The sequence below is a fragment of the Antarcticimicrobium sediminis genome (assembly GCF_004348975.1).
Taxonomy (GTDB): domain Bacteria; phylum Pseudomonadota; class Alphaproteobacteria; order Rhodobacterales; family Rhodobacteraceae; genus Antarcticimicrobium; species Antarcticimicrobium sediminis.
Window position 1 is genome coordinate 1 of the sequence record NZ_SMFP01000008.1, and the last position, 56,495, is coordinate 56,495.

52 protein-coding genes and 1 tRNA gene (1 of these 53 running past the window's edge) are annotated in these 56,495 nt (G+C 62.9%); 35 read left to right on the plus strand and 18 right to left on the minus strand.

Translation table 11 applies throughout. The features are described 5' to 3' along the window. Positions 1-52: 52 nt before the first annotated feature. The 9 genes from E1B25_RS12695 to E1B25_RS12735 all read left to right on the plus strand — a co-directional run bounded on the left by E1B25_RS12695 (position 53) and on the right by E1B25_RS12735 (position 9,649). Positions 53-715, plus strand: coding sequence for an ABC transporter permease (locus tag E1B25_RS12695; protein ID WP_280960249.1), 663 nt, complete (start codon positions 53-55; stop codon positions 713-715). Continuing rightward, positions 715-1,614, plus strand: a complete 900-nt coding sequence (locus tag E1B25_RS12700) for an ABC transporter permease (RefSeq protein WP_206338546.1) — start codon at positions 715-717, stop codon at positions 1,612-1,614. The genes E1B25_RS12695 and E1B25_RS12700 overlap by 1 nt, the downstream gene beginning before the upstream one ends. A 13-nt stretch (positions 1,615-1,627) precedes the next feature. Then, positions 1,628-3,415: a gamma-glutamyltransferase family protein gene (locus E1B25_RS12705; protein WP_132829814.1), complete on the plus strand. Its 1,788-nt coding sequence runs from the start codon at positions 1,628-1,630 to the stop codon at positions 3,413-3,415. Between the two features lies 1 nt (position 3,416). Next, positions 3,417-4,271, plus strand: coding sequence for a DUF1028 domain-containing protein (locus E1B25_RS12710; protein ID WP_132829816.1), 855 nt, complete (start codon positions 3,417-3,419; stop codon positions 4,269-4,271). Then, a complete protein-coding gene (locus tag E1B25_RS12715) occupies positions 4,268-4,957 on the plus strand; it encodes a FadR/GntR family transcriptional regulator (protein ID WP_132829818.1) in 690 nt (229 codons plus the stop codon). The genes E1B25_RS12710 and E1B25_RS12715 overlap by 4 nt, the downstream gene beginning before the upstream one ends. A gap of 691 nt (positions 4,958-5,648) precedes the next feature. Further along, positions 5,649-6,620 (plus strand): TRAP transporter substrate-binding protein, encoded by a 972-nt coding sequence (locus E1B25_RS12720; protein WP_132830091.1) that lies wholly within the window; start codon positions 5,649-5,651, stop codon positions 6,618-6,620. Between the two features lie 85 nt (positions 6,621-6,705). After that, positions 6,706-7,221 (plus strand): TRAP transporter small permease, encoded by a 516-nt coding sequence (locus tag E1B25_RS12725; protein WP_132829820.1) that lies wholly within the window; start codon positions 6,706-6,708, stop codon positions 7,219-7,221. After that, on the plus strand, positions 7,214-8,497 hold the full coding sequence (locus E1B25_RS12730) for a TRAP transporter large permease (RefSeq protein ID WP_132829822.1): 1,284 nt from the start codon (positions 7,214-7,216) through the stop codon (positions 8,495-8,497). The genes E1B25_RS12725 and E1B25_RS12730 overlap by 8 nt, the downstream gene beginning before the upstream one ends. A 168-nt stretch (positions 8,498-8,665) precedes the next feature. Further along, on the plus strand, positions 8,666-9,649 hold the full coding sequence (locus E1B25_RS12735; RefSeq protein ID WP_206338549.1) for an NAD(P)H-dependent flavin oxidoreductase: 984 nt from the start codon (positions 8,666-8,668) through the stop codon (positions 9,647-9,649). A 69-nt stretch (positions 9,650-9,718) separates the two neighbouring features. On the opposite strand, the gene E1B25_RS12740 is transcribed toward E1B25_RS12735, so the two are convergent. Next, entirely contained in the window at positions 9,719-10,978 is a 1,260-nt protein-coding gene (locus tag E1B25_RS12740) for a urate hydroxylase PuuD (protein ID WP_132829825.1), read from the minus strand. A gap of 127 nt (positions 10,979-11,105) precedes the next feature. Here E1B25_RS12740 and E1B25_RS12745 point away from each other — a divergent pair, with 127 nt between their 5' ends. Next, complete coding sequence (locus E1B25_RS12745) at positions 11,106-12,008, plus strand: LysR family transcriptional regulator (protein WP_132829827.1); 903 nt, start codon at positions 11,106-11,108, stop codon at positions 12,006-12,008. Positions 12,009-12,126: 118 nt separating this feature from the next. Here E1B25_RS12745 and uraH read toward each other — a convergent pair whose 3' ends face one another. Then, positions 12,127-12,480 carry a hydroxyisourate hydrolase gene (uraH, locus tag E1B25_RS12750; RefSeq protein WP_132829829.1) on the minus strand — a complete coding sequence of 118 codons (354 nt, stop codon included), beginning with the start codon at positions 12,478-12,480 and terminating at the stop codon, positions 12,127-12,129. Between the two features lie 148 nt (positions 12,481-12,628). Here uraH and puuE point away from each other — a divergent pair, with 148 nt between their 5' ends. The 3 genes from puuE (at position 12,629) to E1B25_RS12765 (ending at position 16,060) form a co-directional block, all read left to right on the plus strand. Continuing rightward, positions 12,629-14,044: an allantoinase PuuE gene (gene puuE / locus E1B25_RS12755; protein WP_132829831.1), complete on the plus strand. Its 1,416-nt coding sequence runs from the start codon at positions 12,629-12,631 to the stop codon at positions 14,042-14,044. Beyond that, a complete protein-coding gene (locus E1B25_RS12760; RefSeq protein WP_132829833.1) occupies positions 14,041-14,538 on the plus strand; it encodes an ureidoglycolate lyase in 498 nt (165 codons plus the stop codon). Before puuE ends, E1B25_RS12760 begins: the two co-directional genes overlap by 4 nt. A 64-nt stretch (positions 14,539-14,602) precedes the next feature. Next, on the plus strand, positions 14,603-16,060 hold the full coding sequence (locus E1B25_RS12765; protein ID WP_132829835.1) for a uracil-xanthine permease family protein: 1,458 nt from the start codon (positions 14,603-14,605) through the stop codon (positions 16,058-16,060). A gap of 83 nt (positions 16,061-16,143) precedes the next feature. Here the strand turns inward: E1B25_RS12765 and E1B25_RS12770 are convergent, their stop codons facing one another. From E1B25_RS12770 to E1B25_RS12795, 4 genes are all read right to left on the minus strand, one after another. Then, the gene (locus tag E1B25_RS12770; protein WP_132829837.1) at positions 16,144-16,962 is read right to left on the minus strand and encodes a bifunctional allantoicase/(S)-ureidoglycine aminohydrolase; all 819 of its coding nucleotides are present in this window, start codon (positions 16,960-16,962) and stop codon (positions 16,144-16,146) included. 281 nt (positions 16,963-17,243) lie between these two features. After that, positions 17,244-17,319, minus strand: a tRNA-Thr gene (locus E1B25_RS12775). 47 nt (positions 17,320-17,366) lie between these two features. After that, positions 17,367-18,917 carry a heme biosynthesis protein HemY gene (locus E1B25_RS12780; protein WP_132829839.1) on the minus strand — a complete coding sequence of 517 codons (1,551 nt, stop codon included), beginning with the start codon at positions 18,915-18,917 and terminating at the stop codon, positions 17,367-17,369. 1,407 nt (positions 18,918-20,324) lie between these two features. Continuing rightward, on the minus strand, positions 20,325-21,092 hold the full coding sequence (locus tag E1B25_RS12795) for a uroporphyrinogen-III synthase (RefSeq protein ID WP_245510712.1): 768 nt from the start codon (positions 21,090-21,092) through the stop codon (positions 20,325-20,327). A 49-nt stretch (positions 21,093-21,141) separates the two neighbouring features. Between E1B25_RS12795 and tsaD the strand changes: the two genes are divergently transcribed. Genes tsaD through E1B25_RS12815 form a run of 4 tightly spaced genes read left to right on the plus strand, consistent with a single transcriptional unit; the run spans position 21,142 to position 23,888 of the window. Beyond that, complete coding sequence (gene tsaD, locus E1B25_RS12800) at positions 21,142-22,236, plus strand: tRNA (adenosine(37)-N6)-threonylcarbamoyltransferase complex transferase subunit TsaD (protein WP_132829855.1); 1,095 nt, start codon at positions 21,142-21,144, stop codon at positions 22,234-22,236. Then, positions 22,233-23,195 (plus strand): NAD(P)H-dependent glycerol-3-phosphate dehydrogenase, encoded by a 963-nt coding sequence (locus tag E1B25_RS12805; RefSeq protein ID WP_132829857.1) that lies wholly within the window; start codon positions 22,233-22,235, stop codon positions 23,193-23,195. The genes tsaD and E1B25_RS12805 overlap by 4 nt, the downstream gene beginning before the upstream one ends. 1 nt (position 23,196) lies before the next feature. Then, positions 23,197-23,466, plus strand: a complete 270-nt coding sequence (locus E1B25_RS12810; RefSeq protein WP_132829859.1) for a YciI family protein — start codon at positions 23,197-23,199, stop codon at positions 23,464-23,466. Continuing rightward, positions 23,466-23,888 carry an EVE domain-containing protein gene (locus E1B25_RS12815; RefSeq protein ID WP_132829861.1) on the plus strand — a complete coding sequence of 141 codons (423 nt, stop codon included), beginning with the start codon at positions 23,466-23,468 and terminating at the stop codon, positions 23,886-23,888. Before E1B25_RS12810 ends, E1B25_RS12815 begins: the two co-directional genes overlap by 1 nt. Before the next feature lie 76 nt (positions 23,889-23,964). Here the strand turns inward: E1B25_RS12815 and ahcY are convergent, their stop codons facing one another. Further along, positions 23,965-25,359 carry an adenosylhomocysteinase gene (gene ahcY / locus E1B25_RS12820; protein ID WP_132829862.1) on the minus strand — a complete coding sequence of 465 codons (1,395 nt, stop codon included), beginning with the start codon at positions 25,357-25,359 and terminating at the stop codon, positions 23,965-23,967. 167 nt (positions 25,360-25,526) lie between these two features. Here ahcY and E1B25_RS12825 point away from each other — a divergent pair, with 167 nt between their 5' ends. Then, positions 25,527-26,120, plus strand: coding sequence for an HD domain-containing protein (locus E1B25_RS12825; RefSeq protein ID WP_132829864.1), 594 nt, complete (start codon positions 25,527-25,529; stop codon positions 26,118-26,120). On the opposite strand, the gene E1B25_RS12830 is transcribed toward E1B25_RS12825, so the two are convergent. The 3 genes from E1B25_RS12830 to E1B25_RS12840 form a co-directional block, all read right to left on the minus strand. Further along, on the minus strand, positions 26,117-27,316 hold the full coding sequence (locus tag E1B25_RS12830) for a glycosyltransferase 61 family protein (protein ID WP_132829866.1): 1,200 nt from the start codon (positions 27,314-27,316) through the stop codon (positions 26,117-26,119). The two genes, E1B25_RS12825 and E1B25_RS12830, sit on opposite strands and share 4 nt — an antisense overlap. A 10-nt stretch (positions 27,317-27,326) precedes the next feature. Continuing rightward, on the minus strand, positions 27,327-27,881 hold the full coding sequence (locus tag E1B25_RS12835; protein ID WP_132829868.1) for an ActR/PrrA/RegA family redox response regulator transcription factor: 555 nt from the start codon (positions 27,879-27,881) through the stop codon (positions 27,327-27,329). 98 nt (positions 27,882-27,979) lie between these two features. Further along, complete coding sequence (locus E1B25_RS12840; RefSeq protein WP_132829869.1) at positions 27,980-28,600, minus strand: SCO family protein; 621 nt, start codon at positions 28,598-28,600, stop codon at positions 27,980-27,982. Positions 28,601-28,688: 88 nt separating this feature from the next. On the opposite strand from E1B25_RS12840, the gene regB reads away from it, so the two are divergent. The 8 genes from regB (at position 28,689) to trxA (ending at position 40,664) form a co-directional block, all read left to right on the plus strand. Further along, positions 28,689-30,089: a sensor histidine kinase RegB gene (gene regB / locus E1B25_RS12845; protein ID WP_132829871.1), complete on the plus strand. Its 1,401-nt coding sequence runs from the start codon at positions 28,689-28,691 to the stop codon at positions 30,087-30,089. Positions 30,090-30,190: 101 nt separating this feature from the next. After that, positions 30,191-31,765, plus strand: a complete 1,575-nt coding sequence (locus E1B25_RS12850) for a PAS-domain containing protein (protein ID WP_132829873.1) — start codon at positions 30,191-30,193, stop codon at positions 31,763-31,765. Positions 31,766-31,806: 41 nt separating this feature from the next. Continuing rightward, complete coding sequence (tsaE, locus tag E1B25_RS12855) at positions 31,807-32,295, plus strand: tRNA (adenosine(37)-N6)-threonylcarbamoyltransferase complex ATPase subunit type 1 TsaE (RefSeq protein ID WP_132829874.1); 489 nt, start codon at positions 31,807-31,809, stop codon at positions 32,293-32,295. Beyond that, the gene (locus tag E1B25_RS12860; protein WP_132829876.1) at positions 32,288-33,292 is read left to right on the plus strand and encodes an aminoglycoside phosphotransferase family protein; all 1,005 of its coding nucleotides are present in this window, start codon (positions 32,288-32,290) and stop codon (positions 33,290-33,292) included. The genes tsaE and E1B25_RS12860 overlap by 8 nt, the downstream gene beginning before the upstream one ends. Further along, positions 33,289-33,984 (plus strand): nucleotidyltransferase family protein, encoded by a 696-nt coding sequence (locus E1B25_RS12865; protein WP_132829878.1) that lies wholly within the window; start codon positions 33,289-33,291, stop codon positions 33,982-33,984. The genes E1B25_RS12860 and E1B25_RS12865 overlap by 4 nt, the downstream gene beginning before the upstream one ends. Then, a complete protein-coding gene (addB, locus tag E1B25_RS12870) occupies positions 33,977-36,928 on the plus strand; it encodes a double-strand break repair protein AddB (RefSeq protein ID WP_132829880.1) in 2,952 nt (983 codons plus the stop codon). Before E1B25_RS12865 ends, addB begins: the two co-directional genes overlap by 8 nt. Next, complete coding sequence (gene addA / locus E1B25_RS12875) at positions 36,925-40,308, plus strand: double-strand break repair helicase AddA (RefSeq protein WP_132829881.1); 3,384 nt, start codon at positions 36,925-36,927, stop codon at positions 40,306-40,308. Before addB ends, addA begins: the two co-directional genes overlap by 4 nt. A gap of 35 nt (positions 40,309-40,343) precedes the next feature. Continuing rightward, positions 40,344-40,664, plus strand: coding sequence for a thioredoxin (trxA, locus tag E1B25_RS12880; protein ID WP_132829883.1), 321 nt, complete (start codon positions 40,344-40,346; stop codon positions 40,662-40,664). Positions 40,665-40,723: 59 nt separating this feature from the next. Here trxA and E1B25_RS12885 read toward each other — a convergent pair whose 3' ends face one another. Further along, positions 40,724-41,638, minus strand: a complete 915-nt coding sequence (locus E1B25_RS12885) for a hypothetical protein (protein WP_132829885.1) — start codon at positions 41,636-41,638, stop codon at positions 40,724-40,726. 105 nt (positions 41,639-41,743) lie between these two features. On the opposite strand from E1B25_RS12885, the gene hslV reads away from it, so the two are divergent. From hslV to E1B25_RS12900, 3 genes are all read left to right on the plus strand, one after another. Continuing rightward, positions 41,744-42,301, plus strand: coding sequence for an ATP-dependent protease subunit HslV (gene hslV, locus E1B25_RS12890; RefSeq protein ID WP_132829887.1), 558 nt, complete (start codon positions 41,744-41,746; stop codon positions 42,299-42,301). A gap of 61 nt (positions 42,302-42,362) precedes the next feature. Then, complete coding sequence (hslU, locus tag E1B25_RS12895; RefSeq protein WP_132829888.1) at positions 42,363-43,670, plus strand: ATP-dependent protease ATPase subunit HslU; 1,308 nt, start codon at positions 42,363-42,365, stop codon at positions 43,668-43,670. Between the two features lie 70 nt (positions 43,671-43,740). Beyond that, a complete protein-coding gene (locus E1B25_RS12900; protein WP_132829890.1) occupies positions 43,741-44,847 on the plus strand; it encodes an alpha/beta hydrolase in 1,107 nt (368 codons plus the stop codon). A gap of 4 nt (positions 44,848-44,851) precedes the next feature. Here E1B25_RS12900 and E1B25_RS12905 read toward each other — a convergent pair whose 3' ends face one another. Genes E1B25_RS12905 through E1B25_RS12915 form a run of 3 tightly spaced genes read right to left on the minus strand, consistent with a single transcriptional unit; the run spans position 44,852 to position 47,141 of the window. Continuing rightward, positions 44,852-45,442, minus strand: coding sequence for a Smr/MutS family protein (locus E1B25_RS12905; RefSeq protein ID WP_132829892.1), 591 nt, complete (start codon positions 45,440-45,442; stop codon positions 44,852-44,854). Beyond that, positions 45,442-46,488, minus strand: a complete 1,047-nt coding sequence (gene mltA, locus E1B25_RS12910) for a murein transglycosylase A (protein ID WP_132829894.1) — start codon at positions 46,486-46,488, stop codon at positions 45,442-45,444. The genes E1B25_RS12905 and mltA overlap by 1 nt, the downstream gene beginning before the upstream one ends. Then, positions 46,485-47,141 (minus strand): Tim44/TimA family putative adaptor protein, encoded by a 657-nt coding sequence (locus E1B25_RS12915; RefSeq protein WP_132829895.1) that lies wholly within the window; start codon positions 47,139-47,141, stop codon positions 46,485-46,487. The genes mltA and E1B25_RS12915 overlap by 4 nt, the downstream gene beginning before the upstream one ends. Before the next feature lie 108 nt (positions 47,142-47,249). Between E1B25_RS12915 and E1B25_RS12920 the strand changes: the two genes are divergently transcribed. Both E1B25_RS12920 and secB read left to right on the plus strand, forming a co-directional pair. Beyond that, positions 47,250-47,756, plus strand: coding sequence for an FxsA family protein (locus tag E1B25_RS12920; RefSeq protein WP_132829897.1), 507 nt, complete (start codon positions 47,250-47,252; stop codon positions 47,754-47,756). 54 nt (positions 47,757-47,810) lie between these two features. Further along, complete coding sequence (gene secB, locus E1B25_RS12925) at positions 47,811-48,323, plus strand: protein-export chaperone SecB (RefSeq protein WP_132829899.1); 513 nt, start codon at positions 47,811-47,813, stop codon at positions 48,321-48,323. 138 nt (positions 48,324-48,461) lie between these two features. Here the strand turns inward: secB and dnaQ are convergent, their stop codons facing one another. The 4 genes from dnaQ to E1B25_RS12945 are packed head-to-tail and all read right to left on the minus strand — an operon-like array spanning position 48,462 to position 51,175. Further along, a complete protein-coding gene (gene dnaQ / locus E1B25_RS12930; protein ID WP_132829900.1) occupies positions 48,462-49,151 on the minus strand; it encodes a DNA polymerase III subunit epsilon in 690 nt (229 codons plus the stop codon). Beyond that, positions 49,144-49,749, minus strand: a complete 606-nt coding sequence (coaE, locus tag E1B25_RS12935) for a dephospho-CoA kinase (RefSeq protein ID WP_132829902.1) — start codon at positions 49,747-49,749, stop codon at positions 49,144-49,146. The genes dnaQ and coaE overlap by 8 nt, the downstream gene beginning before the upstream one ends. Beyond that, positions 49,746-50,579, minus strand: coding sequence for a shikimate dehydrogenase (locus tag E1B25_RS12940; protein ID WP_132829904.1), 834 nt, complete (start codon positions 50,577-50,579; stop codon positions 49,746-49,748). Before E1B25_RS12940 ends, coaE begins: the two co-directional genes overlap by 4 nt. Continuing rightward, on the minus strand, positions 50,576-51,175 hold the full coding sequence (locus tag E1B25_RS12945; protein ID WP_132829906.1) for a Maf family protein: 600 nt from the start codon (positions 51,173-51,175) through the stop codon (positions 50,576-50,578). Before E1B25_RS12945 ends, E1B25_RS12940 begins: the two co-directional genes overlap by 4 nt. 406 nt (positions 51,176-51,581) lie before the next feature. Here E1B25_RS12945 and E1B25_RS12950 point away from each other — a divergent pair, with 406 nt between their 5' ends. The 4 genes from E1B25_RS12950 to mnmG all read left to right on the plus strand — a co-directional run. Then, the gene (locus E1B25_RS12950) at positions 51,582-52,031 is read left to right on the plus strand and encodes a CopD family protein (RefSeq protein ID WP_132829908.1); all 450 of its coding nucleotides are present in this window, start codon (positions 51,582-51,584) and stop codon (positions 52,029-52,031) included. A gap of 126 nt (positions 52,032-52,157) precedes the next feature. Then, entirely contained in the window at positions 52,158-53,429 is a 1,272-nt protein-coding gene (gene rho / locus E1B25_RS12955; protein ID WP_132829910.1) for a transcription termination factor Rho, read from the plus strand. Positions 53,430-53,457: 28 nt separating this feature from the next. After that, entirely contained in the window at positions 53,458-54,744 is a 1,287-nt protein-coding gene (mnmE, locus tag E1B25_RS12960) for a tRNA uridine-5-carboxymethylaminomethyl(34) synthesis GTPase MnmE (RefSeq protein ID WP_132829911.1), read from the plus strand. 12 nt (positions 54,745-54,756) lie between these two features. Next, a protein-coding gene (mnmG, locus tag E1B25_RS12965; protein WP_132829913.1) for a tRNA uridine-5-carboxymethylaminomethyl(34) synthesis enzyme MnmG crosses the window boundary here: on the plus strand, positions 54,757-56,495 show its 5' portion. Its footprint extends 130 nt past the window's final position; only the first 1,739 of its 1,869 coding nucleotides appear in the window; the start codon lies at positions 54,757-54,759; the stop codon falls past the right edge of the window.

The following is a 56,495-nucleotide window of genomic DNA, read 5'->3' on the forward strand; positions in this document are numbered from 1 at the left end:
TCCATCAATATCACCTGCTCATTCCTCCGCGCTATCCAGCGCGGATTCTAACGTGGCAGGTGGGTCAATTTTACTCGCTCATAACCCACCCAAGTGGGTCAATTTCGCATGCCGATTCACAATCCTGTCCGCCATCAAGAAGGGCTCGATCACCGATTATATTGCCAACATCGTGGCGCTGTCCGGCCTTTCGATTCCGAATTTCTGGCTGGGGATCATGCTGATCCTGCTTGTGTCGGTGAAATGGCAGCTTCTGCCGGCCTCGGGCTATGTGCCGTTCGATGAGGATCCAGTGCGGTCTATTCAAGTGATGATCATGCCCGCCTTCGTGCTTGGCACCGCGCTTGCCGCGACCCTGATGCGTCACACACGCTCGGCGATGCTGACCGTGTTGACGTCAGACTATGTGCGCACCGCCCGCGCCAAGGGTCTGTCAGAACGCAAGGTCATCCTGAAACATGCTTTCCGCAACGCCCTGACACCCATCGTCACCCTGTCGGCCCTGTTGTTTGGTGAATTGATCGCTGGCGCGGTTCTGACCGAGCAGATCTTCACCGTGCCGGGCTTTGGCAAGCTGATCGTCGATGCCGTGTTCAACCGGGACTATGCCGTGGTGCAGGGCGTCGTTCTGGTAACGGCGGTCGGCTTCATCATGATGAACCTCGCGGCCGACGTTGCCTATGTTCTTCTAAACCCACGCCTGAGGAAGCAATAATGGCCCATGCCACAGAGCCCATGACCGTGGACGCCGGGACAGCCGCCGATCCGGTGCTGGAGCGCAAACCGCAAAGCCGCGTCTGGAAAAAGTTCCGCTCCCATAAATCCGCCGTTCTGGGGGGCATTCTGGTGGCTTTCTTCGTTGCCATCGCGGTGCTGGCACCGGTTCTGCCTGTGCCCGACCCGACCGCGACGGACTGGGCGAGCGTCCGCAAAGCCCCCAGTGCGGCACATCTGTTCGGAACCGATGAAATCGGCCGAGATGTTCTGTCGCGGATGATCTGGGGGGCCCGCGCGTCCTTGCTGGCCGGTGTCGTGTCTGTGCTGATCGCCGTATCTCTCGGCGTGCCACTGGGCATCGTTGCAGGCTATTTTGGCGGGTGGATCGATGCCGTTATCTCACGCTGCACCGAGGCGCTTCTGGCGGCCCCCTTTTTGATCCTCGCGATCGCGCTGGCCGCTTTTCTAGGGCCATCCCTGACCAATGCGATGATCGCCATCGGCATTTCCGCGACGCCGCTTTTCGTGCGCTTGGCTCGGGGTCAGGTTCTGTCGGTCGCGGCCGAGGATTACGTCGACAGCGCCCGCGCGATCGGCTTGCCGACGCGCAAGATCCTCTCACGCTACATCCTGCCCAATATTCTGCCCCCGATTTTGGTGCAAGCGACCCTGACCATCGCGACAGCGATCATTGCAGAGGCCTCGCTCAGCTTTCTCGGTCTTGGCCAACAGCCCCCCTCGCCCTCTTGGGGATCCATGCTGAATACCGCCAAGAACTTTCTCAATCAGGCGCCCTGGATGGCGCTTTGGCCGGGCATTTCGATCTTTCTCGTGGTGCTGGGCTTCAACCTTTTGGGCGACGGGCTGCGCGACGCGCTCGACCCTCACGAACGCTAGAACTGGAGTGTCCATGTCTGACTTTACAACCCGCCCCGTGATCCGTGGCACATTCGGTGTCGTCACCTCGACCCATTGGATCGCATCCGCGGTTGGGATGTCGATCCTTGAAAAGGGCGGCAACGCCTTTGATGCCGCCGTCGCGACGGGGCTGACCCTGCAAGTGGTTGAACCCAACCTGAACGGTCCGGCAGGCGATCTTCCGGCGATCTTTCATTCGGTCACGTCCGGTACCGGCGTGATTGCCGCCCAGGGCCCCGTTCCGGCGGCGGCCACGATTGCGCATTACCGCGCGCAGGGTCTTCAGCTGATTCCGGGTTCGGGTCTGCTGTCCACGGTCGTGCCGGGGGCTTTTGATGGCTGGATGCTGATGCTGCTGGGGCATGGCACCATGACGGTGCGTCAGGTCATGACGCCCGCTATCGACTATGCCCGCGACGGTCACCCGATGCTCCCGCGTGTGGCGGGCACCATCGCCGATCTGGCGGACTACTTTGCCGCAGAATGGCCCACGTCTGCCGCGGTCTGGACGCCCGGAGGGGAAGTGCCCGCTCCGCATGCCCTGTTCCGCAATCCTGATCTTGCGCAGACCTACGACCGCCTCGTCGACATCGCAGAGGCCGCGGGCGATGACCGCGCGGCCCAGATCGACGCCGCCCGCACCGCATGGGCAGAAGGGTTCGTCGCCGACGCGATCTTTGACTACCTCAAGGATGCCGAGGTGCACGACGTGTCGGAACGCAAGAACCGCGCCGTTCTGGCCCCCGCCGACATGGCCGGCTGGCGGGCAGAGATCGAGACTCCCCTGTCTTACACTTACCACGGCTGGACCCTTCACAAGACCGGCCCCTGGGGTCAGGGCCCTGTGTTGCTGCAATCGCTGGCAATTCTGAAACACTTCGATCTGGCCGCCATGGACCCGTTGGGGGACACATTTGTCCACACGGTCATCGAGGCGATGAAGCTGTCCTACGCCGATAGAGAGGCCTATTACGGCGACCCGAAGACCAGCGAGATCCCGATGGATGTGCTGCTGTCTGACGACTACAATCGCGAGCGCGCCAAGCTTATCAGCGATACGGCATCGATGGATCAGCGTCCGGGGCGGGTGCCCGGGTTCGAACATCTGGCCGACGCCTATGTCGTGCGCGCCGAACAGGATTTCGGTGTCGGCGCCATCGTGGCGCAGGAACCCACGATGGCCCACCTGACCGACAAGAAGGGCGACACCGTCCATCTCGACGTGATCGACAAATGGGGCAACTGTGTCTCGGCCACCCCCTCCGGCGGCTGGTTGCAATCGAATCCGGTGATCCCCGGGCTCGGATTCCCACTCAATTCGCGCGCACAGATGTTCTGGCTGGAAGAGGGCTTGCCGACCTCCCTTGCACCGGGTCGCCGACCGCGCACGACACTGACACCAACCCTGGCCGAAAAAGACGGCGCATTCCTGGCATTCGGCACGCCCGGTGGCGATCAGCAAGACCAGTGGCAACTGATCTGGTTCCTTCACTTCGTCCATCACGGCATGGACCTGCAACAGGCCATCGATGCGCCGCTGTTTCACTCCATGCACTTTCAAAGCTCGTTCTTCCCCCGCGCCGTCAAATCCGGTGAAATGATGATCGAACCCAACGTGGGTGCCGCCTGCATCGAGGCATTGCGCGCGCGTGGCCATATCGTCACCGTGGCGGATCCCTGGACCGTGGGTCGTCTGACTGCGGCGCATCGGTGCGCCAACGGGACGTTGTCCGCCGCCGCCACGCCGCGCCTGATGCAGGCCTATGCGGTTGGCCGCTGACATGACCTATTCGCTGATTGCCCGCATCCCGGAAACCGGCGAAATCGGCGTCGCCGTGGCGTCACGCTTCTTCGCTTGCGGCGCGATCGTGCCGCATATCGGTCCCCGCAGCGCCGTCGCAACGCAGGCATTTGTGAATCCCTTGTGGGGAACCGAAGGGATCACCCGGATGGAGGCGGGAGAGGCCGCCGAAGACGTGCTTGCGGATTGCATCCGGCGGGATGCGGGCCAGCATATCCGCCAATGTCATATGATGGATGCGGCGGGGCGCTTTGCCGCGCATACGGGCGCCGACTGCGTCGACTGGTGCGGGCATATTCAGGGGGATACCCATTCTGTCGCTGGAAATATGCTGAAGAACGAGGCCGTCCTGCGCGCCACTTTTGATGCCTTTGACGCCTCTGGTGACCTGCCCTTGGCAGACCGGCTGCTCTTCGCGATGCGCGCAGGAGAGGCCATGGGCGGCGACAAGCGGGGCCGTCAGGCTGCGGGTCTGCGAATTCACCAAGGCGAACATTACGCGCACCTTGATCTGCGGGCAGACGATCACGGCGATCCCCTGTCGGAGCTGGAACGCTTGCTCGACGTATCGCGCGAACGCTATGCCCATGTCGCCCGAAGCTTTGCCACCAGCGGAAACTTCTGCGGCGCGACGGATCGCACCCCGATCGACGCGGGCATTCAGGCCGAACAGGACAGACGCCGTGCCGCAGGGCTTTTGACGCGGTCTTTGGCAACAGAGGCCGTGGCCTGCGCGCAGCCGCACCCCGGATCAGAGGCGGGAGGACTTGACTCCCGTCGTGAGGACCCTACTGGCTGTCCGTCACTTTCAAAACCGACGGTATCGGAACCATGACACCCCCTGCGACATCACCAGCCCCGTCAGACATCGTCGAACGCCTTGCGACGTTGATCGCGCTCGGTGAGCTGGAACCAGACGGCCGATTGCCGCCGGAACGCATTTTGGCGACCCGGTTCGGTATCAGCCGCTCCCGGCTGCGACAGGCGCTGGACCAGCTGGAATCCGAAGGCGCCGTCTATCGCCGTCAGGGTCGCGGGACCTTTGCTGCACCTCCGGTCCACAACGGCTACAACGGCCTGAACCGGTTGGCGCGCCATGCGAGCCCGCAAGAGATCATGGAAGTCCGGTTACATATCGAACCGACGCTTGCCGCCCTTGCCACCGTACGGGCCAGCCCCGGCGACATCGCCCGTCTGGAACAACTGATGTTGGCCACGCTGGATCAAAGCGATCAAGCAGCGTACGAGGTCGCCGACGACATCTTTCACTATCACGTTGCCAAGGCGGCCGGGAATATCCTGTTCCTTGAGGTTTATGAATCCATTCGCACCGTGCGAAAGCTTGCGGCCTGGGGAAACCTGCGCCGCGAAAGCCATACGGCAGAGGCAATGACCCGCTTTGGTGAACAGCACCAGTCCCTGTTCCGCTGTATCTCCTCTGGTCAAAGCAGCGAAGCCGCCCAAGCGATGGAGCTGCACATCCAGGACGTGAACCGCATGATCCTGGCAGGCGATCCTTAGGAAACGCCTTGGTATTTCCGAGCCGGTATAAGCCCCGAACCCACAGACTTCGACGCGGCTAGGGTGCGCGACAGGGCCGTTCTGGCGGGTGAAATTTTACCCGCACCCATGGCGCTGACCTTGGCCAAACGCCGATCCTGCGCGACGACAGCCACTGCTCTCCCTCGATCGGCAAACTTTCATGCGCCTCGCCCCGCGCAGCCCCTGCTCCCGGCATCGGAGAGCTGCGAAATCCCCCCGCAACCCCTTGGTGTGGAGCGCGCGCCCGCCCCGCCTGATGTCGTCCGCACAGGTATTCTCTTCGACTATCATTTCTGCCACACATCTGGTCTGGGCCCCCGAACCGACCTCCACGGGAGGAAATAGTAAATTTTGCGTTAAATCAAATAGTTAAAACCTGTATCTGGAAAGATTTCTCACCGTCCTCATGGATTTTTCCGGGCGCCAAGGCCTCGCACAAAACCCCTTGGACACCCGATTTCTTAGGGTTTTGCTTTTTCTGCCCCGAGAAACGGCGCACAAACGCGCGTGGTGGCGGCATCCATTGATCGAAAGTCGGCTTGGCTTTCGATCATAGCGGCCGCCGAAGGGGGGAGCGCCTTGTCTTGCCAGTTTGAACCAAGCGGTTTAGCAAGGCGCCTCGTTATTGTTCAAAAGGAGGGGTCACATGTCTAAATCAATTCGTTTTCCCATGCTCGGCGGCGCAGCAGCTCTGCTCAGCTTGGCCTGCATCGCGGGTACCGCTGTCGCACAGACCGAGGTCAAGATCGGCTATGCGCTCGCGCCCAATTCGCATTACGGCGTTGCCGCCGAGAAATTCGATGAGGTCGTCTCGGCCGAGACCGATGGAAAATTCGAATTCAAGCATTTTCCCTCCTCTGGCCTTGGTGGCGAGCGTGAAGTGATCGAAGGGCTGCAAATCGGCACCATCGAGGCGACCATCGTTTCCTCGGGGACGCTGGCCAACTTCGTGCCCGAAACCGGCGTGTTCGACATCCCGTTCCTGTTCCGTGATCTTGGCCATGCGCGCCGCGTTCTGGACGGCCCCGTCGGGCAGGAGATCCTGGCCAAGTTCGACGCTGTTGGCCTGCATGCCTTGGCTTGGGGCGAGCAGGGCTTTCGTCACATCACCAACAACCGCAACCCGATCACCACGCCGGCAGATGTCGCCGGCCTGAAGATCCGCACCATGGAAAACCCGGTGCACCTGGAAGCCTTCAACACGCTGGGCGCCGCGCCCACCCCGATGGCCTGGCCCGAGGTGATTTCGTCGCTGCAACAGGGTGTGATCGACGGTCAGGAAAACCCGCTGTCAGTGATCGTCTCGGTCAAGCTGAACGAAGTGCAGAAATACCTGACCCTGTCAGGCCATGTCTATTCGCCCGCAATGCTTTTGGTGTCCAAACCGTTTTGGGACGGGCTGAGCGACGAGGACAAGGCCGCCTTTGAAAAGGGCGCAACCGAAGCTGCCACCGCGATGCGTGGCTTTGTGGACGATGTGGAAACCAGCGGTGTCGCAACCTTGAAAGAACGTGGCATGATCGTGGGCGAGTTGAGCACCGAGCAGAAAGCCGCGTTCCAGCAGGCCGTGCAAGGTGCCTATGAGACCTACTATAAAACCTACGACAAAGCGCTGATCGACCGCATCATCGCAACCAAGTAATCGCAGCATTGCGTTCAAGCTCCCGGGGCCGGTTCAAACACACCACCGGCCCCGGGACACGCGCTGCGCAGACAGGATACACCCCATGAGCAGGTTGGAGCGGGGCTTTGTCGCCCTCAACAAATGGGCGGTGATCGCTATGATCGCCGGCATGGCGCTGGTCGTCGGGGCCAATGTCGCGCTGCGCTACACCACCAATAATTCACTACCCTGGGCCGACGAGGTCGCGCGGTATCTGATGATCTGGATGACATTCATCGGTGCGGGCCTCGCGCTGCGCACCGGCGGCCATGTCGCGATAACAAATTTGCAGGATGCGCTGCCCCGCCGGGCACAGATCGTTCTGCGCGCCGGGATCGTTCTGATCCTGCTGGCGTTCTTCGTGTTCATGATCGTAACAGGACAAGAGTATCTGACCCGGATGCAATATCAGAAAAGCCCCGCTTTGCGGCTGTCTTTCAAATATGTCTATGCGGCCATGCCGGTCGGATTTGCGCTGATGAGCGTGCATCTGCTGCTGATCGCGCGCCAGTTCATCATGGCTGGCACTTATCGGGATGCGCCGACCGGCGATGCCCTGCCCGGTGCCGCCAATGGCTGAGATCCTTTTTCCCGCCCTGTTCCTGCTGATGGCGCTGGGCTTGCCGGTCGCCTTCTCCATGGCGATCGCGGTGTTCTGTGCCCTGACGATGGCCAGCACCTATCCCGAGATCGTCGTGGTCAAGGAGATGTTTGCCGGTCTCGATTCCTTTCCGCTGCTGGCGGTGCCCTTCTTTGTGCTGGCCGCCGAACTGATGACCGGCGGCGCGATCACCCATCACCTGTTGCGCTTCGCGGCACAGTTCGTCGGCCATCTGCGCGGCGGTCTGGGCCATGCCAACGTGATTTCCTCGTCGCTGTTCGCGGGGATTTCCGGCTCGGCACTGGCCGATGCGGCCGGTCCCGGCGCGATGATGATCCGGATGATGGAAAAGGGCGGATATGACCGCGCCTATGCCGGGGCGCTGACAATCTCCAGCGCCGTAGTCGGGCCGATCATTCCCCCCTCGATCACGATGATCATTTACGCCATGCAGGACGAAGAGGTCTCGGTCGGATCGCTGTTCATGGCCGGGATCGTTCCGGGCTTGCTGATTACCGCGGCGATGCTGGCCACCAACGCGATCATGGCACGCAAGCGCGGTTATCACGGAGTCGGAAGCCGCCCCGGCGTGACCGAAATGATCCGCACCACGGCGGTGGCGCTGCCGGCTCTGATGCTGATCGTGCTGGTGGTTGGCGGTATCCGGTTCGGCATGTTCACCCCGACCGAGGCCTCGGTGATCGCTGTCTTCTATGCGCTGATCTGCGGCATGTTCGTGTACCGCACGCTGCATTTGCGCGATCTGCCGCAAATCCTGTTGCGCGCCGCCCTGATCAGTTCGGCGGTTCTGTTAATCCTCGGTGCGGCGCGGGCCTTTGCCTGGATTCTGATCATCGAGGGCATCCCGCAGGAACTGGCCGAGACCATCATTGGCTGGGATCTGAGCCCGGTGATGTTCTTGCTGGCGGTCAATGTGCTGCTGCTGGTGTTCGGTCTGTTCATGGATCCGCTGCCCGGTGTGATGATCTTGGTGCCAATTCTCGCACCGATCAGCCATGCGCTGGGGATCGCCCCGGAACATTTCGCCATCGTTGTGATCGTCAACCTGACCATGGGCCTTGCCACGCCCCCCGTGGGGGCCTTGATCTATGTGGTGTCCTCGGCGACCCAGATGCGCCCGGCGGCGCTGATCCGTGAACTGCCGCCGTTCTTTCTGGCGGGCATCATCGTCTTGTTGCTGCTGACCTTCGTGCCTTTCCTGTCAACCTGGCTACCGCAGGTCAGCGGCGTCTGACTGCGATTGATCTCTTCGCCGGGGGGCCCTGTCCCCCCCGGCGGTGCACCTCTCACGCCACGTCCGACTTGCGTGTGCCCGGCGCAATGGCCAAAACCGACGGCGGGACGCGTGGTCGGGGCTTGCCCCGCCGCGCGCCGTGAGGAACGAAAGGATGCCCCCGTGACCATGCCCCCGGCTTTTGAACATCTGCGCCTGCCCCTGATCGGCAGCCCGCTTTTCATCATCTCGAACCCCGATCTGGTGATCGCCCAGTGCAAGGCGGGGATCGTCGGCGCATTCCCGGCGCTGAACGCGCGGGAAAAGGAAGGCGAGCCGATCGAGCTGGAACGCTGGCTCACCCGCATCACCGAAGAACTCGACCGCCACAATCAGGCCAACCCCGATCACCCCGCCGCGCCCTTTGCCGTGAACCAGATCGTGCACAGATCAAACGCGCGGCTGGAACGGGATGTGGAGATTTGCACCAAATACAAGGTGCCGGTCTGGATCACCTCGCTCGGGGCCCAAACTTGGGTCAATGACGCGGCGCATTCGGCGGGTGGGATTACCCTGCACGACGTGATCAACAACCGCTTTGCCAAAAAGGCCGTGGAAAAAGGCGCGGACGGGCTGATCGCGGTGGCCGCCGGTGCCGGGGGCCATGCCGGCGCCATGTCGCCCTTTGCGCTGGTGCAGGAAATCCGCGACTGGTTCGACGGGCCGCTGTTCCTGTCCGGTGCCATCGCGCGCGGTGACAGCCTGTTGGCAGCCCAAGCCATGGGGGCCGACGGCGGCTATATGGGATCAGCCTTTATCGCCACGCAAGAGGCTAACGCCGAGGATCGCTACAAGCAGATGATCGTCGAGAGCGGCGCCGATGACATCGTCTATTCCGATCTGTTCACCGGGGTCTGGGGGAACTACCTGAAACCCTCGATCGCGGCGGCGGGCATGGACCCGGACAGACTCGAACGCTCCGACCCCTCAAAGATGAATTTTGGCCAAGACCGGGAAAAACCCAAAAGCTGGAAGGAAATCTGGGGCTCTGGCCAAGGCATCGGTGCGGTCGACAAGGTGGTTCCGGCGGCGGATCTGGTGGAGAGGATCGCGCGCGAATATCTCGCCGCGCAAGACCGGCTGGCAAAGACACTGGGCTGGACCCGGGGCTAACCTCCGTCACACCAACGGATCGCCCGGCGACAGCCCCGGGCGATTTCTCGGCTCAGACCGGACCCGGTCTCAGTTCTGCGCCAACCTGAACGGCAGGGCCTGCGCACCGGCACGATACCAGTCCGCGATCTGCGCCCGTTCTTCCGGTTCGATCCAGCTCACATTCGCGGGCGGCATCGCCGCGCTCACCCCGGCCTGCAGATAGATCTGGCGCGCCGCGGCGGCGATCTCGGGCCGGGTTTCCAGCAGAACGTTCTTGGGCGCACGGTGAACGCCGTCCCAGGCCGGCTCGCGCGTGTGGCACATGGAACAGCGGCCCATCACGATATCGGCGACCTCGTCAAACCCCTCGGCCTCGGCAAAGACGGTCTCGGTCGGGGTCAGCGCGCGCGCCTCGCTCTCCTCATAGCTCGACTGTTCCGGCGCCGCGGTCGACAGGACCATGATCGCGATGAACAGCGCCGCCGTCGCGACCCAGGTCCAGATCGGATTGCCCTTGCGGGCATGGCGGGTGTTGAAATAATGCCGGATCGTCACCCCCATCAAGAACACCAGCGCCGCGATCGCCCAGTTGTAGCGGGTCGCAAAGGCCAGCGGATAGTGGGTCGACAGCATCAAGAACACCACCGGCAAGGTCAGATAGTTGTTGTGGGTCGAGCGCAGCTTGGCGATCTTGCCGTATTTCGCATCCGGCACCCGCCCGGCCTTGAGATCGGCCACCACGATCTTCTGGTTCGGGATGATGATAAAGAACACATTGGCCGTCATGATCGTCGCGGTGAAGGCCCCCAGATGCAGCATCATCGCCCGGCCGGTAAAGATCTGGTTATAGCCCCAGCCCATCGCCACCAGCAGCACGAACAACAGCACCATCAGCAAGGTCGGGCGCTCTCCCAATCCTGACTTGCACAGGAAATCATAGATCACCCAGCCCACCGTCAGCGAGGCGGCGGAAATCGCGATCCCCTGCCACAGCGCAAGATCAGCCTTGCCCGCGTCGATCAGAAACAGCTCTCCACCGGCCCAATAGACGATCATCAACAGCGCCGCGCCGCTCAACCAGGTCGAATAGCTTTCCCATTTGAACCATGTCAGGTGCTCTGGCATATGCTCCGGCGCGACCAGATATTTCTGGATATGATAAAAACCACCGCCGTGAACCTGCCATTCCTCGCCATGGGCGCCCACGGGCAGATGCGGCGCCTTGCGCAACCCCAGATCCAGCGCGATGAAATAAAACGAGGATCCGATCCAGGCGATCGCGGTAATCACATGCAGCCACCGCACCGCAAAGGCCAACCAGTCCCAGATGATCGCCACGTCCTGCATCGGTTTCTCCTTTGGGCATTTCACCCCGCGCCAGCCTGTTCCAGTCCCGTGCTAGCCTATTCCAGTATTGTCATGTATCCGGGGAAAGCGCCAAGATGCTTCAAATAAAAACGAATAATGAGCCCCAATGGCCTATCTGGACAACATCCAAACCTTCGTTCGTGTCTATGAATTAGGCAATATGTCTGCGGCGGCGCGCGACCAAAGGATTTCCGCCGCCGTCGCCTCGGCGCGGATTTCCCAACTCGAGGAACATCTGAACGTCCGGCTGTTCCAGCGCACCACGCGCACATTGAACGCCACCGAACAGGGCCATATGTTCTATCGCGGCGCCTGCAAGATCCTCGAAGCGGTGGATACGGCCGAGGCCGAGATCTCCAATGTCACCATGACACCGCGCGGCTCGCTCTTCGTTGCCGCGCCGCTAGGGCTGGGTCGGCGGGTGATCGCGCCCGCAGTTCCGACGTTCAAGGCGCAGTACCCGCTGATCGACATCCGGCTGCGGCTGTCCGATCGCAAGCTCGATCTCGCCGCCGAGGGGCTCGACCTCGCCTTCTTCCTTGGCATCCCCGAGGATTCGACCCTGCGCATCCGCAAGATCGCCGATTGCCCCCGCCTGCTCTGCGCCGCGCCCGCCTATATCGCCCGGCGCGGCATGGCCGAAAGCGGCGAGGCGTTGGTGCGCGACAAGCATGACTGCCTGAACCTGCGCTATCCCGGCGCGCCGGAATTCCAATGGCCGCTGCAAACGCCAGACGGGGTGCGACGGTTTTCCGTCCATGGCCCGTTCGAATCCGACGATGGCGATGTGCTCACCGGCTGGGCGCTGAACGGGCACGGGATCATCCTCAAACCCGTGTTCGAGGTGGCGGACTACTTGGCGACCGGCGCGCTGGTCCCGGTGGCCAAGGCCGAACCGCCGGTGCCGATCCAGCTTGCCTGTCTCTACATGCACCGCCGCCGACAGGATCCCAAGACGCGGCTGCTGATCGACTTCATGGCCGAGCGCATCCAGACCGCGCTGAAATAGCCCGCGCTGCCCGCTTCTTCTTGTTCCAAATACTCAAATCGAAACGGTCGCACCGGACCAAAGCCCCGGATGTCCGGGCCTGTTCTCAAACGGCGCTGAACTGTCGTTCAACCGGCACTCAACTGCCGCGATAGGTGGAATAGCCAAACGGCGACAGCAGCAGCGGCACGTGATAATGGCTCGCCTCTGCCATGCCAAAGCGGATCGGGATCAGGTCAAGAAACCGGGGCGGCTCCTGCGCCGGGCCGGTCTCGTCCAGATAGGCCCCGGCGTGAAACACCAATTCATAGGTGCCGGGTTCGAACTCTGCCGCCGGCAGGATCTGGGTGTCGGTGCGCCCGTCCGCATTGGTGAACAGGCTGCGCAGATGGCTGCGCCCCGCCCCGTCGATCCGGTACAGCTCGATCTTCACCCCCGCCGCCGGGCAGCCGCGCGCGGTGTCCAGAACATGCGTTGTCAGATAGCCGGTCATCTTGGCCCCTTTGCTTGCCTGCCTGATTTCTACGCGCGTCGACTTCGTGCCGCACCCGGAAATTCACTACAACTCCTTCAAGAAATACAGGAAACTGCTTGCTGTTGTAATGTCCTAAAACATAACCGGATCAGCAGGAGACCGCCGAATGACACGCTACCCCCGCGACATGCGCGGCTATGGGGCCACCCCGCCCGATGCGAAATGGCCCTGCGGCGCCAAAGTCGCGGTGCAATTCGTACTCAATTACGAAGAAGGCGGCGAAAACAACGTCCTGCATGGCGATGCGGCGTCCGAGGCGTTTCTGTCCGACATTGCCGGCGCCGCCCCTTGGACCGGCCAGCGCCACTGGAACATGGAATCGATCTATGACTACGGCGCCCGGGCCGGGTTCTGGCGGCTGCATCGCCTGTTCACCGGCCAGAATATCCCGCTGACCATCTATGGCGTGGCTACGGCATTGGCGCGCAGCCCCGAACAGGTGGCGGCGATGAAATCTGCGGGCTGGGAAATTGCCAGCCACGGGCTGAAATGGGTCGAACACAAGGACATGCCCGAGGAGGAGGAGCGCGCGGCCATCGCCGAGGCGATCCGGCTGCATACCGAGGTGGTCGGCGAACGCCCGCTGGGCTGGTACACCGGGCGCTGCAGCGTCAATACCGTGCGGCTTGTGGCCCGCGAAGGTGGGTTCGCCTATATCTCTGACACCTATGACGACGACCTGCCCTATTGGCTGGAAGTGGGCGATCAGGACCAGTTGATCATCCCCTATACGCTTGAAGCCAACGATATGCGCTTCGCCACCGCGCCGGGCTATATCACCGGCGAGCAGTTCTTTACCTATCTGCGCGACGCGTTCGATACGCTTTATGCCGAGGGACAGGACGGTGCGCCCAAGATGATGTCCGTCGGGCTTCACTGCCGGTTGATCGGACGCCCGGGCAAGCTTGCTGGGCTGAAACGCTTTCTCGACTACATTGGCGAGTATGAGGATGTCTGGACCCCGCGCCGCATCGACATTGCCCGGCATTGGGCGAAAACCCATCCGCATCAGCGCTGGGAACGCCCCAGCCGGATGGATCACGCCCGCTTTGTCGAGGCCTTCGGCAGCATTTTCGAGCATTCCCCATGGATCGCCGAGCGCGCCTTTGCGCTGGAACTGGGCCCGGCCCATGACAGCGCGGTGGGGCTGCAAAACGCGCTCGCCCGCGCCTTCCGCTCCGCCAGCCGGGAGGAGCGGTTGGGCGTGTTGCGCGCGCACCCCGATCTGGCCGGAAAACTGGCAAGCGCCAAACGCCTGACCGCCGAGAGCAGCAACGAACAGGCCAGCGCCGGCCTTGATGCGCTCACGGATGAAGAACGGGAAACCTTCACCCGGCTCAACACCCTCTACATGGAAAAGCACGGCTTTCCCTTCATCATCGCCGTGCGCGACCATGACAAGGCGGGGATCCTCGCCGCCTTTGAACGGCGCCAAGCCAATGACAGCGCGGCCGAGTTCGGCGAGGCCTGCAAACAGGTCGAACGCATCGCCAAGATCCGGTTGCAGGACATGTTGCCGTGACCCAGATCCACACCGAGGCCCTCACGGCCACCGCCTTCGCCCCCTTTGGCGACGTGATCGCGTTCAAGGATGCCCCCGACCAGATCATCAATCAGGGTCTGTGCGGGCGGCATCACGATCTCGCACGGTTGGATATGGGCGACGGGCGTGCTGGCATCAACCTGTTTGACGCACAGCCGCGCACCCTGCCCTATTGTTTGGAGATGATGGAACGCCACCCGCTGGGAAGTCAGGCGTTCATTCCGCTCAATCCGACATCGTTTCTGGTCATTGTCGCACCAGATGCGGGCGGCAAACCGGCCACGCCGCGCGCCTTCTTGACCGCTCCGGGACAAGGGATCAATCTGCTGAGAAACACGTGGCACGGGGTTCTCACCCCGCTTCACGCCCCCGGCCAGTTCGTGGTGATCGACCGGATCGCCCCGGCCGATACACCGGGCAATAATCTGGAAGAACACTGGTTCGACGCGCCGTTTCAGGTCACGTCGGGCTGACACGAACAGGTCGCCGGCCTCAAGAAAATAAAAACGCCGACGCCTCAACACGGAGGGACAGACCATGATACATTCATCCATCGGCAGCCCGGAACAGCTGCGCGATCCGAATTACACACCGCCGCTAGCGGTGGCGGTGCCGCTGGGCATCCAGCACGTGCTGGCGATGTTCGTCAGCAATGTGACCCCGGCGATCATCGTGGCCGGCGCCGCCGGCTTCGGGTTCGGCTCCAATTCCCCCGATTTCCCCGAACTTTTGTACATGATCCAGATGTCGATGCTGTTCGCCGGTGTCGCCACGCTGCTGCAAACCATCACGCTGGGGCCAATCGGCGCGGCGCTGCCGATCGTGCAGGGCACCTCTTTCGCCTTTCTGCCGATCATGATCCCGCTGGTGGCGGGCAAAGGGGTCGATGCGCTCGCCGCGCTGTTCGGCGGGGTGCTGATCGGCGGGCTGTTCCATGCCGCGCTTGGCACCGTGATCGGCAAGATCCGCTTTGCCCTGCCGCCGCTGGTCACCGGGCTGGTGGTCACCATGATCGGTCTGGCGCTGGTCAAGGTCGGCATCGAATACGCCGCCGGTGGTGTCCCGGCCAAGGCCAGCGGCGCCGCAAGCTATGGCGGGCTGCTCAGCTGGTCGGCGGCGCTGGTGGTGATCCTTGTCACGCTGGTGCTGAAATTCTTCGCCCGTGGCATGCTGTCGATCTCGGCGGTGCTGGTGGGCATCGCGGTGGGCTATGTCTATGCACTGGCGATGGGGATGCTGTCGTTTGACGCCATCGCAACCAGCTGGGCGCGCTCTGCTAGCTTCGCCCTGCCGCAGCCGTTCAAATACGGGTTCGAATTCTCCTTTGCCGCCGTCATCGGGTTCTGCCTGATGGCCTTCGTCTCGGCGATCGAGACAGTCGGCGACGTCAGCGGCATCACCAAGGGCGGCGCCGGACGCGAGGCCACCGACAAGGAGATTCAGGGCGCGACCTTTGCCGACGGGTTCGGCACCGCCATAGCCGGGGTCTTCGGCGCGCTGCCCAATACCTCGTTCTCCCAGAACGTCGGCCTGATCGCCATGACCGGCGTGATGAGCCGCCACGTGGTGACCATCGGCGCCATCTTCCTGATCATCTGCGGGCTGATCCCCAAGGTCAGCGGCGTGATCCGCACCATCCCGATCGAAGTGCTGGGTGGCGGTGTGATCGTGATGTTCGGCATGGTGGTCGCCGCCGGTATCTCGATGTTGTCCGATGTCGTCTGGAACCGGCGCAACATGGTGATCTTTGCCGTGGCGCTGTCGGTCGGGCTTGGGCTGCAGCTCGAGGTGATGAATGTGCCGCCGGGTGCGCCCAACGCACTGCAACACCTACCCGACACGCTGCGCATCCTCGGGGCCTCGGGCATCCTGCCCGCCGCGCTGATCGCCATCGTGCTGAACCTCGTGCTGCCGGCGCATCTGTCAGATGAATCCACCGACGAGGTCACCGGCGGTCTGTCCGGGCACGGCAAGGGATCGCTGTCGGGCGAGTAATCTTCCCGAGCAGATATCAGAAACACCAACGCCCGCCCTCTCAAAAAGGGCGGGCGTTGGTTCGTTAAGGATCTGCAGGCGCCTTACAACGGCATATGCCGGTTCACGTCCTTATAGAGCAGATAGCGGAACCGCCCCGGCCCACCCGCATAACAAGCCTGTGGGCAAAAGGCGCGCAGCCACATGAAATCACCGGCCTCGACCTCGACCCAGTCCTGATTCAACCGATAGACGGCCTTCCCCTCCAGCACATAAAGCCCATGCTCCATCACATGGGTCTCGGCAAAGGGGATCACCGCGCCGGGCTCGAAGGTGACAACATTCACATGCATGTCATAGCGCAGATCTGTGGGATCAACGAACCGCGTCGTCGCCCATTTGCCCTCGGTGCCCGGCATCGCGGTCGGCGCGATATCGGCCTCGTTGGTGACAAAGGGCTCTGGCGGCGCGATCCCCTCGACGCTTTGGTACGCCTTGCGCACCCAGTGGAACCGCACCGGCGCATCGCCGCTGTTGCGCAGCGCCCAAGCTGTCCCGGCGGGGATATAGGCATAGCCGCCCGGCCCCATCTCATGGGGTTCCCCCGCAACCGTCAGCGTCATCTGCCCCGCGACCACGAACAACACCGCCTGCGCACGCGGGTCGGTTTCAGGGCGGTCACTGCCGCCACCGGGGGCCAGTTCGCCGATATACTGCGAAAAGGTTTCCGCAAACCCGGACAAGGGCCGCGCCATGACCCAGAATCGCGCGCCCTCCCAGAACGGCAAAAGGCTGGTTACGATATCACTGAAGCAGCCCTTCGGGATCACCGCATAGGCATCCGTGAACATCGCCCGATCCGTCAGGATCTGGGTTTGCGGCGGCAGGCCGCCGGTCGGGGCGTAATAGGTGCGCTCGCTCATTTTGGGCCCTCCGGGGCGGTTCGTGAAACTGCGCCATCAAAGCGCCAAGCAGCCGGTATTTCCAACCGCTTTCCCTATCGGTACAGGCAGAAGGACTGGCTGGAAAATCCTGATAATCTGGCGATCCGCCGTCCCCACACACACCACCGGCACGCAAAGCTCAAGACCGCAACCGCCCGCGCATACCGATCCACGCGCGCGACGCTTTTGAACGCACTCCACAATGGCGGTTGGGCAGGGCGTAAATCGCCTGGACCCGCAAATACTTTCGGAAAAACCAGTGGTGCCGCTGAGAGGACTCGAACCTCCGACCCCATCATTACGAATGACGTGCTCTACCAGCTGAGCTACAGCGGCCCTGGTGCGGAGCGCTCATAGCACTGCCGCGCGGGGCGGGAAAGAGGTTATTTTCCTCTCACCTCCGCCTCGGTAACATCCTCGGCCTCCAGAAGCTCGGCCTCGGGGGTCACATCCGCCGCGTCCGCTCCTGAGTCGTCCCCAATGTCACCCTCTGAATCGTCCTCTGCGACCACTTCAAGATCGGGAATTTCCTCGACCAGATCGCGCGGTTGCTCTGCCGGTTTTCCTGTGATCAGCGGCAACATCGCACCACCCATCGCGCTGGAAATCTCCGGCATCTTGGGGGTGGTCCAGCTCAACGTGTCGAAGCTGTGGCAGAATTCACAGAACGGCGCCCATTCGGCATGGATGTGATTGCAGTTGTCGCAGACCCATTGCGGCCCACGCGGCGCATTCAGCGCGCGCGCCAGCCAGCCCTGCACCACCGCGTCCGGGGCGCCCTCGCCCCTCTCGATCGCCGCCATCAGCGTCAGCGACCGCGCATCGGCGGCCTTTTCGGCCAGATCGCCCAGCGCGCGACGCGCCTCGGGGAAATCCTCGGCGACGATGTTTAGTTCGGTCAGCAACAACCGGGTTTCCGGGTGCTGCGGGTTGATCCGGGTCAGCGTCTGGAACCGCTTCAACCGCTCTGCCGGGGTCTCTTTCGGGGCGATCTCGGCAAAGGCGGCGGCAAGGTCGGGGTGCGGCTGAGCCTCCCACGCCTTTTTCAGCACTCGCACGGCGAGGCGCGGCTTGCCCTGCGCGATATGGGCGCGGGCGGCCAGCGCAGCGGCGGGCACCAGATCGGGCGACAGGCGATTGGCCTCGATGGCATGTTCGCGCGCCTCGATCGACATCTCTTCGTCCAGCACCTCGCGCGCTTCTGACAGCGCCAGAACCGCATCGCGCCGTTTGTACACATCGCGGGGCAAACTCCCCGATTTGAGCTTGGCGCTGAGCGTGCTGCGCGCCCCGGCCCAGTCTTGCGCCCGCGCCTGTAGATCAAGCAGAACGTCCTGCGTTTCCTCGTGGCGGGGGCGCAGCGCCAGCGCCTTTTCAGCCAGCTTGCGCGCGGTCTCGGTATCGCCCTCGGCCAGCTTCTGTTTCATGATCCCGCGCACACCGACAAAACGGGTCGCCTCGTTTGCCACCAATTTCTTGTAGGTATCGGCGGCCTTTTTGGTGTCGCCAGCCATTTCGGCAGCCTGGGCCGTGAGCAGATCGGTCAGCTCTGGCTTGTCCAGATAACGCGCCGCGCGGCTTGCCTTGGCCATCGCCAACCGCCCCTCGCCCGAGGCCAGCGCCATCATGCCATCGGCCAGCGCCTTATAGCCACGCCGCTCGCGCCCCTTGTCGAAAAACCGCGACAGCGCGGTTTCATCGCCATTGAGAAACCGCCAAGTTGCCACCAGCAGAGACAACAATTTCAGCATCAGCCAAAGCAGCAGCACAAGCGCCGCCAACGCGATCACCGATTGCAGCGGGCCCAGGGTGTATTCGGTCCCCGCCACGGTGATCTGCACGCCACCGCGCATCTCGAGCAGCATACCGGCGCCAACGGCCAGCAGGGCGACAATCGCCACGAAGACGAGGATTTTCAGAAGTGACCACAGCATCGCAGGCCCCTCAATTGGTGTTCAGGCTTTGCGCCAAAGTTTCGGCCGCCTCAAGCGCCGAAAGGCGCTGTGCGGCACGTGCGGTCCACTCTGCCAGCGCGCTGCGCGCGGGATCGGGCAGGGTGGCGATCTCGTCCAAGGCCTGTGACAGGCGACCGGCGGTCAGGTCCGCTTCGACCCGCGACAGCACCGCATCGGCATCCCCGCCTTCACGCGGCGCAACCGAGCGCGCGCCAAGCTGGCGACGCAGAAACGCGCCAAGGCTTCGGTCGGTCTCAACCGTGCCGGCGCGGGCGGCGGCCAGCGCATCCCGTGCGGCGGGTGGGTAGCTGTCGCGCAGCGCCGCCATCGTCGCCACCCCATCGGCGGCGGCAGACAGCGCATCGGGAACCGCGACGCCCCCGGCGCGCAACTCGTCCAGAATGCCGCCCAGGGGCGCGCCCGACTCCAACATACCGCGCAGGCGGGCCAGCGCGTTGCGGTTGGCGGCGGCCTGCGCCGCCTCGGTGGCGCGACCCTCGGTTTCACGGGCCTCGGCGATCATCTTTTCGACCTCGGCGCGCTGCTTGGCCATCGCCTCCTGCACCGCCGCAAGTTCGCGTTCATACGCCGCAACCGCTTCGGGGTCAGCGCCCTGGGTCAGCGGGCGTGTTTCCAGCTCATTCAACCGGGCGTCCAGCGTGGTCATCTTGCCGGACAGATCCGTGACCTCGGCGCGCAGGCTATCCAACGCCCCCTGACCGCTGGCCAGTTGCCCCGACAGATCGTCGAGTTTTGCACTGACCGGCGCCAGATCGGGCACATCAAGACCCGAAACGCTGTCTTGCACCTGTTTCACTGCCGCGCCCGTCATCGCCACATCGGATTGCAGCGCGGCGATCGCGGTGGCACTGGTTCCAGATTTCAGCGCAGCGGGGAGATAGGGATCAAGGATCTCGGTCCGGGCGACGACAAAGCCCAGCGATGCCGCCAGAACCCCGCCGATCAGCGCCGGGAAAAAGCCGCCGCGCCGCTCGATGATCCGCTCGACCGTTGGTGCGGCTTCGGCTTCGGCTTCGGCTTCGGCTTCGGCTTCGGCTTCGGCTTCGGCTTCGGCTTCGGCTTCGGCTTCGGCTTCGGCTTCGGCTTCGGCTTCGGCTTCGGCTTCGGCTTCGGCTTCGGNCGGCTTCGGCTTCGGAAGGATCCGCGTCGCTCTCGGAGGTTTCGTCAAGGGTCACATCTGCATCGCCTGCACCGTCGTCAGGGCGCGGGGCGGTAAGATCGTCTGCCTGATCCTCTGCTCTGCGGCCGGAGTCTTCGGCCTGCGGTGCAGTGTCGGCGTCCATCTCGGGTTTCGGATCGGTCTTGTCGGTCACCCTGAAATCCCCTCCGATTCTCAAATGATTAAACCAATGCGCTGGCGCTACACTACTGCGCCGTGCGGGGGCCCTCAACCCGGCTCGCTTGATCACTTAGGCGTTCCACGGCGGCGGCCATCGCCGCCCCATCGGGCCGATCCGCAACGATCAAAGCGCTATGGGTCATATTTACAAGGGGTTCTGCCGCCGCCTCGCTGATCGCGGCAAGATAGAGCGGCGCAGGCCCCCTCGCGGCATCGGCGAATTGTCGCGCCGTACGTGGCGAAAACAACGGCACAATCACCGGATCATCGCCCCGCAGCGCCCTGTGGGCCGCATCGCTCAGCGCCACAAGCCGCTGATCATACAGCGCTTGGGCGCGCGTCTTGATGCCCGCCGCCGTCAGTCGTTCGGCAATATCGCCCCGCGCATGGACCCCGCGCAGATGCAACAGCGGGCCTTGCGGGCAACGATCGCCCAAGGCGGCGACCAGCGCATCGGCGGTTTCAAAGCAGTCGTTTACCGTCCAGCCAGCCCGGCGCGCCGCCTCGGCGGTGGCGTCCCCGACACAATAGGCGGGCAGGGTGCGGGCGGGCAGGGCAGGGTGCACCCCCGCAACAACACCAGCAGCAACACCATTGGCCGAGGTAAAGATCACCCCGCGCACCCCGTCCAGTGACACCGGGTCGGGCAGAACCACGATGTCCAGCAGCGGCGCATAGATCACCCGCAGCCTGTCCCGCAGATCCGGGGCAAGTCGGGCCACGAACCGTTCAGCCGCGGCGCGCGGGCGTGTCATCAACAGCGTCAGCATCCAGCCCCCGGGATTGTTTGCCAAGGGTCAGAGTGTTACCTGCCAAGACAATGGGACGCAACGGCCGGGCAAAATGGCACAGACGATAACGATACTCGGGCTGGAAAGCAGCTGTGACGATACCGCGGCAGCGGTGGTGCGACAGGGTGAAGGCGCGGCACAGATCCTGTCCTCGATCATTTATGGCCAGACCGAGCTGCACAGCGCCTTTGGCGGCGTGGTGCCGGAACTGGCCGCGCGCGCCCATGCCGAAAAGATCGACCTTTGCGCCGCCGAGGCGATGCAACGCGCCGGGGTGAGCTTTGAGGATCTTGATGCGGTGGCGGTGACCGCCGGTCCGGGGCTGATCGGCGGCGTCTTGTCCGGTGTCATGTGCGCCAAGGGGATTGCGGCGGCGACCGGCCTGCCGCTGATCGGGGTCAACCATCTGGCGGGCCATGCGCTGACGCCGCGGCTGACCGACGCGGTGGCGTTTCCCTATCTGATGCTGCTCGTCTCTGGCGGGCATTGCCAATACCTAATCGTGCGAGGGGCTGAGGATTTCAAACGTCTTGGCGGCACCATCGACGATGCGCCGGGCGAAGCCTTTGACAAGACCGCGCGGCTTTTGGGCCTGCCGCAACCGGGCGGCCCCTCGGTCGAGGCAGAGGCCAAGGCGGGCGATCCCGCCCACATCCGCTTTCCACGTCCGCTGCTGGACCGGGACGATTGCAACCTGTCCTTTTCCGGGCTCAAGACCGCCTTGATGCGGGCGCGCGATCAGATCGTCGCGCAAAAAGGCGGGCTGACCCACGCTGACCGCGCCAATCTTTGTACCGGGTTCCAACAGGCAATTGTCGATGTACTGGCTGAAAAGACCCGACGCGCCCTGCGGATTTATCTGCAGGAGACCCCCGCCGTACCGCTGCTTGCCGTGGCGGGCGGGGTGGCGGCAAACACCGCCATTCGCGCCGGGTTAGAGACTGTTTGCACCGAGATGGGCGTGACCTTTACCGCACCGCCATTGCGGCTTTGCACCGATAACGCGGCGATGATTGCCTATGCCGGGATCGAACGGTTTCGGTTGGGCGCGCGCGACGATCTCAGCCTTGCCGCGCGACCGCGCTGGCCGCTGGATCGCACCAGCCCGTCCCTGATCGGCGGCGGCAAGAAAGGGGCCAAGGCATGACCCTGTCGGTGATCGGCGCGGGGGCCTTTGGCACGGCGCTGGCAATCTCGCTTGCCGGGCGCGGGCCGGTCTGTCTTTGGGCGCGCTCGGTCGAGCAGGCAGCCGCGATGAACGCCAGCCGCGAAAACGCCGCCCGGCTGCCCGGCCACACCCTGCCACCATCGCTGACGGTGACATCGGAAATCACGGTTGCTGCGCAAAATCAGACCCTATTACTGGCCGTTCCGATGCAAAAGCTGCGGGATCTTCTGCTCGACCATGGTGAGATGCTGCGCGGAAAAACCCTTGTCGCCTGCTGCAAAGGCATTGAATTGAGCACCGGGTTGGGGCCAATCGCCGTGATCGCCGATTGCCTGCCCGAGGCGCGCTCCGCACTGCTGACCGGACCAAGCTTTGCCCATGACATCGCCGCCGGGCTACCCACCGCGCTGACGCTGGCCTGCGCCGATGCGGATCTGGGGAAAGCCCTGCAACAGGCTCTGAATACGGGCAATCTGCGCCTGTACCGCAGCACCGATACCATCGGCGCGGAACAGGGCGGCGCGCTGAAAAACGTGATCGCCATCGCCTGCGGTGCGGTGATCGGGGCGGGCTTGGGCGAAAGCGCGCGCGCGGCGCTGATGACGCGAGGCTATGCCGAGATGCAACGCATGGCGCTGGCGCTGGGGGCGCAGCCAGAGACGCTCGCCGGGCTTTCGGGCTTTGGCGATATGGCGCTGACCTGCACCTCGGAAGGGTCACGCAACTATCGGCTGGGCCTGTCACTGGGTCGGGGCGTAGCGTTTGATCCATCGGTCACGGTCGAGGGCGCCGCCACCGCCCATGCCGTCGCCGCCAAGGCCCGCGACATGAATCTGGATCTGCCGATCACCGCCTGTGTGGTCGGTTTGCTGGACGGAAGACTTACCCTGAACGCGGCGATGACCGCGCTGTTGACCAGACCCCTGAAGGAGGAATGACATGCTGATTGCCCTGATCGCCCGCGACAAACCCGGTGCGCTGCCCATCCGCAAGGAGAATCGCACCGAGCATCTGGCCTATATCGAGAAAACCGGCGTCGTCTTTCAGGCCGGTCCGCTGATTGAGGGCGGCGAGATGGCCGGATCTCTGGTGATCCTTGATGTGGCGGACAAATCCGCCGCCGAAGACTGGGCCGCCAATGATCCCTATGCCAAGGCCGGTCTGTTCGACAAGGTCGAGCTGATCGAATGGAAAAAGGTCGTCGGCTGATGGCCTTTTGGCTGTTCAAATCCGAACCTTCGACCTGGGGCTGGGACGACCAGATGGCCAAGGGCGACGCGGGCGAGGAATGGGACGGCGTGCGCAACTATCAGGCGCGCAATTTCATGCGGGTGATGAAGATCGGCGACAAGGGCTTTTTCTATCACTCGCAAAAGGAAAAGGCGATCGTCGGGCTGGTCGAGATCTGCGCCGAGGCACATCCCGACAGCAGTACCGACGATCCCCGCTGGGACTGTGTGGACATCAAGGCGCTGCGCCCGGTCAAAACGCCCGTGACGCTGGATCAGATCAAGGCCAACCCAAGGTTGCAGAACATGGTTCTGGTGCAAAATTCGCGCCTGTCGGTGCAGCCGGTGACGGACGAAGAATGGCGCATCGTCTGTGATCTGGCCGGGGTTTCGCCCGACTGACAAGGGGCCAACGAAAAACGCCGCGCTGGTGTCCCAGCGCGGCGCATAACTTTCTATCCTCGACCGAACCGGTCGATCAGTACCGGTAATGGTCCGGCTTGAACGGGCCTTGCTGCGGCACGCCGATATACTCGGCCTGTTCCACGCTCAGCTCGGTCAGTTTCACGCCGATCTTGGCCAGATGCAGGCGGGCAACCTTTTCATCCAGATGCTTGGGCAGGATATAGACCTCGTTCTTGTACTGATCGCCATGGGTGAACAGCTCGATCTGGGCCAGAACCTGGTTGGTAAAGCTTGCCGACATCACGAACGAGGGGTGCCCGGTGGCATTGCCGAGGTTCAGCAAACGCCCTTCGGACAACAGGATGATGCGGGCGCCCGAGGGCATCTCGATCATGTCCACCTGGTCCTTGATGTTGGTCCATTTGTGGTTCTTCAGCCCGGCGACCTGAATTTCGTTGTCGAAATGGCCGATGTTGCCGACGATGGCCATGTCCTTCATCGCGCGCATATGCTCGATGCGGATCACGTCCTTGTTGCCGGTGGTGGTAATGAAGATGTCAGAGGAGTCGATCACATCCTCCAGCAACACCACCTCATAGCCGTCCATCGCCGCCTGCAGCGCGCAGATCGGATCGGCTTCGGTCACTTTCACACGGGCGCCCGCACCGCTCAGCGAGGCGGCGCAACCTTTGCCCACATCGCCATAGCCGCAGACGGTGGCGACCTTGCCGGCCATCATGGTGTCGGTGGCGCGACGGATACCGTCGACCAGCGATTCCTTACAGCCATATTTGTTGTCGAATTTCGACTTGGTGACGCTATCGTTCACGTTGATGGCGGGGAAGGGCAGGTGGCCTTTTTCCATCATCTTGTACAGGCGATGCACGCCGGTGGTGGTCTCTTCCGACACGCCCTGGATCAGGTGACGCTGCTTGACGAACCAGCCCGGGCTTTGCGCCATCCGCTTCTTGATCTGCGCGAACAGCGCGACCTCTTCGTCGCTGGTCGGGGTCTCGATCAGGTCGGTTTCGCCCTCTTCAACGCGGGCCCCCATCAGGATGTAAAGCGTGGCGTCGCCGCCATCGTCCAAGATCATGTTGGCGGCGCCTTCCTCGAATTGGAAGATGCGGTCGGCATAGTCCCAGTATTCTTCAAGGGTTTCGCCCTTGATGGCAAACACCGGAATGCCGCTGGCGGCGATTGCTGCGGCGGCGTGATCCTGCGTCGAGAAAATGTTGCAGGACGCCCAACGCACCTGCGCGCCCAGCGCGATCAGGGTTTCGATCAGAACGGCAGTCTGGATCGTCATGTGCAAAGAGCCCGCGATCAGCGCGCCTTTCAGCGGCTGCGCCTCGCCGTATTCTTCGCGCAGGGCCATCAGGCCCGGCATTTCGGTTTCGGCGATGTTCAGCTCTTTGCGGCCAAAATCGGCGAGCGCAATGTCCTTGACGATGTAATCTGTTGCCATGTCTTCAAATTCCCTGAATGTGGTACTTGCAGCGCAAATAGCATTCACACCCCACAGGAACAATACCTGTGGCAGCTTTGCGCCGGCGGTGGTCAAACCGCCGTTGCGCCGCGCCGCCCAAACAGTCAAAACGCGCGACAACGACTCCCAATCCGACGGTGACATGAATGAAACAGCCCCGCGCCTGGCAACGTATGCTTTCCGGCCGCCGGCTTGATCTGCTGGACCCGACGCCGGTGGATATCGAGATCGAGGATATCGCCCACGGGCTTGCCTTTGTCGCGCGCTGGAACGGGCAGACGCGGGGCGACTATGCCTATTCGGTGGCCGAACATTCGCTTCTGGTCGAAACGCTGTTTTCCCGCATCGCCCCCGCCGCGCCGGTCAAATGGCGGCTGGCCGCGCTGCTGCACGATGCGCCGGAATACGTGATCGGGGACATGATTTCGCCGGTCAAGGCGGCGGTTGGGCCCGGCTATGGAGAGCTGGATACCCGGTTGGTGGCGGCGATCCATATCCGCTTTGGCCTGCCCGCAACGCTCCCGGTCAAGGTCAAGCAACAGATCAAGAAGGCCGATCGCATCAGCGCCTGGATGGAGGCGACGCAAATCGCCGGATTTTCCGACAGCGAGGCCAACAAGTTCTTTGGCAGGCCCGATCTGGCGCTGACCGAGGGGCTTGATATCCGCCTGCGCCCGCCGAAAGAGGTGCGCGCGGCCTATACCGCGCGGCACGAAACCTTGCTGAACGCGATGGGCTAGCCTGTCGTGGTCTCATCGCCCGCTGCCGCACGAGCGGCCCGACGATCCCGGCGCAGCGTACGCACGCGTTGTTTCTTGTAAAACGGCGACTCGACAAAAGCGTCGTTTCCGCCCAGCCCCTTTTCGGTCAGGATTGTCTGGCGCTCGTCCTCGCTCAGAACCGGCCAGTCCAGCCCCTTGCGCACGAAGCCCGCATCGCCCAGCGCCCGGCCCAGAACCGCGTGGTTAAGCTCGCCAAAGGACAGCCGGTTGGATTTCTTCTGCTTGGCCTTGACCCATTCGGTGCGCAACGCCTGTATGACCACCGGGGTGGAGCCGCAAAACTGTGCCACGTTCTGGGCCAGCAGGTTGTTGGCCCCCAACCGGCGGCGCAGGATCATCGCAACCGGCTGATCGGCGCGCCCGACCATCGCGAACAGATGCAACGCCGATCCATCCGCCGCGATCACCTGTTTCGCCGCCTTGTAGCGGGCAAGCTGGGTCGCGATGTCGTGGCTTTGGGGATGAAAGATCTCGTAGCCTTCGGCCTCCAGCAGCTCTTCCAGCCGCTCTTCGCCCAGCAGCCCGCCCTTGCCAAGCCCGAGTTTCGAGCGCGAGATATAGATCTTGTCCGGGCCTTCCGGTTTCACGTCTCGGGCAAAGCCGCGGTGGATCGCGTCGCGGAATTTCTGCGTCCCGGTGGTGATCTTGCCCAGACCAAAGCCCTGACCGGGCACCACCAGTTCTTCGACCTGCATCGGGTCGGTGGCAACGCGGATGGGCAGGCCGGGCGCGAACATGTCGATGAAATCGCGCTGAAATCCGCGCACCGTCTCGCCGACGCTGGGGCGTTTGGGAATGAACAGAATGCCATCAACCGGCTTGTCCAGCGCATCCAGCGCCCAAAGCCGGGACGAGCTTTCCACCAGAAAATGCCCGAAATGGGCCCAAAGCACTCCGCCCCAAAGCCAGCGACCGCTCAAGCGGGGCCCAACCTGTTTCGGGGCCGGGGGTTCGGTGGTCAGTGGTCGGTATTTGCGCCACAGCGCCCCCTGCGGACAATAGCGCCCGTCGCTGTCCAACACGCCGGCGGGCTGAAAGAAGCTGCTTTCAGCCGGGGGCACGACAGTGGCGCCCTGCAAGGTGATGATCTGTTCTGACCAGCCGCCTTCGGGCAGTGGCTGGCTGTCAGGCCCAAGCAGGTCCGCCTGTGTCATGACCGCCCCCTCAGCGCGGGCTGCGTTTGGCAAGAATACGTTGCAACGTGCGCCGGTGCATATTCAACCGCCGCGCCGTCTCGCTGACGTTGCGGTCGCACAGCTCATAAACCCGCTGGATATGTTCCCAGCGCACGCGGTCCGCGCTCATCGGGTTTTCCGGCGGCGGCGGCAGCTCGTCCGGCTTGGCCAGCAGCGCATTGGTGATGTCGGTGGCATCGGCGGGCTTGGACAAGTAATCTGTCGCCCCGATCTTGACCGCCGCGACGGCGGTGGCAATGGCGCCATACCCGGTCAACACCACGACCCGGCAATCGGGGCGCTTTTCGCGCAGCACCTCGACCACGTCGAGCCCGTTGCCGTCCTCCAGCCGCAGATCGACCACCGCATAGGCGGGGGGCCGTGCGGTGGCGATGGCGCGGCCACCGGCAACGGACGAGGCCATCTCGATCTCGAACCCGCGCTTCTCCATCGCCTTGGCCAACCGCCGCAGAAACGGCTCATCGTCATCTACAAGAAGAAGCGATCTGTCTTCCCCGATCTCGCTCAAAGCTGGCCCGGCCATGCGCACTCCCTTGCAGGTTCGACATTATCTTGTTGTCAATGACTAATAGCAGCGCAGAAACAAAGGTCAAACGCCCAAAATACTGCCCGCCGGTTCGATTACATCTTGTCGAGGAAACATCCGATCTGATCCGCCATCTGTTCCGGGCTCAGGTCGCGGCGGAAAAACTCCACGAACCCGTCCTCGGGCAGCACCAGATAAGAAAAGGTGGAATGGTCGATCAGATAGTAATCCTCATCGCCTTCCTGCTTCTTGAAATAGGTTTTATAGGCCTGGCTGGCGGCCTTGACCTGTTCCGGCGACCCGGTCAACCCGATCATGCGCTCATGCAGGTTGGCGGCGAAATCGCCCACAACCTCGGGCGTGTCGCGCGCCGGGTCGATCGAGATGAAGACCGGCGTCACGCTCATGCCACGGCTGTCCAACACGTCGATCGCCTCGACATTGCGCGAATTGTCCAGCGGGCAGACATCCGGGCAATAGGTATAGCCGAAATACAGCAGCGACGGTCCGGTGATCACGTCCTTGTCAGTCACCGTCTCGCCCTTGGCATTGACCAGTTCGAACGGGCCGCCGATCTGGCTGGTGCCGCCGGCAATCTTGCTGGTGCGGCACTGGGCAAAGCGATCGTCCCCCGCTCCGGGTTGAGAGACAAACCAGATGACGCCCAGCGCGGCGGCAACAAGAACGGCGGCAAGAATGGCATAAATGCGGGTCATGGGCGGGCCTTCGACATAAGATGTGTTGTACCTTGCGACCGAGAGACCTATCACCATCCCCAGCCGATGCAACTGACTTAGGGATTTCATGCCGGAATCCAATGTGGGCATTTGGCGCGGCCAGGAGCGTAGCAGCTGGATCCGGCTGCGCACCCTGATATTGCTGCGCTGGGTCGCCATCGCGGGCCAGATCAGTGCGATCACGGCTGCCCAACGCATGTATCACCTGCAGCTAGAGCTGGTGCTGTGTTATCTCGCCATCGGCATTTCGATCATCGTCAACATCAGCGCCATGTTCCTGTTTCCCGAGAACAAGCGGCTTTCGGAATTCGAAAACTTCCTGATGGTGCTCTATGATCTGCTGCAATTGGCCTTTCTGCTGTATCTCACCGGCGGGCTGGACAACCCGTTTGCGCTGCTGTTGCTGGCGCCGGTCACCATCTCGGCCAATGTTCTGGGGTTACGCGCCACGCTGATCATCGGCGGTACCGCGATCTTGCTGGTCACGCTGCTGGCACAGTACCACCTGCCGCTGCACACGGACGCGGGGGTCGTCCTGCGGGTTCCCGACATGTTCGTCTTTGGCAACTGGGCGGCGATCATCATCGCGGCGGTGTTCATGGGGGCCTATTCCTATCGCATCAACTCGGAAATGCAGTCGATGTCCGATGCGCTCTCGGCGACGCATCTGGCGCTGTCGCGAGAACAGAAGCTGACCGATCTGGGCGGGGTCGTCGCCGCCGCCGCGCATGAGCTGGGCACACCGCTGGCCACCATCAAGCTGGCCAGCTCCGAGCTGATCGAAGAGCTCGACGATCAACCCGAATTGCGCGAGGACGCCGTTTTGATCCGGCAACAGGCCGACCGCTGCCGCGACATCCTGCGCAGCATGGGGCGCGCCGGAAAAGATGATCTGCACCTGCGTCAGGCCCCGCTCAGCGCCTTGGTGCACGAAGCTGCCGAACCGCATATGCAACGCGGCAAGACCCTGCATTTCTCGGAAGAGCCCGGTGCGGGCGCCGCGCCACAGCAACCCGCGGTCCTGCGCCTGCCCGAAGTGATCCACGGGCTGCGCAACCTGATCCAGAACGCGGTCGATTTCGCCGACGCCAATGTCTGGGTCGAGATGACATGGACCGAGGATCAGATCCGGGTGCGCATCGTCGATGACGGCCACGGATTTCCGCCGCAGGTCATGGGCCGCATCGGCGATCCTTTCATGCGCCGCCGTCGCGGTGGCGAGCCGGAAAGCTCTGACCGCCCGGAATACGAGGGGATGGGGCTGGGCCTGTTCATCGCCAAGACGCTGCTGGAACGCTCGGGCGCGACGCTCAGCTTTTCCAACGGGCTTGACCCCTACAAGACGGTGCCGATCCGCCCCGATCAAAGCGGCGCCATCGTCGAGGTGGTCTGGCCCCGCAGCAAACTTGACGCCCAGACCGGCGAATTTGCCCTGCCGCTGGGGGCCAATCAACCGATCGAAATATAAGGTTGGGCGCGACGCTGCTGCGCGATAGTCTGAAGGTAAACCTCCGTTAACCTTTTGATCCCCATTCTGGGGATCATCGTGACTGACTTGGGACGGCCACCATGTTTGACATCACCCTCGGCGAATGGGCCGCGCTTGCCGCGATCTGCCTGAGCACCGCGATGCTGGCGGTTCTGTGGCTTTCGCCGCCGACGCGGGCGCCCCTGTCCACACGCAAGACCCCGCCCGGCGCCAGCCTGAACCAGGATCCGGTCTTTCTGTTCGAGGGGCGCGAACTGATCGATGCCTCGGCTGCGGCCCGCGCGATTGCCGGCGATTCCAGTGACGACGTAACCTGGAACACGCTGCGCGAAGCGCTGTTGCCCAATTTCCCCAGCTTTCCGCCAGACCCCGATCAGGTCCGCGACTCGGGCCGCCTCTCGGTGCCGTCGCTCGACCGGGAACCACCGGGCGAGGCGATGTGCGAATGGATCGACGGCATCACGCGGGTGCATCTGCGCTCGGGCACGCCGCTGTCAACGGTGGACCTGCCGCCCTTGGCAAAGGAACTTGATATCCTGCGCACCGCCACCAATGCCGCGCCCTATCCAGCCTGGCGGGTCGACGATCAGGGTCAGGTCACCTGGTGCAACAGCGCCTATGCCACACTGGTCCGCAAGGTGCGCGGGCGTGATGCCGACACCGCCGAAACCCTGTTCCCCGAGGTGGGGCCCGATACACCAGCGCGGCGCAAACAGCGACAAGCCGTCCTCCTTGGCCCGGGCAAGCAAAGGCTTTGGTACGACGTCTGGACGATCCCGCAGAAGGGCGGGCATCTGTGTTATGCCATGGACATGAACGCGGTGGTCGATGCCGAGGCCGCGCAGCGCAATTTCGTCCAGACCCTGACCAAGACCTTTGCCCAACTCTCGATCGGGCTGGCGATCTTTGACCGCAACCGGCAACTGGCGCTGTTCAACCCGGCCCTGATCGACCTGACTTCGCTGCCCGCCGATTTCCTCAGTGCCCGGCCCAGCCTTCTCAGCTTTTTCGACCGGCTGCGCGACAGCGCGATGATGCCCGAACCCGACGATTACAACAGCTGGCGCCAAGAGCTTGCCGACCTGGTCGAGGCCGCCGCCAGTGGCCAGTATCAGGAAACCTGGTCGCTCGCCTCTGGTTCGGTCTATTCGGTCAGCGGCCGGCCCCACCCCGATGGGGCCGTAGCCTTTCTGTTCGAGGATATCACCGCCGAGATCACCCTGACCCGCCGCTTCCGGGCCGATCTGGAACAAAGTCAGGCAGTGCTCGACGCGCTGGGGGGCGCGATTGCGGTCTTTGCCCCCGATGGCGCGCTGACCTTCTGCAACGCCGCCCACCGCTCCCTTTGGGGGATCGACCCGGACAGCAGCTTTGCCCAGTACACCGTGGTCGACGCAACGCGGAACTGGCAGGATCAGTGCCTAGCCACCCCGCTCTGGGGCGAGCTGCGCGATTTCGTCTCCTCGCGCGAGAACCGCACGGAATGGCAGGCCGAGGTGCGGTTGCGCAGCGGGGCGCGGCTGGATTGCACGGTGCGGCCGATCCAGAAGGGAGCGACCATGGTGGAATTCACTCCCGCCTTGGTGCCGCCCGCCGCCGTCGACACCGAAACCGGGTCCGAAACAGCCGCACCCGCTCCCACCCAACCGCTCTGATCCGGCTTGCAGCGGCGCGGCGGCGCGGCCATTGTGGCGCCATGATCCGATCCCCCCTGTCCCTGACCCTAGCGACCCCCGATGCCACCGCCCGGCTGGCGCAACATCTTGGTGCGCTGCTGCGCCCGGGTGATTGCCTGCTACTTGACGGGCCGATCGGGGCGGGCAAGACCCATTTCTCCCGCCACATGGTTCAATCGCTGATGGATCTGCCCGAGGACGTGCCCTCGCCGACTTTCACGCTGGTCCAGACCTATGACACCCGGGCAGGAGAGCTTTGGCATGCCGATCTTTACCGCCTGTCCTCTCCCGAAGAGATCGAAGAGCTGGGCCTGGGCGAGGCGATGGAAACCGCGATCTGCCTGATCGAATGGCCCGACCGGCTGGGCCCGCTGACCCCGCCGGATGCCCTAAGGCTGCGCTTTGCCCCGATTGACGCGGACGAAGACAGCCGTCACCTGACGCTTAGCTGGAGCGCGCCGCGCTGGACGGTGCTTCTGGCGCAACTGGACGAGCTTGCCCATGCCTGACCGCGCAACATTGATCGACAGCTTTCTGGCCACCACCGACTGGGCCGGCGTCCCCCGCGCCCCACTGGCCGGGGATGCCTCCAACCGCCGGTACGAGCGGCTGACCGACCCCGTCACCGGGCGCAGCGCCGTGTTGATGGACGCCCCCCCCGACAAGGGCGAAGATGTCCGCCCCTTCGTCACCATCGCCCGCTTTCTGCGCGACAAGGGGCTGAGCGCCCCCGAAATCTATGCAGAGGATGCCGAAACCGGTTTCCTTCTGCTGGAGGATCTGGGCGATGCGCTGTTCGCCCGCGTGCTCGCCGCCGACCCGACGCCCGAACGCCAGCTTTATGAGGCCGCAACCCATGTACTGGTCGCGCTGCATGAACTCCCCCCGCCAGAGTTGTCGCCCTATTCCCCGCCTCTGATGGCGCAGCTGTCCGGCCTTGCCTTCAGCAAATATCGCCTTGGCATCACCGGCGATGACGGCGGCGAAGCCTATGCCCGGTTCCTGACCCGGTTCGAGGATATCCTGCGCGCCACCGCCGGCGGCAAACAGGTGGTGATCCTGCGCGACTACCACGCCGAAAACCTGATCTGGCTGCCAGAGCGGAGCGGGCCGGCGCGCGTCGGTCTGCTGGATTTTCAGGACGCGATGCTGGGGCACCCGGCCTATGATCTGGTCTCGCTGTTGCAAGACATCCGCCGCGACGTGCCGGCGGGAATCGAGATCGCGATGACCGATCTGTACATTTCGGCCACCGGAGTGGACGATCACGCCTTTCGCACCGCCTATGCCGTGCTCGGCGTCCAGCGCAATTTGCGCATCCTCGGGGTCTTTGCCCGGCTCGCCACCGATTATGGCAAACCGCACTATCTTGATCTGATCCCGGCGGTCTGGGCGCATCTGAAACGCGGCCTTGATCACCCGGCGCTCGCCCCCGTCGCCGATCTGCTGCTGGAAGCGCTGCCCGCCCCCACGCCCGAGGCGCTCACCGCGCTGCGACCGGCATGAACTGCCGCCCACAGGCCGCCATGCTGTTCGCCGCCGGCTTTGGCACAAGGATGGGGGCGTTGACCCGGGACCGGCCCAAACCACTGGTCGAGGTGGCGGGGCGACCGCTGATTGATCATGCGCTGGATCTGCTGCGCCCGCTGTCCCTGCCACGGGTGGTGGCGAACCTGCATTACAAACCCGATATGCTGCGCGCCCATCTGGAACCGCTCGGCGTTGCACTGTCGCTGGAGCAGCCCGAGATCCTCGACACCGGCGGCGGGCTGCGCGCCGCCTTGCCGCTGCTCGGGCCGGGGCCGGTCTTTACGCTGAACACCGATGCCATCTGGTCCGGGCCGAACCCGCTGGAGCTGCTGAGCGCGGCGTGGGACGAGGGGGCAATGGATGCGCTGCTGATCTGCATCCGCCCCGACCGGGCACTTGGCCACACAGGGGCGGGCGATTTCGCGCTGGGCGACACCGGTCACATCACGCGCGGGCCCGGCGTGATCTATGGCGGCGCGCAGATCCTGCGCACCGAGTTGCTGGACGAGATCGACGAAGACGTGTTTTCGCTGAACCGCGTATGGGACAAGATGCTGGCGCGTAACCGCCTGTTCGCACTGGAATATCCCGGGCGCTGGTGCGACGTTGGCCATCCGGACGGCATCGCGCTGGCCGAAACCCTGCTGGCAGAGGCCCCTGATGTTTGATCCTGACACGACCGCCCGCGTCTTTGCCCTGCCTCCGGGCGTGGATTTTCCCGACGCGCTGATCGCCGGGCTGAGAACCCGCATGGCGGGCCAGCCGCCCGAGGCGCTGGCGCGGGTGCAACTGGTGGTCAACACCCGCCGCATGGCCCGGCGCATCCGCGACATCTTTGATGGCGGCCCGCCCTGCCTTTTGCCGCAGCTTTCGCTGGTCACCGATCTGGGCGAAAGCGGCGCGATGGACCACCTACCACCCGCGATCCCGCCCCTGCGCCGACGGCTGGAACTGACGCAGCTGATCGCCAAGCTGCTAGACCAACAGCCGGATCTGGCCGCGCGCGCCTCGCTTTATGATCTGGCCGACAGCCTTGCCGGGTTGATCGACGAAATGCAGGGCGAGGGCGTCTCGCCCGCCGATATCCGCAATCTGGATGTCAGCGACCTGTCTGGCCACTGGGCGCGCGCGCAGACCTTTATCGGGATCGCCGACGATCTGCTCGCCAGCGACGAAGACGAACTGGACATGCAGGCGCGTCAGCGCCGCGTGGTCGAAGGGCTGATCGCGCGCTGGCAGGATGTGCCGCCACAGCACCCGGTGATCCTTGCCGGGTCTACCGGATCGCGCGGCACCACGCTGATGCTGATGCAGGCGATCGCGCGGCTGCCGCAAGGCGCGGTGGTGCTGCCCGGCTATGACTTCGACCAACCGGACGCGGTCTGGGGTGGGCTCGACCGGGCGCTAACCTCGGAAGATCACCCGCAATACCGGTTTCGCAAACTGATGGATCGGTTGGAGGTTGCGCCGGGCGAGATCCGCCGTTGGGCCGACACCGCGCCGCCCGCACCCACCCGCAACCGGCTGGTCTCGCTGGCGCTGCGCCCGGCGCCGGTGACCGATGCCTGGATGGCCGAAGGGCCAAGTCTTACCGGGCTGGACGCCGCCACCGCCGATCTGACCTTGATCGAGGCCGCCTCACCCCGCGACGAGGCGCTGGCGATCGCGCTGCGGCTGCGCGAGGCGGCACAAACCGGGCAATCGGCGGCGCTGATCACCCCCGACCGGATGCTGACGCGACAGGTCACCGCCGCGCTGGAACGCTGGAACATCATCCCCGACGACAGCGCCGGGCAACCGCTGCACCTATCCCCGCCGGGCCGGTTTCTGCGCCATGTGGCCGAGCTGTTCAGCGGACGGTTGACCAGCGAAACCCTGCTCACCCTCCTGAAACACCCGCTGTGCCATGACGGCGGTGGGCGCGGCGATCACCTGCGCCATGCCCGCGATCTGGAGCTTGACCTGCGCCGACACGGACCGGCCTTTCCCGATGCGGCGGGGCTTTCCCGTTTTGCCGCCCGCCAAGATGGCAACAGCTTCGGCCCGTGGCTCGACTGGCTTACCGATTGTTTCTGCGACCGGGCACGACCGGGCGAGCGCGCGCTCTGCGATTGGGTTGCCGATCTGCGCGCCTTGGCCGAAAGGATCGCGGCAGGCAGCCAGACAGACACCACCCAGACCGGCGACAGCGGCACGCTCTGGCAAAAGAACGCCGGTCAAAAGGCGCTTGCGGTGATCACCACGCTGGAGCGCGAGGCCGAGCACGGCGGCGCCATGAGCGCGCGCGACTTTGCCGATCTGCTGGGGGCGCTGTTGCAGGGCGAAGAGGTGCGCGACCGCGACGCCGGGTTCCGTGGCATCATGATCTGGGGCACGCTGGAGGCGCGGGTGATGGGCGCCGATCTGCTGATCCTCGGCGGCTTGAACGAGGGCAGCTGGCCGGAACCGGCGCGCCCCGATCCGTGGTTGAACCGACAGATGCGCGATCGTGCGGGGCTGTTGCTGCCGGAACGGCGCATCGGCCTTTCGGCGCATGATTTCCAACAAGCAATCGCCGCGCCCGAGGTCTGGCTGACCCGCGCAAAACGCTCGGACGACGCCGAAACCGTGCCCTCGCGCTGGCTCAACCGGCTGACCAACCTGCTCGCCGGGCTGCCGGGGCAGGGTGGGCCGCAGGCGCTGAGCGACATGCGCGCGCGCGGGCGCACATGGCTGGACTGGGCCGGGGCGCTGGAGGAAACCACGCCGGTGCCCTCGGCGCCGCGCCCCTCGCCGCGCCCGCCGGTGACGGCACGTCCGGACCGGCTTAGCGTGACCGAGATCAAGCGGCTGATCCGCGATCCTTACGCCGTTTATGCCCGACGCGTGCTGCGGTTGCACCCGCTGGACCCGCTGGTGCAGGAGGCCGACTCGCTGCTGCGCGGAACCGTGCTGCATGAGGTGTTCGAGCGCTTCATTCGCGACGATCTGGGCGGCGGCGCACCGATGGATCGCGCCACGCTGCTCGCCCGCGCCAAAGAGGTTCTGGACGAGCATGTGCCCTGGCCCACCGCCCGCGCGCTTTGGCTGGCGCGGCTGGGCCGGATCGCCCCGGCCTTTCTGGAAGGCGAGGCGGCGCGTCAGGACATCGCGCGCCCGCTGGCCTTTGAGGCCTCGGGACAAATGCGGATCGACCCGCCGGGCGTCACGCTGGTGGGCCGCGCCGACCGGATCGACATGGACACGCGCGGCGCGATGTACATCTATGACTACAAGACCGGCGCACCGCCGAGCCGCGACCAGCAGGCCAAGTTCGACAAGCAGCTTTTGATCGAGGCAGCGATGATCGAACAGGTCGGGTTTGGCAAGATCGCCGCCGCGCCGGTGGCCGGGGCCAGCTTTATCGGGATCGGCAGCAGCTACAAGGAAGTGCCGGCGCCGCTAGGGGATGAGCCGCCGGCGCAGGTGCTTGAGGATCTGCGCGAATTGCTCACCGCCTATGCCCGGCCCGATCAGGGCTATACCGCGCGCCGGATGCTGTTCAAGGACAGCGATGTCGGCGATTACGACCACCTCGCACGGTTCGGAGAATGGGACCGCGCGACCGCCCCCACCCCGGAGGATCTGACATGAGCCCACGGGACGACGCCACCGAACGACAGGTGCAAGCGGCACGACCCGATGCCTCGACATGGTTGGCGGCCAACGCCGGCTCGGGCAAGACGCGGGTGCTGACCGACCGGGTGGCGCGGCTGTTGCTGGCGGATGTGGAGCCGCAGCACATCCTGTGCCTCACCTATACCAAGGCGGCGGCAAGCGAGATGCAGAACCGGCTGTTCAAGCGTCTTGGCGAATGGGCAATGCTGGAAGACAAGGCGTTGCGCGGCCAGTTGGAGGGGCTGGGCGCCGAGGGGGCGATCACGCCAGAGCGGCTGGCCCATGCCCGCACCCTGTTCGCCCGCGCCATCGAAACCCCGGGCGGGCTGAAGATCCAGACGATCCACTCGTTCTGCGCCTCGCTGCTGCGCCGCTTCCCGCTGGAGGCGGGGGTGAGCCCGCAGTTTTCCGAGATGGAGGACCGGGCCGCCGCGCTGCTGCGCGAGGAAATCATCGAGGATTTCGCCGACGGGCCGCAGGCCGCCTTGATCGCCACGCTGGCGCAGCACCTGACCGATACGGATTTCAGCGCCTTGACCGCCGCCGTGACCGGCAAGCGCGCGGCCTTTGCGCAACCGCTGGAGATGACCGCGCTGCTGGCGCTGTTCGATCTGCCGCCGGGCTTTGACGAAGACGCGCTGAGCGCCGAGGTGTTTCTGGGCGGCGAGGGCGAGCTGTTGGCGCAGTTGTGCACCGTGCTCGCCAGTGGCAAGAGCACCGATCAAAAGGCGGCGGCAAAGCTTGCCCCGATTTCTGATCCGGGCCTCTCCGATTTGCCCCTGTTGGAGGGGGTCTTTCTCACCGGTGCTGGCGCGAAGGAGCCGTTTTCGGCCAAGTTAGGGTCTTTTCCCACCAAGGATCTGCGCAACGACCACCCCGAACTGATGAACCGGGTGGAACCCTTGATGCTGCGCGTCGAGGCCGCCCGCGCGCGGCGGCTGGGGCTGGCAGCGGCGCGAAAATCGCAGGCGCTTCACGCCTTTGCCGCCGCGTTCCTGCCCGAGTACGAACGCCGCAAACAGCTGCGCGGCTGGCTCGATTTCGACGACCTGATCCTGAAGACCCGGCAGCTTTTGAACGACCCCGGCGTCGCCGCCTGGGTGCTGTACCGGCTGGATGGTGGCATTGATCATATCCTTGTGGACGAGGCGCAGGATACCAGCCCGGAACAATGGGACGTGATCGAGAAACTAGCGCAGGAGTTCACCTCTGGTCAGGGCGCGCGGGCGGATGTCGAGCGCACGATTTTCGTGGTCGGCGACAAGAAACAGTCGATCTATTCGTTCCAAGGCGCCGATCCGGACGCCTTTGACCGGATGCAGGCCGAATTTTCCAAACGTCTTGAGGATACCGGCGCGGGATTGCAGGATCTGACGCTGGAATATTCCTTTCGCTCGGCGCAGGCGATCCTGCAGCTTGTCGATCTGGTGTTCGAGGGCCGGGCCGAGGCCGGGTTTCCCAAGGGTTCGCTGCACCGGGCGTTCAAATCCGATCTGCCCGGGCGCGTCGATCTCTGGCCGGTGGTGGAAAAGGTCGAGGATGACGTCGAAGGCGACTGGACCAACCCGGTGGACCGACCCGGCGCGCGCCATCACACCGTGGTGCTGGCCGAACGCATCGCCGCCGGTATCAAGGCGATGATCGACGGCGGGGAAACCGTGCCGGTGGATGGGGCCGAACCCGGCACATTTCGCCGCCGCCCGGTGCAGGCCGGCGATTTCCTGATCCTTGTGCAACGCCGCTCTGATCTGTTTGCCGAGATCATCCGCGCCTGCAAATCCGCGCGGCTGCCGATCGCGGGGGCCGACCGGCTCAAGGTCGGGGCAGAACTGGCGGTCAAGGATCTGGCGGCGCTGCTGCGCTTTCTCGCCACGCCGGAAGATGACCTGTCGCTGGCGACGGTGTTGAAATCCCCGCTGCTGGGTTGGGGCGAACAAGGGCTGTTCGATCTGGCGCATCGGCGCGAAAAACGCTTTCTCTGGCAGGCGTTGCGCGACCGGGCCTCCGAATTTCCCGAAACGCTGGCGCTGCTGAACGATCTGCGCAACCAGACCGATTTCCTGCGCCCCTATGATCTGATCGAACGCATCCTGACCCGCCACGATGGCCGCCGCCGCCTATTGGCGCGGCTGGGCGCCGAGGCCGAGGACGGGATCAATGCGCTGCTCAGTCAGGCGCTGGCCTATGAACGCAGCGCGATCCCCAGCCTGACCGGGTTTCTGGTGTGGATGGAAACCGACGATCTGGAAATCAAACGCCAGATGGGCAGCGCCGGGAACATGATCCGGGTGATGACGGTGCATGGCGCCAAGGGGCTGGAATCTCCGATTGTCATCCTGCCCGATACCGGCAAGCGACGGCCACCCAACATGGCGCAGGTGATGATGGCCGAGGGCGTGCCGCTGTGGCGCGCAGCAGCGACCGACATGCCACCGGCGCTGACCCGGGCGCGAGATACCGCGCTGGCCAAGCAAATGAACGAAAGGCAGCGGCTTTTGTACGTTGCGCTGACCCGGGCCGAGAAATGGCTGATCGTCGCCGCTGCGGGCGATTTGGATAAGAACGGCGACAGTTGGTACCAGATGGTGGAGGCCGCGATGACCCGCGCCGGGGCGGTGCCGCAGAGGTTCGAGGGCGGCTCCGGTCTGCGCTATGAGGTCGGCGACTGGACCGGGCCGGAACTGATCGCGATCGAGCAGCCGGTGAAACATTGCGTTCCGCTGCCGGGCTTTCTGCTGCAAGACGCCGCGCCGCCCGCGGATATCATGCCGACGCTGGGGCCCTCGGATCTGGGCGGGGCCAAGGCGCTGCCGGGTGAGGCCGGGCAGGACGAAGAGATCGCGAAGGCGCGCGGGACGCGGATTCACCTGTTGCTGGAACATCTGCCGGGAATGCCCGAGGCAGAGTGGGAGGCGGCAGCGCAACATCTGCTGTCCGAGCTGCCCGAGGTAGAGCGCGCCGAGCTGCTGGCCGAGGCGCGCGGCGTGTTGCGCGCGCCGGAGCTGTCCGCCGTCTTTGCACCCGATGCGTTGACCGAGGTGCCGGTAAGCGCGCCGCTGGGTGAGCGGCGGTTGCATGGGGTGATCGACCGGCTGATCATTTCGCCTGAGCGGATTTTGGCGGTGGATTTCAAAACCAACGCCACGGTGCCGATGCGGGCCGAAGACTGCCCCGAAGGGCTGTTGCGGCAAATGGGCGCCTATGCCGCTGCGCTGGCGCAGATCTATCCCGGCATTCCGGTCGAAACCGCGCTGCTTTGGACCCGCTCGGCACAGCTTATGGCACTGCCGCACGATCTTGTGACAGCGGCGCTTGCGCGGGCGGGTCACCTTGACGATACAGGTGGCGCTGCCTAACTTCGCACCAAGCCTTTCGCATCAGGAGAATGACCATGGCCACCGTTGCCGTTACCGATGACACCTTCGACAAGGAAGTCAAACAATCCGCCGTCCCCGTCGTGGTGGATTTCTGGGCCGAATGGTGCGGCCCCTGCAAGCAGATCGGCCCGGCGCTTGAAGAGCTGGCTGCGGAATATGGCGACAAGATCAAGGTGGCCAAGGTGGACGTGGACTCCAACCCCAACACCGCCGCCGCCATGGGCGTGCGTGGCATCCCCGCGCTGTTCATCTTCAAGGACGGTCAGGTGATTTCGAACCGCGCTGGCGCGGCCCCGAAAGCGGCGCTGCAAAGCTGGATCGACGAATCGATCTGATCTGATTTTCGCGTTAAATTTCAAAGGGGTGCCTTCGGGCGCCCCTTTTTCTTTGTGGCTTAAACCGGCCAGCCCGCCCGTTGAAATGCGGCGTGAATTTTCCCTTTCGCCTCGGGCCGTCCGGCATTGATCGCCATCTTCTGCCAGAACCAGTGCAGGTAGCCGGCATAGTCAGGCCGCATGAGGGGCGCGGCGTGCAACGCCTGTTCCGCCCCCAACCGCGCGGCATCTGCGGTGATGTGGTGGAAATCCGCAAGGGCGAAAAGCACGGCGGGTTTACCAAAGAAGAACCCGTTGAACGCGGCGCTGGAATTCTGCGTCGCCACGTAATCACAGCCCCTCAGCCAGCGCTCCATCTCACCCAGCGTGACGGTCAGACGGGGGCTGTCCCGCTCCAATCGCTCCAGCGCGACAAGCTCACCTTCGGAGTAGCTCTCCTTTGGGTGCAAAGCCGCTATGACCGGACGGGGATCATGGGCCAAGACCGCGCGCAGCATGTCGAGCGGCGAACAGCTTTGGAACGAGCGATGTTGCAACAGCCGCCCTTGCAGCGGCACATAGACAAAGCCGTCGCGCGTGGCGGTTTGCGGCGCGTCGGAAAACAGCCGCTGTTGCCAGAAGCGATAAAAGCGATCCGCCTCTTTGCGCGGCACGGCATCGGTGGGAAAGACGGTTTTTGCCACATGCCAGTCCCAGCGTTGGCCGCTGGGTTCGATCGCCCAGAACGGATAGTGATAGACCCGGCGCAGGGTCAGGGCGCGGTCATGGCTCGGCTCGGCCATATGAAACAGGGCGTAACCGGGCCGGGTGGCCGAGGCGGCGCGCTCGGCGTCAGTGTCCGGGCGATAGGCGAGAGCAAAGCCGGCCCCGCGCAATACCTCGCCAACGAGACGCAGAAAATTATGCTGTCCGGCCTGCGCGCTCTGACGCAGACCGTCTTCAAGATAGAATGTGACGCGGGCTGCTTCGCTCATGCCCGCACGCTAGTGGGGGTTGGCAGGCCGGGCAAGCGCAGGCAGCCACCCTTGTGTGCAAGAGACGCCCCGTCCATATAGACAGGCAACGATCAGGAGGCGCAGATGAGCGAAAATTCCTTTCCCGGCTGGCACGGCACCACGATCATCGGCGTCCGCAAGGGCGGACAGGTGGTGATCGCGGGCGACGGTCAGGTATCCTTGGGCAACACGGTGATCAAGGGCACCGCGCGCAAGGTGCGCCGCCTGTCCCCCGGCGGCACCGATGTGGTGGCGGGCTTTGCCGGATCAACGGCCGATGCCTTTACCCTGCTGGAACGGCTGGAAACCAAGCTGGAGGCGACGCCGGGCCAGTTGCAGCGCGCAGCGGTCGAGCTGGCGAAAGACTGGCGCACCGACAAATACCTGCAAAAGCTGGAGGCGATGCTGATCGTCAGTGACGGGCGCGAGATCTATGTGATCACCGGCGCGGGTGATGTGCTGGAGCCGGAACATGACGTCGCCGCAATCGGATCGGGCGGCAACTTTGCGCTCGCCGCCGCGCGGGGGCTGATGGAAACCGATCTGTCGGCCGAGGAAATCGCGCGCAAGGCGATGGCGATTGCCGCCGACATCTGTGTCTTTACCAATGGAAATGTGACGGTGGAGACGATCAAGGGCTAGATCCCCGCGATCTGACCCGCCACTTCCCCCCCCCAAGACTTGTGACGCCGGAAGGACCAACATGACCGACCTGACCCCCCGTGAAATCGTGTCCGAGCTGGACCGCTACATCATCGGCCAGAATGACGCCAAACGGGCTGTGGCCGTGGCGCTGCGCAACCGCTGGCGGCGCAAACAGCTGTCGGATGATCTGAGGGATGAGGTCTATCCCAAGAACATCCTGATGATCGGGCCCACCGGCGTCGGCAAGACCGAAATCAGCCGACGGCTGGCCAAGCTTGCCCGCGCGCCCTTCATCAAGGTCGAGGCGACCAAGTTCACCGAAGTCGGCTATGTCGGGCGCGATGTGGAGCAGATCATCCGTGATCTGGTGGACAGCGCCATCCTGCAGACCCGCGAACGGATGCGCGACGAGGTCAAGGCGCGGGCGCAGCAGGCCGCCGAAAAGCGGGTGATTGATGTCCTCGCAGGCGACGGCGCGCGGGAGGGCACGCGCGATATGTTCCGCGCCAAGCTCAAATCCGGGGAATTGGACAACACCGAGATCGAGTTGGAAGTTGCCGACAACGCCAGTCCGACGCCGATGTTCGACATTCCCGGCCAGCCCGGCGGCCAGATGGGCATGCTGAATCTGGGCGATATGTTCGGCAAGGCGTTCGGCGGACGCACCACGCGCAAGAAGATGACCGTTTCCGACAGCTATGGCGTGTTGATCGGGGAAGAGGCCGACAAGCTGCTGGATGACGAGGCGGTGACGCGCGCCGCGCTGGAAGCGGTGGAGCAGAACGGGATCGTTTTCCTCGACGAGATCGACAAGGTTTGCGCCCGTTCAGATGCGCGCGGCGGCGATGTTTCACGTGAAGGCGTGCAGCGCGATCTATTGCCGCTGATCGAGGGCACCACGGTCAGCACCAAGCACGGGGCGGTCAAGACCGACCATATCCTGTTCATCGCCTCGGGCGCGTTCCATATCGCCAAACCTTCGGATCTGCTGCCCGAATTGCAGGGCCGATTGCCGATCCGGGTGGAGTTGCGGGCGCTGACAGAAGAAGATTTCGTGCGCATCCTGACCGAAACCGACAACGCGCTGACCCGGCAATATACCGCACTGATGGGCACCGAAGAGGTCACCGTGTCCTTTACCGATGACGGCATCGCAGCGCTGGCCAAGATCGCGGCCGAGGTCAACCAGACGATCGAGAACATCGGCGCGCGGCGGCTGTATACGGTGATGGAGCGGGTGTTCGAGGAATTGTCCTTTACCGCCCCGGACCGCAGCGGAGAGGCGATCACTGTGGATGCGGCCTTCGTGGACCTGAACCTGGGCGAATTGGTGAAGTCCACCGATCTCAGTCGCTACGTGCTCTAGACCCGGCGGCACAAGCCGCTATCCTGCGGCAACAACGGTGGGGAGAACCCCCCGGAGGGGGAGGGGCGCAATGCGGCGTAGACAGATGTTGATGCTGATGACGGCAACAGGTGTTTCCGCCTGCGCCGACCGGTTCCATGCGCCGCTAATGCCACAAGCCGCGGATGTGGGGGTTGTGCGGCAGATTTTTGTCGCCACCAACCGCGCCCCCGATCCGGAGGGCTGGTTCACCGCGCAACGATCAGAACAGTTGACCTACATGACTCTGGGGGTGGCGATCCCGCCAAGCCACAAGAAGGGGCGGATTAAAAACGGCTTCGCCCATCCCGACCCGCAGACCGATTTCACCATCGCCACACGCAGGGATCTGGACGGACGGCAGGGGTTTCGCACCGCGCTGGCCCACACGATCCGCAACGCACCGCCCAACCGGCGTGAAATCGCGGTGTATATCCACGGGTATAACAACAGTTTCTTTGACGGCGTGTTCCGCACCACGCAGATCATCCACGATTTCGACGTCCCGGCGACGGCCGTGCATTTCTCATGGCCCAGCGCGACGCACCCGCTCGGCTATACCTATGATCGCGACAGCGTGCTGTTTTCCCGCGATGCGCTGGAACAGCTTCTGAACGATCTGCGCGCCGCGAATCCCAAACGCATCGTTCTGGTGGCGCATTCTCTGGGCACCATGCTGTTGATGGAGACGCTGCGCCAGATCGAGATTGCCGATCCGGGCTGGAGCAAGCGGTCGCTTGGCGGGGTTGTTTTGATCTCGCCCGATCTGGATATCGAAGTGTTCCGGATGCAGGCCAAGCGGTTCCGCAATCTGCCGCAACCGTTTGCGATTTTCGTCTCGAAACGGGACAAGGCGCTGGCGCTGTCAGCACGGATCAACGGCGCCGGTGCCCGGTTGGGCAATCTGAGAGACCCCGAAGCGCTTGGCGATTTCCCGGTCACGATTCTGGATGTCAGCGAATTCAGCAGCAGCAACAGCCATTTCACCCTTGGCACCTCGCCGGTGCTGATTTCATTGTTGGCAAACAGCGCGCCGATGGATGTAGCGTTTCAGTCTGACAGGTCCGGGCGTTCGGGGTTGTTGCCGGGGACGGTGCTGACGGTGCGCAACGCGACGCAATTGATCCTGTCGCCCGATCTGCTGCTTTCCAAGCTGTAGCGCGCTATCGCGTGCGACGCAGATAGACGTAATAGGCGCCCTCGCCGCCGTGGCTGACATGGGCCGCGCTGATTTGCAGCACCGCCTGCGAGAGCGGTGACATCGACAGCCACTGCGGCACCTGATGTTTCAACACCCCTCGTGGCGTGGGGATCGGCCCGTGATCCGCGCTGCGCTTACCCTTGCCGGTGATCACCAGAACCAACCGTCGACCGCCCGCCTGCGACGACAGGATAAACTGCACCAGCGCCGGGTGCGCGCGATCCTGTCGCATCCCGTGCAGATCAAGCCGCGCTTCGGGCTTGAGCTTGCCACGTTTCATCCGGGTGAAGGCCTTGCGATCCATCTGGACCGATGAGGTTCGGAGTTGCTCGGCCATCGAGGGTTTCAGGTTGTGTCGGGCGGGGGCGGGTTTCGCCGCCTGTCCCAGATCGAACTGCTCTATCGTCATCGGCTCGCGCGGGATCACGGCCTTGGTCCGGGGCTTGGGCGCGGGGAGCGGGGGCTGAGGTCGGGTCGGATGCAGGCGTTCGGCCTGATCCGTGACCTTGCGCCACAGATCCAACTCATCCTTTCTGAGTTTTCTGCGCGCCATCACGCGCCGTCCGGCAACAGCGCATAGGCGCGCTGGATCGGCAATAGCACCAGCATCCGGCCGCGATCGCGCAGCTGTCCAGCGGCCTGCCCGGCGACATCCCCGGTGCCAAAAAAGACATCGGCCCGCTGCGCGCCCTTGATCGCCGAGCCAGTATCCTGTGCCACCATCAACCGTCGCATTTTGCCCGCACCATCCTTTTCCAACCAGACCGGCGCGCCCAATGGCACGAAATCGGGATCGACCGCAATGCTGCGCAACGGGGTCAGCGACCGATTCATCGCCCCCAAGGGCCCAAGATGAGTGGCCACATGGCTGACTTCGCGGAAAAAGACGTAGGACGGATTGTGCAGCAACAGCTCGCGTCCGGCGTCGGGATTGCGGCGCACCCAATTCTTGATCACCTGCGCGCTGACCTGATGCGCGCCATAGGTGCCACGCCGGACCAGTTCCACCCCGACCGAGCGATAGCTGTGCCCGTTGGACCCGCCATAGCCAACCCGCAGCGCCCCGCCATCCGGCAAGCGGATGCGGCCAGAGCCTTGAATTTGAAGGAAGAAAAGTTCGACCGGGTCATCGACCCAGGCAATCTCCAGCCCGCGGTTTGCCATCACGTCGCCGGTCAGGATATCGCGCCGGGTGAGCCATTGCGCTTGCTGTTTCGCCTCGGGCGGCATGCGGTAAAGCGGATAGCGATAGCGCGCGGTGGGATAGCGCGAGCCATCCAGTTCGGGTTCATAATAGCCGGTAAAAAGCGGATCGGCCCCGTCGCGGATCAGAACCGGGCGAAAGAACAGCTCGAAAAACGCGCGGGCACTGTCCGGCGGTTGCTGTTGCGCCAGTGCACAAAGGTTGTGCCAGTCGGGATCGCCCATGTCGGGGCAGGTTTGCACGAACACCGCCAACGCCGCAGCGTGGTCATCTTTTGACCAGCCGTCAAGCTGGTCAAAATCAAGAATCTCATGCACCGGCTCCGCCCCGGCCCCGGAGAGGGGGGCCATCAACACGGCCCCCGCCAGAACGGCCGAGCGGAGCGCGCCAATCATCCGTCCGTGGCGACAAGCAGCCAGTTGGGATCGGCGCTGCCCATGACGCGGGCAAAGGTCCAAGTATCCTTTTGCCGTTTGGCCGTTGTCGGGCTTCCCTCGACGATATCGCCACCGCGATCGCGCACGACCGAGGTCAACTCGCCGACGAACCGCAGGGTGATCTCGGCGCGGTTGCTGTCCTTGTCGAACTGCACGTCGGAAATCGCCGTCTCGCGCACGCCAATGAACTCTGCCTCGATCTTGAGGCCCTTGTCTTCGCGCGCAGCGACACCATCGACAAAGCTGTCATAGATATCCTCGGCAAGGAACGACTGAATCTGGTCAAGATTGCCCAGTTCATAGCTCATCAGGATCATCTCGTAAGCGCCACGGGCACCTTGCACGAATTCCGATACGGAAAAGGCGGGTTCGATCCGTTTCATGGAGGCCAGCGCGTCGGCCTGCGGGCTGTCCTCGGGGACATGGTCGGTGATATCACGATCAGGACCGCCCTCGATCACCTCGAAATCTGGGCGGGCCTTTTTTTCGGCGGGGTCTGGTGCGGCCGGCTTTTCGAAACCATCCCGGGTTCCCAGCACATTTTTCAGGCGGAGAATCAGGAAAATTGCGATGCCGGCAAGCACCAGAAGCTGGATCAAAGGTGAATTCATTTGGTCCTCGTGTCAGGCGTTGGACTTTGTAAGGCGAGCCTTTGACCCTTATGTAGGTGAGGGGCAGCGTATAGTCCACTGTTCCGCTTAAGCGAAAGGAGCCGCTGAATGTATCTGTTTCTGGCCTTTCTGGCCGTACCGGTCATAGAAATCGCCCTGTTCATCCAGGTGGGCGGGCTGATCGGGCTATGGCCGACGCTGGCAATCGTGGTGTTGACCGCCATGCTGGGCACTTGGTTGGTGCGCACCCAGGGGCGGGTGGCGATGGGCCAATTGCAGCGCGCCTTTTCTGAATTGGACGACCCGACCGAACCGTTGGCCCATGGCGCAATGATCCTGCTGGCCGGCGCGCTGTTGCTGACGCCAGGGTTTTTTACCGATGCGGTGGGGTTCGCTCTTTTGATGCCGCCGGTTCGATTGGCAGTTTTCCGCTATGTGCGCAGCCGCATTACCGTGGCCCGGTTCGAGATGGGCAGCGGTATGGGCACCGGCCGTCCTCCCCACAGGCCGGGTCGCGATGATGTGATCGACGCTGACTATACCGAGGTCAAGCCAGAGCCGCGCCGCCCCGGACAGCGGCCATCAGGCTGGGTCGAGGGACCGGACCACCATTGAGATGATCCCGGCGAGGTGATATGCAGCGCCAAACGCGATTTTTGGGAGAATTCCATGTCTGAAACGTCCACGAACGAAGGCGCACAAGCGCAGCAAGCCCCGCAGATTCAGATGAAAATTCTGGGTCAGTATGTCCGCGACCTGTCCTTTGAAAACGTGATGGCACAAAAGCGCACATCGGGCGATGTTCAGCCCGACGTCAGCGTTCGGGTCAATCTGGACGCGAAAAAGCGCACCCCGGATGACCAGTACGAGGTGGCGATCAAGCTGAACGTCGAATCCAAGGTCAAAGGCATGGACGACATTCTGTTCCTGATGGAAGTCGAATATGTCGGCATCTTCCAGGTGGCCGGTGTACCGGAAGAGCAGCTGCACCCCTTCCTGCTGATCGAATGCCCGCGGATGTTGTTCCCGTTCCTGCGCCGCATCGTCAGCGACGTGACCCGCGATGGCGGTTTCCCACCGCTGAATCTGGACACGATCGACTTTGTCGCGCTGTACCGCAATGAGCTGGCCCGGCGCCAAGCCGAGCAGGCCGCCCAAGGTGAAGTCAAGGCCGACGCCTGATCTGCGGCCCCTGAGTCAGGGCATCTGATCCAAGACAACAGACCAACAGGGAAAGGCCGCGATCACCGGATCGCGGCCTTTTCCGTTCTGTCATCCAATCCATTGCATGCGGTTGGCCGAGTGCGGTCGCGGCGCGGTTCAGCCCTGCCGCCAAAGGGCGTTCTCGCCCATTTTTTCGACAAAGGCATCATGCGCCGCCTGCTCTTGGGCCGTAATCCGACCAGCCAGGGGGGTGGGACGCGGTTTCGGGCGCCAGTTCAGATCCGCGGCTGACACGCCGCTTTGCCCCTGATCTACCTGCAAGGCAAAATCAGGCTGCCGCCCGCCGATCAGTTCCAGATAGACCTCGGCCAGAATTTCGGAGTCAAGCAGCGCCCCGTGCAAGGTTCGCGCCGTGTTGTCGATGCCGTAACGACGACACAGCGCATCAAGCGAGACCTGCGCGCCGGGAAATTTCTTTCTGGCAATGGCAAGCGTATCGATCGCTTGTTCCCAAGGCAGTTCGGGCAGGTTCATCCAGCGCAGTTCAGCGTTGAGAAATTTCATGTCAAAGCTGGCGTTGTGGATGATCATCTTGGAGTCACCGACGAAATCCAGAAACGCCTGTCCGATCTGTTCAAACACCGGCTTGTCGCTCAGAAATTCCTCGCTCAGCCCGTGCACCTGAAACGCCTCGTGCGGCATATCACGCTTGGGGTTGATGTATTGGTGATAGGTGGTGCCGGTGGCGACGTGGTTGAAAAGCTCGACCGCGCCGATCTCGACAATACGGTCGCCCGTCTTGGGGTCGAGCCCGGTGGTTTCGGTATCGAGTACGATTTCACGCATTTTTCATCCCCGCCCGTATCTTTTCCCGTATCTCTGTCACGATCCGCAGGACCTGCGCGCGCGCATGCTCCAGCGTGTCGGTGACGATCACATAGTCGGCCCGGGCATGTTTGTCTGCGTCTGGCATCTGTTTGTTGCGGATATGGTGAAAATGCGCGGATGTCATGGTGCCGCGTTCCATCACCCGCGATTCCTGGACCTCGGGCGGTGCGGAAACCGTGGCGACGGCGTCAAACTGGGTCTCTCCGCCGCCCTCAAACAGAAGCGGGATGTCAAAGACCAGAATATCAGCCGTGGCCTGTGTGCGGAACTCTGCGCGATCCTCGGCCACGAGGGGATGCACGATCTGTTCGATCCGTCCAAGCGCCAAGGGATCCGCGATGATGATGCGTTTCAGGGCCTCGCGGCTGACCGCGCCGTCGATGATCGCCTCGGGGAAGGCCGCGCGCATCGGCGCGACCGCCGCGCCTCCGGGGGCATACAGGCGATGGACGGCCGCATCCGCATCCCAGACGGCGCAGCCCTGTTCGGCAAACAGCTTTGCCGTGGTGCTTTTGCCCATACCGATAGAGCCGGTGAGACCCAGTGCGAAGCTCATGCCAGCACCGCGGCGCGGGTGGCCTCATCAACATCTGGGCGCACACCGAACCAACGTTCAAACCCCGGAACCGCCTGATAGATCAACATGCCAAGCCCATCGACGGTGGTTGCTCCTGCAGCCTCGGCCGCTTGCAAAAGACGTGTTTTCAAGGGGTTATAAACAAGATCGGTGACCACGCTTTTGCTGGTGATCCCGTCGAGGGGCACCCGCAACTCGGCCTTTCCAAGCATCCCGAGAGAGGTGGTATTCACCACAAGGGCCGCCTCTTCGAGAATATTTCCGGCCTGAACCCAATCGATCACGCGGACACGCTGACCAAAATCCTGCCGCAACTGTTCCGCCCTTACCCGGGTGCGGTTGCTAAGCAGGATCTCTGGCACGCCGGCGTCAAGCAAGGCCGAGACCACCGCCCGCGCTGCACCGCCCGCGCCCAGAACGGCAGCGGGGCCAGAGGCCGGATCCCATGACGGTGCGCCCCGACGCAGGTTCTCCATAAAACCGAACCCATCGGTATTATCGGCATGAATCTTGCCATCCGGGCGAAAAATCAGCGTGTTGGCGGCCCCGATCAACGTGGCGCGGTCGGTGACCTGATCGGCCAGCGTCAGCACCTTTTCCTTGTGCGGAATGGTGACGTTAAGGCCGACAAAGCCCATTTTGGGCAAGGTCCGAAGCACCTGTTCAAGGTCTTCGGCGCGCACCTCCATCGGGATGTAATGGCCGTTGATCCCATAGGTGTTGAGCCAATGCCGGTGCAGGCGCGGTGATTTGGAATGGGCGATCGGTGTGCCGATCACCCCGGCGAGCGGAATTCGCGTGTCTGTCATGAGTCAATCGACCCCCGAACCATCAAGAAATTGAGCAGCTCCAACATTGGCATACCGAGAACCGTAAAGTAATCCCCGTCAACCGCCGCAAACAGGCGCACGCCCTCTTCCTCAAGCTTATAGGCCCCGACAGCGTGACGGATGCTGTCCCAGTTGCGCGCAACATAGCCCTCGAGATAGGCGTCACTCGCCTCGCGCATGGTCAGGCGAACCTGCCCCACGTGACGCCATTCGGGTTTGCCGTCGCGACAGATCACGGCAGCAGACATCAGCTTGTGTCGTTTGCCACGCAAGGCACGCAACTGCTCCAGCGCCTCCTGAGGCGTTTCCGGCTTGGACAGCAGCGTGCCTTGGAAATCCAGAACCTGATCGCAGCCGATGACCAATGCACCGGGCGTCTTTTCGCTCACTTTGCGCGCTTTCATCTCGGCCAGCGTATCGGCAATGTCGCGGGGCGAGGCCGCCTCGGCGATCAGCGCCTGTTTGATTGCCTCTTCATCCACGCGGGGGCGGATGGTTGTGACCTCAACCCCGGCATTGCGCAGCAAGGTCGCGCGAATTTCTGATCCTGAGGCAAGAACGATCGGGACAGCCATGTGGAAAACTCCGGTATGGGACGGCGGATGAAGCTGTACGTTTTCTAGGAACTTTATCCAGATGCGCAAGGTGCCAACAGAAAGGGGTAATCTGGGGCAATCCGTGCCAGAGATCTCCCGCGGGGAAAAGAACAAGTCGCCGACCCGGGACAACCCCGGTTTTACCCAGTTCTCCCCGAGTTATCCCCAGAAGGCTCCGCGAAAGTTCTATGTTACGTCGCTGTAAAATAATGATAATTTCCATTTTTTCCGTCTGAGGACAAAAACGACGAAACTTTGTCCACACAGGGGATAAGCAACGGGACAAGGCAATAATCCACCGATTCAGGGCCCCCCTACTAAATCATCATCCTTTATTCTTTTCTTTCTTATTATTAGGTAACAGGCATCACCGAAGGGACCAGAGATGTCAGACCTGTTGATCACGCTGTACCCTTGGACCAAGGCGATCCACATCATGGCAGTGTTGTCCTGGATGGCAGGGCTGTTCTATCTGCCACGCCTGTTCGTCTATCATTTGGAAAAGGCCGAGGCGGTGCCCGAGGCGCCTGCGATTTTTTTCGTGATGGAAGAAAAGCTGTTTCGCTACATCATGCACCCAGCGATGATCGCAACGTGGATCATGGGGTTGATGCTGGTGGCGACGCCGGGGGTGGTCGATTGGTCATGGATCTGGCCCTGGACCAAGGGGGTGGCCGTGATCGCCATGACCTGGTTCCATTTCTGGCTGGATTGGCGACGCAAAGATTTTCTGGCCGAGCGCATCCACCTAACCGGTCGACATTTTCGCATGATGAACGAGGTTCCCACCATTTTGATGATCGTCATCGTCCTCTCGGTGGTGGTGAAATTCTGATCTGGATTTGACTCAGGCATATGGCTTGACTATGTAAGCGGCTGACGCGCCCGTCCGGGCGATGTACCTTCCAGATTCTTTGCAAAGTGCTCCACGTGTATTTCGGGAGCCAAGGGCCGTACCATCATGACAGTTGAATGCCTCACTCTTTCTGATCTCAAGGCGAAAAGCCCCAAGGATCTGCTCTCGATGGCCGAAGAGCTGGAGATCGAGAACGCCTCGACCATGCGGAAGGGTGAGATCATGTTCCAAGTCCTGCGCGAGCGCGCGGATGAGGGCTGGGAAATCTCCGGTGATGGTGTGCTGGAAGTGCTTCAGGACGGGTTTGGTTTTTTGAGATCGCCAGAGGCGAACTATTTGCCCGGCCCCGATGATATCTATGTCTCGCCCGAGATGCTGCGGCAGTACAGCTTGCGCACTGGTGATACGGTGGATGGACAGATGAAAGCACCGCTTGAGAATGAGCGGTATTTTGCGCTGACCAATGTCACCAAGATCAACTTTGAAGACCCGGAAAAGGCCCGGCACAAGATCGCCTTTGATAACCTGACCCCGCTTTACCCCGATGAACGGCTAAAGATGGAGATCGAGGATCCGACCATCAAAGACCGCTCTGCCCGGGTGATTGATCTGGTTGCGCCGATTGGCAAAGGGCAACGGTCTTTGATCGTGGCGCCGCCGCGGACCGGTAAGACCGTGATCTTGCAGAATATTGCGCACTCAATCGAGCAGAACCACCCGGAATGCTATCTGATCGTGCTGCTGATTGACGAGCGGCCCGAAGAAGTGACCGACATGCAGCGCTCGGTAAAGGGCGAGGTTGTGTCCTCGACCTTTGATGAACCGGCGACGCGGCACGTTGCAGTGTCTGAAATGGTGATCGAAAAGGCCAAGCGTCTTGTCGAACACAAGCGGGATGTTGTTATTCTTCTCGACTCAATCACAAGACTTGGTAGGGCATTCAACACAGTTGTGCCGTCCTCGGGGAAAGTTTTGACCGGTGGTGTGGATGCCAATGCGTTGCAGCGCCCGAAACGCTTTTTTGGTGCGGCGCGGAACATCGAAGAAGGTGGGTCGCTCACCATCATCGCCACTGCGCTGATCGATACGGGCAGCCGGATGGATGAGGTGATTTTTGAAGAGTTCAAAGGGACTGGTAACTCTGAACTCGTTCTGGATCGTAAAATTGCTGACAAACGGGTCTTCCCGGCGATCGACATCCTCAAATCCGGCACCCGGAAAGAAGAGCTGTTGATCGAGAAGGGTGATTTGCACAAAACCTTTGTCTTGCGCCGCATCCTGAACCCGATGGGGACGACCGACGCTGTCGAGTTTTTGCTGGGCAAGCTCAAGCAGACCAAGTCAAACGCCGAGTTCTTTGACTCCATGAATACCTGAGCGCAGGGCAACCGCGCGGAGACGAACCATGGATACGATTTTCGCGTTGGCCACTGCGCGCGGCAAGGCTGGCGTGGCGGTCATTCGTCTTTCCGGGCCAGCGGCGCATTCCGCTGCATCTCAGTTGGCGGGTGGACCGCTGCCCACGCGCGGTATGGTGTTGCGCAGGCTTCGCGATGAGACCGGCGCAGCGCTGGATGAGGGTCTTATCCTGACCTTTAAGAACCCTGCAAGCTTTACGGGCGAGGATGTTGCCGAGCTTCAGGTGCATGGCAGTTTGGCGGGTATAGCCGGTATTTTGGCGGCGCTTGGCAAAATTGAAGGGCTGCGATTGGCTGAGCCCGGTGAGTTTACCCGCCGAGCACTTGAAAACGGGAAATTGGACTTGGCCCAGGTCGAGGGTTTGGCCGATCTGATTGATGCAGAGACCGAGGCACAGCGGAAACAGGCGCATGATCTGTTGGACGGTGCGTTGGGCCGGTTGGCGGAAAGCTGGCGCCGTGATCTGATACGCGCGGCAGCCCTGATCGAGGCCGTAATTGATTTCGCCGATGAAGACGTGCCCACGGATGTAACGCCCGAGGTGATGATGTTGCTGGACCGGGTGGAGCGCGAATTGCAGGCGCAGACCTCTGGCGTCAGAATGGCTGAGCGCATCCGCGAAGGGTTCGAGGTGGCGATTATCGGCGCTCCGAACGCTGGAAAATCAACGCTTCTCAATGCTTTGGCAGGGCGTGACGCTGCAATCATATCGGAACATGCAGGCACAACACGGGACGTGATCGAGGTTCGGATGGACCTGGAGGGGCTGCCGGTAACCTTGTTGGATACCGCGGGCTTGAGAGAAACAGCGGACGCGGTAGAGGGAATCGGGATTGCCCTTGCCCGAAAACGAGCCGAGACGGCGGATTTGCGCGTTTTTCTGGCCGAGGATGAGGAAGATCTGGACGTCGCCGCGCAGTCGGGGGATATCCATGTACGCCCGAAAGCCGATCAACGGTCGGACAAATCGCGCGCGGTGTCCGGTGTAACCGGTGAGGGGCTGGACTGGTTGACTCGGGAAATCGGGAAGACCTTGACTGATCGCTCTGCCAGTGCGGGTTTGGCGACCCGGGAGAGGCACAGGGCCGCGATGCAGCGGGCTTCGTTATCGCTTTCCTCAGCGCGGGCCATTTTGAACACCGGGCCGGATATGTATGATATCGCAGCGGAAGAAATCAGAAATGCGATTCGCGCCCTTGAATCTTTGGTCGGTCGCATCGATGTGGAAAATTTACTTGATGAAATCTTTGCCAGTTTCTGCTTGGGAAAATAGGGAGTGTTTCACGTGAAACATTCAGGGTTTGATGTCGTCGTGATCGGTGGTGGCCACGCCGGGGCCGAAGCCGCGCATGCAGCAGCGCGAATGGGTGTGTCGGTTGCGTTGGTGACATTGACCCGCGACGGAATTGGGGTGATGTCGTGCAATCCGGCCATCGGTGGGTTGGGCAAGGGGCATCTGGTTCGTGAGATCGACGCGCTAGACGGTGTGATGGGTCGGGTGGCCGACAAGGCGGGGATCCAGTTTCGCCTGCTGAACCGGCGCAAGGGCCCAGCGGTTCAGGGGCCGCGGGCGCAGGCGGATCGCGTGATCTATCGCACCGCAATGCTAGCCGAGACCGTCGCCCGCCCAAGTCTGACAATCGTGGAGGGGGAAGTCACCGATTTTCTGATGGCAGGGGATACCGTCACGGGGGTCGTTCTTGCTGACGGGTCCGAGATTTCAGCCACTGCCGTCGTCCTGACCTCGGGCACCTTTCTGCGCGGCGTTATTCATATCGGTGATATTTCTCACCCCGGGGGGAGGATGGGAGACAGGCCGTCAATCAAACTGGCAGAGCGCATTGAGTCGTTCAACTTGCCACTGGGTCGCCTGAAAACAGGGACGCCGCCGCGTCTTGACGGGCGAACGATCAACTGGGACGAGCTGCAGATGCAGCCGGGCGATGATGACCCTGTCATGTTCTCGTTTCTTTCACGTAGAGTTGAAGCGCCGCAAATCTCTTGTGGGATTACGCATACGAACCCGCATACCCATGAGATCATTGAAAAAAACCTTAAGAGATCGGCTATGTATGGGGGCCATATCGAGGGGATCGGGCCACGCTATTGCCCTTCGATCGAGGACAAAATCGTTCGGTTCAGCGAAAAGACTTCGCACCAGATATTTCTGGAACCGGAAAGCGTGAGCGGCCACACTGTCTATCCAAATGGGATCTCGACCTCTTTGCCTGAGTCGGTTCAGGAAGAGTATGTGCACTCCATTGCCGGGTTGGAACGAGCGGTGATCTTGCAGCCGGGCTATGCGATTGAGTATGACTACGTTGATCCCCGCGCGTTGACGATGGAACTTGGCGTTAAGGATATACCGGGTCTATATCTTGCGGGTCAGATCAACGGAACCACAGGATATGAGGAGGCGGCGGCTCAGGGCCTTGTTGCCGGACTTAATGCCGCGCGGGCGGTTCAAGGACGGGACCCTGCAGTTTTTCGGCGCTCTGATAGTTATATCGGGGTTATGATCGACGATTTGACGACACGGGGGGTTTCGGAACCATACCGTATGTTTACCTCGCGAGCAGAATTTCGGCTGTCCCTTCGCGCGGACAATGCGGATCAAAGACTGACGCCTTTGGGGCTAGAAGTCGGATGTGTAAACGAGGAGCGCAAGATTGTATTCCTTGACAAGATGGATAGGTTGGAGCGTGCGCGCACGCGGCTAACAGATCGTGACTATACACCAAAACAGGTCGCGGCAGTCGGTATTCGCATCAGTCAGGATGGGACGCGGCGCACTGCAATGGACGTTCTGGCCTTTCCGGATGTGAACTTCGCCGATCTTATCGAACTTGACCTCGATTTGAGTGCTGTCGATGACGAAGTTCGGAGCCAGTTGGAACGTGAGGCGCTTTATACGAACTATATCGAGCGGCAGCAAAAGGACATCGATGCGGTTCGGCGGGATGAAATGCGCCGATTTCCGGCGGATTTCAACTATATGGGGATCGAAGGCTTGTCGAATGAACT

What these genes read in the sequence shown, in the direction of transcription:
- uraH (WP_132829829.1), bottom strand. Translation starts at nt 12,480, where the DNA reads ATGACCGGCTATCTGACAACGCATGTTCTGGACACCGCGCGCGGCTGC.
- puuE (WP_132829831.1), top strand. Translation starts at nt 12,629, where the DNA reads ATGACACGCTACCCCCGCGACATGCGCGGCTATGGGGCCACCCCGCCC.
- secB (WP_132829899.1), top strand. Translation starts at nt 47,811, where the DNA reads ATGTCTGAAACGTCCACGAACGAAGGCGCACAAGCGCAGCAAGCCCCG.
- hslV (WP_132829887.1), top strand. Translation starts at nt 41,744, where the DNA reads ATGAGCGAAAATTCCTTTCCCGGCTGGCACGGCACCACGATCATCGGC.
- E1B25_RS12705 (WP_132829814.1), top strand. Translation starts at nt 1,628, where the DNA reads ATGTCTGACTTTACAACCCGCCCCGTGATCCGTGGCACATTCGGTGTC.
- addA (WP_132829881.1), top strand. Translation starts at nt 36,925, where the DNA reads ATGAGCCCACGGGACGACGCCACCGAACGACAGGTGCAAGCGGCACGA.
- E1B25_RS12745 (WP_132829827.1), top strand. Translation starts at nt 11,106, where the DNA reads ATGGCCTATCTGGACAACATCCAAACCTTCGTTCGTGTCTATGAATTA.
- E1B25_RS12765 (WP_132829835.1), top strand. Translation starts at nt 14,603, where the DNA reads ATGATACATTCATCCATCGGCAGCCCGGAACAGCTGCGCGATCCGAAT.
- E1B25_RS12805 (WP_132829857.1), top strand. Translation starts at nt 22,233, where the DNA reads ATGACCCTGTCGGTGATCGGCGCGGGGGCCTTTGGCACGGCGCTGGCA.
- mltA (WP_132829894.1), bottom strand. Translation starts at nt 46,488, where the DNA reads ATGATTGGCGCGCTCCGCTCGGCCGTTCTGGCGGGGGCCGTGTTGATG.
- dnaQ (WP_132829900.1), bottom strand. Translation starts at nt 49,151, where the DNA reads ATGCGTGAAATCGTACTCGATACCGAAACCACCGGGCTCGACCCCAAG.
- tsaD (WP_132829855.1), top strand. Translation starts at nt 21,142, where the DNA reads ATGGCACAGACGATAACGATACTCGGGCTGGAAAGCAGCTGTGACGAT.
- coaE (WP_132829902.1), bottom strand. Translation starts at nt 49,749, where the DNA reads ATGAGCTTCGCACTGGGTCTCACCGGCTCTATCGGTATGGGCAAAAGC.
- regB (WP_132829871.1), top strand. Translation starts at nt 28,689, where the DNA reads ATGCCGGAATCCAATGTGGGCATTTGGCGCGGCCAGGAGCGTAGCAGC.
- E1B25_RS12825 (WP_132829864.1), top strand. Translation starts at nt 25,527, where the DNA reads ATGAAACAGCCCCGCGCCTGGCAACGTATGCTTTCCGGCCGCCGGCTT.
- E1B25_RS12710 (WP_132829816.1), top strand. Translation starts at nt 3,417, where the DNA reads ATGACCTATTCGCTGATTGCCCGCATCCCGGAAACCGGCGAAATCGGC.
- E1B25_RS12730 (WP_132829822.1), top strand. Translation starts at nt 7,214, where the DNA reads ATGGCTGAGATCCTTTTTCCCGCCCTGTTCCTGCTGATGGCGCTGGGC.
- E1B25_RS12735 (WP_206338549.1), top strand. Translation starts at nt 8,666, where the DNA reads ATGCCCCCGGCTTTTGAACATCTGCGCCTGCCCCTGATCGGCAGCCCG.
- trxA (WP_132829883.1), top strand. Translation starts at nt 40,344, where the DNA reads ATGGCCACCGTTGCCGTTACCGATGACACCTTCGACAAGGAAGTCAAA.
- addB (WP_132829880.1), top strand. Translation starts at nt 33,977, where the DNA reads ATGTTTGATCCTGACACGACCGCCCGCGTCTTTGCCCTGCCTCCGGGC.
- E1B25_RS12830 (WP_132829866.1), bottom strand. Translation starts at nt 27,316, where the DNA reads ATGACACAGGCGGACCTGCTTGGGCCTGACAGCCAGCCACTGCCCGAA.
- E1B25_RS12835 (WP_132829868.1), bottom strand. Translation starts at nt 27,881, where the DNA reads ATGGCCGGGCCAGCTTTGAGCGAGATCGGGGAAGACAGATCGCTTCTT.
- E1B25_RS12860 (WP_132829876.1), top strand. Translation starts at nt 32,288, where the DNA reads ATGCCTGACCGCGCAACATTGATCGACAGCTTTCTGGCCACCACCGAC.
- tsaE (WP_132829874.1), top strand. Translation starts at nt 31,807, where the DNA reads ATGATCCGATCCCCCCTGTCCCTGACCCTAGCGACCCCCGATGCCACC.
- E1B25_RS12850 (WP_132829873.1), top strand. Translation starts at nt 30,191, where the DNA reads ATGTTTGACATCACCCTCGGCGAATGGGCCGCGCTTGCCGCGATCTGC.
- E1B25_RS12905 (WP_132829892.1), bottom strand. Translation starts at nt 45,442, where the DNA reads ATGGCGCGCAGAAAACTCAGAAAGGATGAGTTGGATCTGTGGCGCAAG.
- E1B25_RS12780 (WP_132829839.1), bottom strand. Translation starts at nt 18,917, where the DNA reads ATGCTGTGGTCACTTCTGAAAATCCTCGTCTTCGTGGCGATTGTCGCC.
- E1B25_RS12865 (WP_132829878.1), top strand. Translation starts at nt 33,289, where the DNA reads ATGAACTGCCGCCCACAGGCCGCCATGCTGTTCGCCGCCGGCTTTGGC.
- E1B25_RS12950 (WP_132829908.1), top strand. Translation starts at nt 51,582, where the DNA reads ATGTCAGACCTGTTGATCACGCTGTACCCTTGGACCAAGGCGATCCAC.
- E1B25_RS12815 (WP_132829861.1), top strand. Translation starts at nt 23,466, where the DNA reads ATGGCCTTTTGGCTGTTCAAATCCGAACCTTCGACCTGGGGCTGGGAC.
- E1B25_RS12725 (WP_132829820.1), top strand. Translation starts at nt 6,706, where the DNA reads ATGAGCAGGTTGGAGCGGGGCTTTGTCGCCCTCAACAAATGGGCGGTG.
- E1B25_RS12740 (WP_132829825.1), bottom strand. Translation starts at nt 10,978, where the DNA reads ATGCAGGACGTGGCGATCATCTGGGACTGGTTGGCCTTTGCGGTGCGG.
- E1B25_RS12900 (WP_132829890.1), top strand. Translation starts at nt 43,741, where the DNA reads ATGCGGCGTAGACAGATGTTGATGCTGATGACGGCAACAGGTGTTTCC.
- E1B25_RS12715 (WP_132829818.1), top strand. Translation starts at nt 4,268, where the DNA reads ATGACACCCCCTGCGACATCACCAGCCCCGTCAGACATCGTCGAACGC.
- E1B25_RS12945 (WP_132829906.1), bottom strand. Translation starts at nt 51,175, where the DNA reads ATGGCTGTCCCGATCGTTCTTGCCTCAGGATCAGAAATTCGCGCGACC.
- E1B25_RS12770 (WP_132829837.1), bottom strand. Translation starts at nt 16,962, where the DNA reads ATGAGCGAGCGCACCTATTACGCCCCGACCGGCGGCCTGCCGCCGCAA.
- E1B25_RS12940 (WP_132829904.1), bottom strand. Translation starts at nt 50,579, where the DNA reads ATGACAGACACGCGAATTCCGCTCGCCGGGGTGATCGGCACACCGATC.
- rho (WP_132829910.1), top strand. Translation starts at nt 52,158, where the DNA reads ATGACAGTTGAATGCCTCACTCTTTCTGATCTCAAGGCGAAAAGCCCC.
- E1B25_RS12810 (WP_132829859.1), top strand. Translation starts at nt 23,197, where the DNA reads ATGCTGATTGCCCTGATCGCCCGCGACAAACCCGGTGCGCTGCCCATC.
- ahcY (WP_132829862.1), bottom strand. Translation starts at nt 25,359, where the DNA reads ATGGCAACAGATTACATCGTCAAGGACATTGCGCTCGCCGATTTTGGC.
- mnmE (WP_132829911.1), top strand. Translation starts at nt 53,458, where the DNA reads ATGGATACGATTTTCGCGTTGGCCACTGCGCGCGGCAAGGCTGGCGTG.
- E1B25_RS12915 (WP_132829895.1), bottom strand. Translation starts at nt 47,141, where the DNA reads ATGAATTCACCTTTGATCCAGCTTCTGGTGCTTGCCGGCATCGCAATT.
- hslU (WP_132829888.1), top strand. Translation starts at nt 42,363, where the DNA reads ATGACCGACCTGACCCCCCGTGAAATCGTGTCCGAGCTGGACCGCTAC.
- E1B25_RS12840 (WP_132829869.1), bottom strand. Translation starts at nt 28,600, where the DNA reads ATGACCCGCATTTATGCCATTCTTGCCGCCGTTCTTGTTGCCGCCGCG.
- E1B25_RS12720 (WP_132830091.1), top strand. Translation starts at nt 5,649, where the DNA reads ATGCTCGGCGGCGCAGCAGCTCTGCTCAGCTTGGCCTGCATCGCGGGT.
- E1B25_RS12920 (WP_132829897.1), top strand. Translation starts at nt 47,250, where the DNA reads ATGTATCTGTTTCTGGCCTTTCTGGCCGTACCGGTCATAGAAATCGCC.
- E1B25_RS12885 (WP_132829885.1), bottom strand. Translation starts at nt 41,638, where the DNA reads ATGAGCGAAGCAGCCCGCGTCACATTCTATCTTGAAGACGGTCTGCGT.
- E1B25_RS12700 (WP_206338546.1), top strand. Translation starts at nt 715, where the DNA reads ATGGCCCATGCCACAGAGCCCATGACCGTGGACGCCGGGACAGCCGCC.